Raw genomic sequence first — 54,566 nt, forward strand, 5'->3', positions numbered from 1 at the left:
GGAGTTAGGCTGCGGGTGTTGCCTTGCCGCACTTGACCTTGCGCGTGCTTCGCGGCACCGTCAGAAGGCTTAGATTCATCGGCGGAACTCCATGCGCAACCTTATCACATCCTTGAAGAAACCCGCTGTCGGCACGATGCTCGGCGCAGCATTGGGGCTGTTCGCGACGATGCCGGTTGCGCACGCATTCAATTTTCCTGTGTTCGGGCCGTCCTATGAGGGGCGGTTGCCGGGCTGTGAGGCCGGGTTGCCGACCATCACGACGCAATTTTGGGAGAAGGAAAGGAAGTTCTGGAATTCCCCGCTGCGCATCACCGCCTATGGCAACGTCCATGAAAAGGCGTTCCGGCCCCGGGAGTCCAACAATATCCCCCGCCGCTACTGCACCGCCGAGGCGATGGTCAGCGACGGCAAAGTCCGCACCGTGCATTATTCCATCATAGAGGACGGCGGGATTGCCAGCATGGGGCAGGGCGTCGAGTGGTGCGTGGTCGGCCTTGATCGCAACTGGGCCTATAATCCGGGCTGCCTAACCGCCCAACCATAAATAAGAAGGGCTTGGTTCTGATCCCGGAAGGGAAAGGCTTGACCCGTGTTCTCATCGCGAGGGCGGGCGGAAACCCCTTATACACTATCCTTATAGAGCTTCAGAGATGTCCCGGCCTCGGGTCGTTATGCTATGGTGGCCTGGTTCTCGTCGGATATCGCGCGAGGACCGGATTCCGGCTGGGGCTGAGGAGTTGGCGTCATGAAGTGGGTGTCTCGCGCGGCGGCCGCGTCTATTATGTCGTGGCTGATCCTGCTTGCGGGGTGGACGGCCGATGCGGCGGCAAAAGACCAACGACAGAATGCGCCCGGCGCATTCGATTTCTATGTGCTGTCGCTGTCATGGTCTCCGTCGTTCTGCGCTGCCGCGGCGGAACGCGGCAGTTCCAGCCGGTCGCAGCAGGGCCAGTGCGGCGAGCGACCGTTCTCTTTTGTGGTGCACGGCCTTTGGCCGCAATACGAGCACGGCTTTCCCGATTATTGTCAGCGTCCTGCGCCGCGGCTTGATCGCCGCATCATGACCTCGATGCTGGATTTGATGCCGGCGCCGGGTCTGATCTACAGCCAGTGGGATAAGCACGGCACCTGCTCAGGGCTCAGCGCAGAGGCTTACTTCGAGACTGTCCGCAAATCACGCGCCGCTGTGAAGATTCCGGCGGAATTCCTCGATCTCGCCGCACCGAAGAGCACGACGCCCGATGCTATCGAGAGCGCCTTCATCAAGAACAATCCGGGCCTCAGCCAGTCCGCAATTGCGGTGATCTGCGACCGGACCAGGCTCAGCGAGGTGCGAATCTGCATGAACAAGGACCTGCAATTCCGCGCGTGTGAGGAAATCGACCGGCGCGCCTGCGTCCGGGACCAGGTGGTGATGCCTCCGGTGCGCGGCGGGTAGTATTTCGTCTCCTTCCGCGCGTATTGGAACGGTAAGACGTCTGGCCGGACTTAATGGCGTTGCTCCGAGAAATACCAAAAGAACTTCAGCACCATGAATTACCGCCACGCCTTCCACGCCGGTAACTTCGCCGACGTCATCAAGCATATCGTGCTGGTCCGCGTCCTGACCTATCTGCACGAGAAGCCGGCGGCCTTCCGTGTCATCGACACGCACGCGGGCGCGGGCGTCTACGATCTGACCGGTGAGGAGGCAGATCGCGGCGGAGAATGGCTGACCGGCATTGCGCGGCTGATGCAAGCACGCTTTTCCGACCCCGTTGCTCAGTTGGTTTCGCCCTATCTTGATATCGTCAGGGCCTTCAATCCCCACCGTGACCTGAGCTGCTATCCAGGATCACCCTTGATCGCGCGTGCTTTGCTGCGGCCGCAGGACCGGATGGTCGCCTGCGAAATCGAGCCTGTTGCACGCAAGCACTTGATCGGAGCGCTGCGCCGCGACACCCAGGCTAACGTGGTCGATCTTGACGGCTGGATGGGGCTTGCCGCTTTCGTGCCTCCGAAGGAGCGGCGCGGGCTGGTGCTGATCGACCCGCCGTTCGAGCGCAAGGACGAGTTCGAACGCCTCGCCGGCGGATTCTCCGAAGCCTTCGCCAAATGGCCGACCGGCTGCTACCTGCTCTGGTATCCGGCAAAGCGGCGCCGGGCGACGGACGATCTGGCCCGCAGGGTCGGCACCGTCGCGGGCGGCGACGCCGACAAATGCCTGCGACTGGAATTCAGCGTGGCGCCGCAGACCCCGGACGGGCCACTCACTTCGGCCGGGCTTCTGATCGTCAATCCACCATGGACGTTGAGAGCCGAACTCAAGTCCATCCTTCCCGAACTGGAGAAACCGCTGGGCCAGGGCGGCGCCGCCCGCTTCAAGCTTGAGGCGATCACCGATTGAGCCGGCCATGCCTGGGCGGATTGCCGTCAAAAAAAACCGGCCGCGAACGGCCGGAGGTTGGTGTGATGATTATTGTTCTCGTTATAGCGTTTTCGAGCGAAGTGGGATCCGGTTCGCTCGAAGAAAACGCGTCAAATCAAAAAGATCTCTAGAAGTGATAGTTTACCCCGGCGCGGACCATTCCGGATTGGTAGCTGTGAGGCGCGCCCGTAATCGTGAAATTGCTGCTCGACAGATCGACATACAGATACTCGACCTTTGCGGTCCAGTTCTGGTAGATACCAACTTCAGCGCCTACTCCGACCGTCCAGCCCGCATTGGTGTGGGATTCCGACAGAGCGAAGGTTTCGGCGCGCAGTTTACCGAAGGCAAGACCGCCGGTGCCGTAAACCAGGACGTTGTTGAACGCGTAGCCGACACGGCCGCGCACAGTGCCGAACCAGGGATTTGAGAATTTCCAGGCCGCGAAAGTATCGTTGGCGGCGTTGGCCTGGATGTCACCTTCGAGGCCGAACACCAGCGCACCGCTCTGCCAGTTGTAGCCGGCCTGCACGCCGCCAAACACGCCGTCCGGCCTGGTGAGGCTGTTCTGGACGCTGCCCCAGGCATATCCCAGGTTGCCGCCCAGATAGGGTCCCGCCCAGCTAAAGGCATTGAGCGGCTGGTTGACGGTGTAGGGCGCCCGGTAGGAGAAATCGGCGGCCTGCGCGGTGCCGATCAGCGCTGTGGATGCCACTGCAGCCAATGCTGCGATCATTGTCTTGGTCATCTCGGCACTCCAACCCTTTTACCGTTCCCACCGTGACATCGCGCGAGCCAGGTCCGTATGGCTACGAAATGCTAAATTCGATACGTAGGATTTATCGAAAGTTTTAAGTTAAACGGTCCTTAAGACGGTGCCCCCGCCGACTCTTGTCCTTAAGAAAGTGTTATCGGCATGGCCGCGCCGGGAACCGGTCGCGTGACGCTTTGCGCAGAGCCAAAGCCTCGCCCTGCCTGGGAGTGGATCGCTGGCATCGGCCGGCTTCATCGCTTAACTGAGGGACATGACGACCGATTCCTCCGATCCTGCGAAGCCGATCGGGCCAAGACAGCCGCCTGGTTCCGGAGCGGACATGCGGCGGCGCGGCGGGGTGCCGACGGAACAGGACGTCGATCCCGCAACCATTGAGACCGACGAGGACGACGAGTCGCGGCTGCCTGATCTTCCGGACGATACGTCCGATACGATCGCGGAGGCTCCGCTCGCGATCGGACGTGCGGCGATCGAACACGCGATTCGCCATGCGCCCACCTCGCCCGGCGTCTACCGTATGATGAATGCAGCGAGCGACGTGCTGTATGTCGGCAAAGCCAAGAACGTGCGCAAGCGTTTGTCGTCCTATGCGCGGCCGACAGGCCAGGTGATGCGCATCGCGCGCATGATTGCGGCGACGGCCACCGTCGAGATCGTATCGACCGAGACCGAGACCGAGGCGTTGCTGCTCGAAGCGAATTTGATCAAGCAGTTGCGGCCACGCTTCAACGTGCAACTTCGCGACGACAAGTCGTTCCCCTATATTCTGATCACTGGCGACCACTGGGCGCCGCAGATCCTCAAACATCGCGGCGCGCAGTCGCGGCCGGGCCGCTATTTCGGGCCTTTCGCGTCCGCCGGCGCCGTCGGTCGCACCATTACGGCGTTGCAGCGGGCGTTCCTGGTGCGCTCCTGCACCGACTCCTTTTTCGAAAGCCGAACGCGGCCTTGCCTGCTGTATCAGATCAGGCGTTGCGCCGGTCCCTGCACCGGCGAGATCGATTTTCCCGGCTATACGGCATTGGTTCGCGAGGCGACCGATTTCCTGTCCGGTCGCAGCCGTGCCGTGAAGGAGGAGCTGGCGCGGGAAATGGAAAAAGCCTCCGACGATCTCGCCTTTGAGCGCGCTGCGCTCTATCGCGACCGACTGGCCGCGCTGTCGGCGATCCAGTCGCAACAAGGCATCAACCCGCGCACGGTGGAAGAAGCGGACGTTTTCGCCATTCATCAGGAGGGCGGCTATTTCTGCGTCGAGGTATTCTTCTTCCGCACCGGACAGAACTGGGGCAACCGGGCCTATTTTCCGCGCGCGGAGAAATCGTTCACGCCGGAGGAGGTGCTTGGATCATTCCTCGCCCAGTTCTACGACGACAAGCCTCCGCCCAGGTTGATCCTGTTATCGCGCCCGATCGAGGAAAGCGAATTGCTCGCCCATGCGCTGTCGATCAAGGCTGGTTACGGGGTCAAGGTCTTAATGCCGCAGCGGGGCGAAAAGAAGGAGTTGGTCGCACACGCGTTGACCAACGCCCGCGAAGCGCTGGGCCGAAAACTGGCGGATACCGCGACGCAGTCGCGGCTGTTGCAGGGGTTGGCGATGGTGCTCGGCCTGCCGCAGGTGCCGCAGCGCGTCGAAGTCTACGACAACAGTCACATCCAGGGCACCAATGCGGTAGGGGCGATGATCGTCGCCGGTTCCGAAGGCTTTCTCAAGAATCAGTACCGCAAGTTCAACATCAAGTCTGATAACCTGACGCCCGGTGACGACTACGCGATGATGCGTGAGGTGTTGGAGCGCCGGTTCAAGAGATTGCTGACGCAGAAAGCTGAATCGGAACGGGACGCCGTTCCGCAATGGCCCGATCTCGTGATCATCGACGGCGGCCTCGGCCAGCTCAATGCCGCCCGCGGGATATTCGAGGCGCTGGGTCTGAGCCGGGTCTCGTTGGTGGCGGTTGCCAAGGGACCGGACCGTGATGCCGGCCGCGAAACCCTGTTCCTGCCGGATCGTCCAGCCATCAAGCTCGAACCGCGGGATCCGATTTTGTATTTTATCCAACGGTTGCGTGATGAGGCGCATCGGTTTGTCATCGGATCGCATCGTAAGCTGCGTAGAAAGGACATCCGAGAAGCCGGATTGCAGGAAGTTTCCGGTATTGGCCCCGCGCGTAAGCGCGCGCTGCTGCATCACTTCGGGACGCTAAAGGAGATTGAGCGGGCGTCGCTGGCAGACCTCGGCAAGGTTCCGGGCATAAGCGCCGAAAGTGCCCGCAGGATCTTCGATTTTTTCCACGCTCGGCCGGCGTAGGGGATTTGTTATGATATCCGGTCTTCTTTTTCGTATCAAGATCAATGAATTAAGACTACGGCAGCCGCGAGGTCGGCAAAATTGAGCGGCGCGGCCGGTTGACGTTCGCCCTGTGACAGTATTGGTAAGATGAAATGAGCACCGTAACCAGCCAGGCGACCGCGAAGCACATGCTGTCGCTTCCGAACATTCTCACCTGTGCCCGGATTGCCGCCATCCCCGTGGTGGTCGGCTGCGTTTATATGCAGTCGATCGTGGATGGGCCGCTATGGCTGCGCTGGGTGGCGCTGGGCGTGTTCATCGCGGCTGGCATCACCGATTTTTTCGACGGATATTATGCTAGAATTTGGGACCAGCAGTCGGCACTCGGCAAGATGCTCGATCCGATCGCCGACAAGCTTCTAGTGGCATCGTGTTTGTTGATGCTGGCGGCCGACGAAAGCATTCATGGCTGGACGCTCTGGGCCGCCATCGTGATCCTGTGCCGCGAAATCCTGGTGTCGGGTCTGCGCGAATATCTCGCGGAGCTGCGCGTCAGCGTGCCGGTAACCAAGCTCGCGAAATGGAAGACGACCGTGCAACTCGTCGCCATTGGCTTTCTGCTGGCGGGCGACGCCGCCAATCTGGTATTTCCGTTCACGACCATGATTGGCCTGGTCTTATTGTGGATTTCGGCGATCTTCACCATCTATACGGGCTGGGACTATTTCCACGCCGGTATTCACCACCTCATGGCGGAGGATGAAAAATGAAGGTGCTATATTTCGCCTGGGTGCGCGAGCGGGTCGGCAAGGCCGAGGAGGCGCTCGATCCCCCGCCGGCCGTCGCGACGGTTGCCGATCTGATCGCATGGTTGTCGCAGCGGGGCGATGAATACGCCCACGCATTCGAGAAGCCAAAGGTGATCCGCGCCGCGATCGACCGGATGCATGTCAATCAGGACACGACGATCGCGGGCGCGCGCGAAATTGCCTTCTTTCCGCCGATGACCGGCGGCTGATCTGTCAACTCCGGCTCCGTCGATGACCGTTCCCGTCACCATACGCCTGCAGGAAACCGACTTCGACGTCGCGCGCGAAGTCGCGGCGCTGTCGCGCGGCCGCACCGACATCGGCGCCGTCGTGAGTTTCTCCGGCATTTGCAGAAGCGACCAGGCTGGCGGCGAGGGTGGCGATGCGATCGCCGCGCTGATGCTGGAACATTATCCAGGCATGGCGGAGGCTGAGATCGCGCGTCACGCCGAGGAGGCGCTCTCGCGCTGGCCGCTCACAGGCATCACCATCATTCATCGTTACGGCCGGATCGTCCCTGGTGAGAACATCGTTCTCGTGGTCACTGCGTCGTCGCATCGCGAGGCGGCATTTCAGGGCGCCGAATTCCTGATGGACTATCTCAAGACGCAGGCGCCGTTCTGGAAACGCGAGGAGGGCGCTGCCGGGGCCAGCTGGGTGGATGCCCACGACCGCGACGACACCGCTGCGGCGCGCTGGGCCAAATCCTGATGGCGAGGACCGCCGCACGCGGCGGACGATCCAAAGTCGCGGCCGCCGGCTCGAACCGAAAACGCCCGCCGGAGCGAGCCACAGCAAAGGCTGCAAACTCTGCCGTTGCCAGAGCCTCGACTCCGGAACTCGAGACGATTTTCGACTATGTTCGTCATGCAGCCGCAAGGCTTGAGCGCGCGCATGTCATTTTCGCGCACGGCACCACCGATCCGGTCGCGGAGGCGGCCTTCCTGGTCGGCGAGGCCATGCACCTGCATCCGGACGAGGTCGAACCGCAGGCGGCGCGGCGCGTGCCGAAGGCGGCGGGCCGGCGCATTCTTGGCTGGATTGAGCAGCGCATCGCAACCCGCAAGCCTGCCGCCTATCTCGTCAACAGGATGTATATGCGCGGCTTGCCGTTCTATGTCGACGAGCGCGTGATCGTGCCGCGTTCGTTCATCGGGGAAATTTTGGATTCGCATTTCGGCGACGACGATGTGCTGCGTTTGCGTCATCCCGCAACCGTAACCCGTGTGCTCGATCTATGTACCGGCTCTGGATGCCTTGCCATTTTGGCCGCGCGCGCATTTCCGAATGCGACGGTCGATGCGACTGACCTGTCGGCGGACGCGCTCGCGGTCGCAGCGCGCAATGTACGCGAGCACGGCCTTGCCGATCGCATCCATGTTGCGCAGGGCGATCTGTTCACAGCAGTCAGTGGCAAGCGGTACGATCTCATTATCTCGAACCCGCCTTATGTCGATGCGAAGGGCATGGCGGGCCTGCCGCACGAGTGTCTTGCGGAGCCGCGGATGGCGTTCGACGGCGGTGCCGATGGCATCGATCTGGTGCGACAGATCATCGACGGCGCCAATACTCATCTCGCGCCCGGCGGCGGACTGTTGTGCGAGGTCGGTCGCTGCAAGCCGGCGATCGAAAAGGCTTATCCGCGCGCGGATTTGCTCTGGCTCGATACCGAGGAGTCCGAGGGCGAGGTGTTCTGGATCGAGGCCGCGCGGCTTGCGGATAGGTCTGCACATTCGGCCGGCGCGGCATGAGTGTGTGGCGTGTTGCGTTTATTCCTGCGTAACCGGCGCCGGATCGTTTGAAAGCGCTATAAGCGCGGTCAATGAACGAGATACGACACCTCCGGCGACACGGTGAGAGGTGTCCGTCGTCCCGATATTGTCTTTCTGCCCCGATTGCCGTGTTGATGACGAAGTCGCCATGCTTTTTGACGCTCGCCATAGCGCACTCTCGCGCGATGTTTGGCTCGGAGAATTCCGGGCCACCCTGACGCTCGGTTGGCCTCTGGTCCTCACCAACCTCGCGCAAATCGCGCTGACCACGACAGACGTGATCGTGCTGGGCCGCGTTGGTGCTTCCGCGCTGGCCGCCGGAACCCTTGGCGTCAATCTGTACTTCGCGATCCTGATTTTCGGCATTGGCGTCGTCACCGCGACCTCGCCGATGATGGCCGAGGCGTTTGGCCGCAAGCTGCATATGGTGCGCGACGTGCGGCGGACGTTTCGGCAGGGGATATGGGCGTCGGTTCTGATTGCAGTGCCGAGCTGGGCACTGCTCTGGCATACCGAAGTGATCCTTCTTCTGTTTGATCAGGAGCCGCAGCTTGCAGCCGAAGCTCAGGTGTTTGTGCGCGCTTTGCAGTGGGGCATGCTTCCGACGCTCGGCTTTATCGCGTTGCGCTCCTTCTTTGCCGCACTGGAGCGGCCGCTATGGGCAATGACCGTGACCGCGGTCGCGATCCTGTTCAACATCGTCGCGAACTGGGCGCTTGTGTTCGGTCATCTTGGTCTGCCGGCACTTGGCCTGCGCGGCTCCGGCATCGCGACGACTTTGTCGAACACCTTCCTGTTCGCCGGGCTGGTGCTGGTGGTGAGCTTTGGCCACAAGTTCCGTCGCTATCATCTATTCGGGAACTGGTGGCACGCCGATTGGCCGCGTCTCGTCACGCTGTGGCGCGTCGGTCTGCCGATTGGCGCGGCGCTCGGCTTCGAGATCACCGTGTTCAATGCCGCGGTATTCCTGATGGGACAGTTCGGAACAGCCTCGATCGCGGCTCATGCCATTGCAATTCAGATCGCGTCGGTTTCCTTCATGGTGCCAATGGGACTGGCGCAGGCGGCGACGGTACGTGTCGGTCGGGCGTACGGCGCGCGAGATTTCGACGGGATTGCCCGCGCAGGATGGACGTCGTTTGCCCTGGCGATTGCATTCATGGTGAGCACCAGTGTGTTGATGATTACCGCGCCACGATGGCTGATCGGCGCATTTGTCGACGTCAACGATGCGGCAAACGCCGAGGTGATCGGACTTGCGGTGTCGTTTCTCACCTGTGCAGCGGTATTTCAGATTGCCGATGGCGCGCAGGTGGTCGGCGCCGGTATGCTGCGTGGTCTGCAGGATACCCGCGTGCCGATGATTTATGCCGGCCTGGGCTATTGGGGCTTCGGCATGTCGTTGGGTTTGCTTTTTGCCTTCAAACTCGGGTTTCAGGGCACCGGTATCTGGATCGGCCTGGCGTCGGGCCTCGCAGCCGTGGCCATCCTGATGATTTCGCGCTGGGTCAGACGTGAGCGGATCGGTCTGGTGCCCCTAAACGGCAGGCAGTTTCGCGAGGTCTTGGCCGCGAAATAAATCGCGTGAATGCGCTGGTCACAGCACCTTGCGGGTCCAGTTGTGCGGGTCGGTCGCGCGGCCATACTGGATGTCGACCAGCTTCTTGCGAAAGCCCATCGCGACGGACCCGGCGGCGCCGCCATTGATGGTGAAATCGCCGTGCGCCGAGCACACCTTGCCGATCGGCGAGATGACGGCGGCGGTGCCGCAGGCGAACGCTTCCCGGAGCCTGCCGCTGGCGGCATCCGTGCGCCACTGATCGATTGTATAGGGCTCCTCGCGCACGCTCGTGCCGGATTCCCTTGCGAGTGTGATGATCGAATCGCGGGTGATGCCCGGCAGGATGGTGCCGAGCGGCGGCGTTGAGAGCGAACCGTCATCGAAAACGAAGAAAACGTTCATGCCACCGAGTTCTTCGACATAGCGTCGCTCGACCGCATCCAGAAAAACCACCTGATCGCAGCCGCGATCGATGGCTTCGGCCTGCGCGCGCAGGCTGGCGGCATAGTTACCGCCGCATTTGACGGCGCCGGTGCCGCCGACTGCCGCGCGCGTGTAGTTTTCCGACACCCAGATCGAGACTGGTGCGGGGCCGCCCTTGAAATAGGAGCCGACCGAAGAGGCGATGACGGCGAAGATGTAGTCCGCCGATGGCTTGACGCCGAGGAAGACCTCGTTCGCGATCATGAAGGGCCGCAGGTATAGGCTGCCTTCACCGCCAGGAATCCAGTCCTGGTCGATGCGCACGAGTTGCTCGATGGCCTCGATGAAAACGGTCTCGGGTAGTGGCGCCATCGCCATGCGCTCGGCCGAATTGCGGAAGCGTTTCGCATTAGCGTCGGGACGGAACAGGTTGACGCCACCGTCATCACGCTTGTAGGCCTTGAGGCCTTCGAAAATCTCCTGCGCGTAGTGCAGGACGGCGGTCGCAGGATCGAGCGGGAAGTTGGCGCGCGACGCGACCCTCGCTCCGTGCCAGCCTTTCGCCTGATTGAAGTTCACAACGGCCATATGATCGGTAAACACCCGGCCAAAGCCAGGGTTCGCAAGTTTTTCGGCGCGCACGGTCGCCTGCGTCGGATTGGCCGTCGGTTGGATATCGAATCTCAACGACGTCCCGCCATCGATCGTATCAAGCGAAACTCCCATGAACATTCTCCCGGCTTTGCAGCACCTTGTCTGCGTGCCCCTGCCTGCCATGCGAAGGCGGTTTCCGCTTTGGCGGAAGGCGCGAAGTCCAGTATGTTAACCGAAATGCCGCCCGGCAATCGCACCGATCAGAATTCCGGGCTGCGTGGTCTCGTACGCTCGTGTCGGGGGTCGATAAACAGTCGGGCTCCGGACGAAACGTTATTATATTTCGCATCAGACAGCCGACTTGTAACATTGAAACCAGATATGTCAATATGGCTGACATAAAACTCTCGGCGCCGACCGCCATGGTCACTTCCGGCCCTGAGACGCCCGGCAGGCGATCCGCGGAGACGCGTTGGGACATCATCGAACTGCTGTTCTTCGCCTATCGCGATTTCGTTGACGATCCTGATCATGTGCTTGAGGAATTCGGCTTCGGCCGCGCGCATCATCGAGTCATGCATTTCGTCCATCGTTACCCCGGGCTCACCGTCGCCGATTTGCTCGATGTTCTGCGGATCACGAAGCAATCGCTAGGGCGAGTGCTCAAGCAACTCCTCGACGAGGGCTATATCGTGCAGAAGGCCGGCGACGCTGACCGCCGTCAGCGCCTTCTTTTCGCCACCCCGAAAGGCGAGGCGCTGGTGGCGCAGCTCGCGGGCCTTCAGACCGATCGCATCAAACGCGCGCTGCGGGGCCTCGACGCATCCGGTGCCGAGGTGGTGCGCAAATTTTTGCTCGGGATGGTCGACCACGATGATCCTGACAAGGTGCTGGAGGCGATCCTGCGAGCGGACGGCAAGATGGTGAAGGCATGACAGTAACGCAAACGGCAGGGACCGCGCGAGCGCAGGTGAAGCTGGCCGACGACGCCCCGCATCTGCTGCTGGTCGACGATGACCGGCGCATCCGGGATCTGTTGTCGCGTTTTCTGGCGGGGGAGGGCTATCGTGTCACCACGGCCATGAGCGCCAAGGCCGCCCGCTCGAAATTGCTCGGTCTGCATTTCGACCTGTTGATCCTGGACATCATGATGCCCGGCGAAACCGGCTTTGATCTCGCCCGTTCCATCCGTGCCTCGTCCCCGGTGCCGATCATCATGCTGACGGCCCTGCACGAGGCCGAGAACCGCATTGAGGGTTTGCAGATCGGTGCTGACGACTATCTCGCCAAGCCGTTCGAGCCGCGCGAACTGGTGCTGCGGATCGGGAATATCCTCAAGCGCACGATGCCGCTGCCGACGATGCGAAGCGAATCGATTGCGTTCGGACCCTATGTCTATCATCTGGAGCGCGGTGAGCTGCGTCAGGGCGACGACGTCATTCATCTCACTGATCGCGAGCGCGAGATGCTGCGTATGCTCGCGGCCACCCCGGGCGAGACGGTTCGCCGCGGCGAACTCAACGGCGGCGGCACCGTGAACGAGCGCGCCGTCGATGTCCAGATCAACCGGTTGCGGAGGAAGATCGAGCGCGATCCCGCCAATCCGCTATTCCTCCAGGCGGTACGCGGGGTAGGCTATCGCCTGGTCGCAGCTCCTTGACGTCGATCACGACCACCCTCGATGCCGGTCTGACGCTAATCCGCACGGCGTTGCGACGGGTCATGGTCGTCAATAGCCGGATTGGGCACGCGTTCAAAAAGTGGATGCCCGAGGGCCTTTATGCCCGTGCGCTGCTGATCATGATTGTTCCTATGGTTGTGCTGCAATCGGTCGTGGCCTTCGTGTTCATGGAGCGCCACTGGAATACGGTGACGCGACGTCTGTCGGCGGCAGTCGTGCAGGACGTCGCCGCGCTGATCGATGTGTACAAGGATTACCCGCAGGACAAGGACCGTACGGCGATCCGGCGCATCGCACAGCAGCGGCTCGGATTGGTCGTCGATTTCCTGCCTGCGGGCGATATGCCCCCGCCCGGGCCGAAACCGTTCTTCTCCCTGCTCGACCAATCGCTGTCGGTGCAGATCAGCAGGCAGATTGGCAAGCCGTTCTGGATCGATACGGTCGGACGGTCCAATCTGGTGGAAATCAGAATCCAGCTCGACGACACTGTGATGCGGGTGTTTGCGCAGCGCAGCGCCGCCTATGCGTCAAATTCGGAAATCTTCATCTTCTGGATGCTGGGCACGTCGTCGATCCTGCTGTTCGTCGCGGTGCTGTTTCTTCGCAACCAGATCAAGCCGATCCTGCGGCTGGCGGACGCTGCCGAGAGTTTTGGCAAGGGCCGCGACGCGCCGAACTTCCGTCCGCGCGGGGCGCGCGAGGTCCGCCGCGCGGCGCATGCGTTCATCGAAATGAAGATGCGTATCGAGCGCAGTATCGAGCAGCGCACCGCGATGCTGGCCGGCGTGTCGCATGACCTGCGCACGATCCTGACCCGCTTCAAGCTGGAGCTGGCGCTGATCGGCGACAGTCCGGAAGTCGATGGCATGCGCAAGGATGTCGACGAGATGCACGGGATGCTCGAGGCTTATCTCGCTTTCGCGCGCGGTGACAGCGGCGAGCATGCGCAGCCGACCGACATGGCCTCCGCTCTCGAGGAGTTGCGAAGCGATGCCGAGCGCAACGGTCACGCAGCAACGGCAATATTTAACGGACTTCCCGTCGCCACCGTCAAGCCGGCAGCGTTCAAGCGCTGCCTCGGCAATCTGGTGTCAAACGCGGCACGATATGCCGACTCCATCGCCATCAACGGCCATCGCGATCACCGATGGCTAACCGTCATGGTCGACGATGATGGCCCGGGCATCCCGCGGGACATGCGCGAGGAGGTCTTCAAGCCGTTCCTGCGGCTCGACAGCGCGCGCAATCAGGACGAGGGCGGCTCCGGTCTCGGCCTCGCTATTGCGCGAGACATCGCGCGCTCCCATGGCGGTGACATTACACTCGGTGACAGTCCGATGGGCGGTCTGCGCGCGACCGTGCGGGTGCCGGTGTAGTGTAGGAGTGTTCTCTCTGCGCTTGGATCATGCCTAGCTTTCCCGGTTCTGAGGTCCCACATTGAATATGAGCTCGTTGCGGTCTGGCTAGGAGGAGCGCATGATGCTCTACGGCCTCGAGCACACTCGAACTGAGGGAGCGGGTGACATGGACGGCTCGGTTAAGCTGGAAATGCGCTATGGTGCCTCCAACTATGCGCCGATGCCGGTCACCATCGTGCGTGGCAAGGGCGTCTACCTGTGGGATGAGAGCGGGCGACGCTACATCGATATGATGGGCGCCTATTCGGCTGCAAGCTTCGGACATTCTCATCCCCGATTGATACAGGCGCTCACCGACCAGGCACGACAATTAGACACGATTTCGCGCGCTTATTTCAACGATCGTCTCGGAGCCTTTCTCGCCCGCGCTTGCAGCTTGACCGGGATGGACTTGGCGCTGCCGATGAACAGCGGTGCCGAGGCGGTGGAGACGGCGCTGAAGGCCGCGCGCAAATGGGCCTACACGGTCAAGGGGGTGTCGGCCGATCGCGCTGAGATCATCGTATGTGACGGCAATTTTCACGGCCGCACCATCGCTATCGTCGGCTTCTCGTCTGTGGCGCAATATCGCGACGGCTTCGGTCCATTTCCGCCCGGTTTCAGGTCGGTGCCGTTCGGCGACGTGGCGGCGCTTCGAGCTGCGATCACGCCGAACACCGCGGCCTTCCTGGTCGAGCCGATCCAGGGCGAAGGCGGCATCAACGTGCCGCCGCCGGGCTACCTTGCCGAGGTCGCGCGCATCTGCCGGGAGCACAATGTCCTGCTGATCTGCGACGAGATCCAGTCCGGTCTCGGTCGCACCGGGCGGCTACTGGCTTGCCAGCACGACGGCGTGACGCCGGACGCGGTGACACTGGGCAAGGCGTTGGGCGGTGGACTTCTGCCGGTGTCGCTGTTCCTGGCGCGGCGCGAGGTGATGCAGGTATTCACGCCCGGCGACCATGGCAGCACCTTCGGCGGTAATCCGATTGCGGCCGCGGTCGGATTGGCTGCGCTTGATACGTTGATGGACGAGAGACTGGTCGAGCGGTCCGCGCGCCTCGGCACGCATCTGCTCGCACGGCTTGGCGCGATCGAAAATCCCATCATTCGCGAGGTGCGAGGACGGGGGTTGTTCGCGGGCGTCGAGTTGGATCGCGATTTAGCCAACGCCGCCTCGGTAGCAACGCGACTGTTGCAAGCGGGCGTGCTGACCAAGGACACTCACCGCAACACCATTCGTTTTGCGCCGCCGCTGATTATCGAAGAATCCCAGATCGATTGGGTGGCGGACCGGGTCGCCGAAGTGCTGGACGAATTCGCTCGCGCGGAAGCTGATCCCTAGAGCCCGCTTTCTGATGGGATCGGAAGCGGGCTCCCGATTTTGGCTAACCGGATTCCACTGGAAAATACTCTCCGTCTCAATCGATGTCGAAGCGGACGCCTTGGGCGAGCGGAAGATCGTCGCCGTAATTCACCGTGCTGGTGGCGCGACGCATGTAGGCTTTCCAGGAGTCGGAGCCGGCCTCGCGGCCGCCGCCCGTTTCCTTTTCTCCGCCGAATGCACCACCGATCTCGGCGCCGGAGGGGCCGATGTTCGCATTGACGATGCCGCAATCGGAGCCCGCCACTGAGAGGAACTTCTCCACCTCGCGCATGTCGGTCGAGAAGATCGAGGACGACAGTCCGTGAGCGACCGCATTGTGCTGCTCTATCGCCGCGTCGAGGTCGGTATATGTCATGACATACAAAATCGGCGCGAAGGTCTCCCGCAGCACCGGGCCGGACTGCGCCGGCATTTCCACCAGCGCCGGCCGGACATAATACGCGTTGGGAAACCGTTTCTCCTCGACACGCTCGCCGCCGTGGACCCGCGCGCCGTGCGCCCGTGCCTCTTCAAGCGCGCGTTGCATATTCTCGAAGGCGGCTTCGTCGATCAGCGGACCGACCAGCACCTCGTCGCTTGCAAGCGGGTCGCCGATCCGGACCGAGGCATAGACGCGTTTCAGCTTCGCTACGAATTCGTCGTGGATGCTGTCATGAACGAACAACCGTCGCAGCGTGGTGCAACGCTGGCCGGCGGTGCCGATGGCGGCGAAGGCGATGGCCCGCAGCGCAAGATTGAGGTTTGCCGAGGGGCAGACGATCGAGGCATTGTTGCCGCCGAGTTCGAGAATGCTGCGCGCGAACCGCCGCGCAAGCTGCGTGCCGACCTCGCGGCCCATCGCTGTCGATCCGGTCGCGGAAATCAGCGGCACCCGTGGATCGTTGACCAAGGCTTCGCCGATATCGCGCCCGCCGATCAGCACGGTGCATAAGCCGTCGGGGATGTTGCCCGCCTTGACGGCGGCGCGTTCGAACAACGCCTGCACCGCCAGCGCCGTGAGCGGGGTTTTTTCCGACGGCTTCCAGATCACTGGATTGCCGCAGACCAGCGCCAGCGCCGCATTCCACGACCACACCGCGACGGGAAAATTGAACGAGGTGATGACGCCGGTTGGGCCGAGCGGATGCCATTGCTCCATCATGCGATGATTGGGCCGCTCGCTGGCGATCGTGAGGCCGTAAAGCTGGCGGGACAGGCCGACCGCGAAGTCGCAGATGTCGATCATCTCCTGCACCTCGCCACGGCCTTCCGAGACGATCTTGCCGGCTTCGATGGTGACCAGGCGGCCCAGAACATCCTTGGCGGCGCGCAATTCAAGGCCGAGCAGGCGAGCCAGTTCGCCACGCCGCGGTGGAGGGACCCCACGCCATGTCCGGAATGCCGCTTCAGCGAGCGCGATGGTTTCGGCCGCACGTTGCGAACTTGCATCCTCGAGGTGCGCGATGGTCTCGCCGGTCAGAGGCGAGCGTACGGCGCGTGTGCCGTGCCGTCGATCGGGCGAAACCCCGAGATGATCGAGCAGGGATGCAACCTCGTCGGCAAGCATGTGAGCTTTCTCCCAAACGGGTCCGGGTGGCCCATGTTGCGGCAAGTCATGGCAATTCTTCAAGCCGGATGAGCGTTCCCGCAGCATGTTGCGACGATGCGTCAAGCGCTCGCGGAAATCCTTCGGATCGTCAGGGGCGCTTCAGTCCTGTAGCAAAAAACTACTTCGCCAGTTCCTGCGATCGCTTAGTCGCGGCGGCTACCGTGCGCGTCATCAGTTCTTTCAGACCGTGCTCGCCCATCAATACGTTGAGCGCCGCGGCCGTGGTGCCGCCGGGGGAGGTGACGTTCTGGCGTAGCGTCGCGGCGTCGAGATCGGATCGATGCAGCAATTCGCCTGACCCGGCGACAGTCTCGCGGGCCAGCTTTGCAGCGAGATCGGCAGGCAGGCCTGCGCTGACGCCGGCGCGCGCCAGCTCCTCGGCGAGCAGGAAGACGTAGGCCGGTCCCGATCCCGACACAGCCGTGACGGCGTCCATCAGCGCTTCGTCATCGACCCATTCCACCGCCCCGGTCGCGCGCAGCAACGCGTCGGCCATGGTGCGCTGTGTCTCGTTCACGCCTTTCGCGGCGACCGCCACCGTCATGCCGCGGCCAATCGCGGCAGGCGTATTGGGCATCGCGCGGACGATGTTGCCGCCGCAGGCCGTGTCGAGCATGGCAATCGTTGTGCCCGCCATGATCGACACCACAAGTGTCGGAGATCCCACCAGCGGCCGCAGCGCTGGAGCGGCATCGCCGAAGTTCTGCGGCTTGACCGCGATCACGAGCGCTGCGACGGCACCGATTTCCTCGGCTATGGGATTCAGCCGAATGCCGCCGGCGGCGAGCGAGTGGATATCGGCGGAAGGATATGGCTCGATGACAATGACGCGCTTCGGATCCAATCCGCGCGCGAGCCATCCCGTCAGCAATGCGCTGCCCATCTTCCCGGCGCCGGCGAGAACGACGGTGCCCGAAATATCCGCGAGAGTTTGCATGTCCGGCGTTATCGTCATGGCGGGTTCCTGATGGTCAAAAAGACCCGTCATCGCGGGTTGAGTACGAAGCACATCTTCGCACGGACAACCCGGCGATCCGTCATTCATTGAACGAATTGCAAGAAGATGGACAGCCAGGTCAAGCCCGGTCATGACGCAAAAAACAATTGCGCGAGATTACGCCTCGCCCTCGGTGTCGAACATCGCGGCGGTCATCGCTTCGGCCGCCGATTTACCGGCCCAGACCACGAATTGCAGCGCCGGGTAGTAGCGCTCGCAGGCGTGGATCGCACCCGCCATCATGGTCTCGCACTGCGCGTTTGACGCAATCAGCCCCTCGGGAAGGACAAGCGAATGACGGTACATGATCGTTCCGGTCTGGGTCCAGATATCGAAATGGCCGACCCACAATTGCTCGTTGATCGCGGCGATCACGCGCTGGGCCTCGCCGCGCCGGGCGACCGGAATCTTCATGTCGAAGGCGCAGGCGAGATGCAACGCATCGATCTCACCCATCCAGGTGAAGGTGAGGTGATAATCGGTCCAGTTGCCTTTCGAGACGATTGTGATTTCGTCTTCGCCGGAACGCTCGAACGCCCAATCGTTGGTGGCGGCAATGTCCTCGACCACCGCCAGCGGATTGTTCTTGGAATCGATAGCGCCTTCGAGCAGCGACATGCCGTCCCGATCCTTGCTTTTGCTTGAGTTGATACGCACTCATAGAACGGCCGGTGCTGGCACGCGGCGGATATCAATCTTTCAGACGATCCATCACACGCGTTGGTCGAATGAGGATGATGTCCTGCGCGGATCAAGTGATGTGATTTGCGGAATCGGCGCAACGCCGCCTGGAGTCCGTCCACAGGCAAACCGCGCGTCGTCCACAACTGATCGAAAGGAGAGACGGTTTACGCCGTGAACAAAACGGACTCGGGACTCGCGTTGCGCGAGTCTTGCGGTTGCGACTCGCCTGCCGCGAGTCCGGCATCATCCGATGATCGACGAAAGATTCCGACGCCGGATGATGTCTACACCCTCGGCGATAAACGAGGTTGGTGTGTTGCACGGTTGCGCCGCTCGCTCTCAAAAGGAGCGATCAATCGCTTCATCTTCGAAAATTTTTCGGATGTTGATCCTTGTTCCAGCAATCTCTCGTTACGATGCATCGGTAGGACCGAAGCGCCTTCTCGGGCGGGACCCTGGATCAGCCTTTTCTCAATATCTCCCCGACGCGGAAGGATCAGCCTGTCCGACGGCTAAAAGCGACTTACGCGACAGCCGGAGAGTTCGAAAAACTCAGCCCAATTTCTTGTTATTTCGGGCGTTTGCGGTTAGAACGCCGCCACGTCTCATGGCCCCCGCACCCCTGGAGGCTTGCCGGTGACGTGCAACGGGCCGCAATTGCGGCCTTTAACTTTTTGAAAAGCAAGGATAAATCGATGGCGACCGTCAGGGAATTGAAGGCGAACGCGCGTCCGAAGAGCGGCAAGGGGGCCGCCCGGGCTGAGCGTCGCGCCGGCCGAGTGCCGGGCGTGATCTATGGAAATAAGCAGCCCCCGCAGCCGATCTCGGTCGAAGAAGCAGAACTGCGTCAGCGCATTCTGGCAGGCCGGTTCCTGACGACGATCTTTGACATCAACCTGGACGGCAAGAAGCACCGCGTGATTCCGCGCGACTTCCACCTCGATCCGGTCAAGGATCTGCCGATCCATGTGGACTTCATGCGGCTCGGCGAAGGCGCCACCATCCGCGTCAGCGTTCCGCTTCGCCTGCTGAAGGCGGATGTCGCGCCCGGCGTGAAGCGCGGCGGCACCGTCAATCTCGTGACCCACGCGATCGATGTCGAGTGCGCGGCTGAAAACATCCCGCAGTTCATCGAGGCCGACGTCGGCGCACTGGAAATCAACCATTCGCTCCATTTGTCGGACGTTGCGTTGCCGCCCGGCGTGAAACCGCTGGCACGCGAGGACGTCACGTTGGTGACCATTGTGCCGCCGTCAGGCTACGCGGAAGAACTCAAGGCAGCCGCCGCCGCTGCGGCCGGCACCGCGGCTCCCGCCGCCGGTGCGGCTCCAGCTGCTGCTGCTGCAGGCGCGGCCGCCGGTGGCGCGAAGGCGCCCGCAGGTGGTGGGGCGAAAGCGCCCGCAGGTGGTGGCGACAAAAAGAAGTAAGCGGCCGGTGGAGCGGATTTGACATTCGCGACCCCGCCTGCCGAGGTTTCGCAACGCGAATGTCTTACAGCTAACCGGATTCCACTTGGCCGGAAAATGCTCTAGGGGATCCGCGTCATGCGCCTGTTCGTCGGACTGGGAAATCCCGGCACGAAGTATCAGGGGAATCGACACAACATCGGGTTCATGGTCGTGGACGAGATCGCGCGGCGTCACGGGTTCGCACCGTGGCGCCGCCGCTTTCAGGGCGAAGCTTCCGAAGGCACGCTCGACCGGGAGCGAGTCATTCTGCTCAAGCCGACGACCTACATGAACAACTCCGGCAACGCGGTTCAGGACGCCGCGCAGTTCTTCAAGCTGACGCAGGGTGATGTCGTGGTGTTTCACGACGAGATCGAACTCCCACCGGCCAAGGTTCGCGTCAAGGTCGGCGGTGGCATTGCCGGACACAACGGCCTGCGATCGATCTCGGCGCATGTTGGCAACGACTATCGCCGTGTCCGACTAGGCGTCGGTCACCCGGGCATCAAGGAATTGGTGCATGCGCACGTGCTGAACGACTTCACCAAAAGCGAACGTCCCTGGGTCGAGGCGCTGATGGATGTCGTTGCGGAAAACGCGGCGCTGCTCGTCGCCGCCAGGGATTCGGCATTCCAGAACAAGGTGCATCTCGCGATGCAGGCGAAGGGATTTGCCGAGAAGGATAAAGAGGACAACAACGGCGCCAAGTAAACGGCCAGCTCAGATCGTCTTCATCGCCAACGGTCCGGCGATTGGCTCCTCGAAAAGGTGGATAGGCGGGTGAGCCCCGCTTATGGCGATCCGGGTCGGTTGCGCAATCCGCGCCAAATATCGGAATGAATCATGGGTTTCAAATGCGGTATCGTCGGGTTGCCCAATGTCGGCAAGTCGACCCTGTTCAACGCGTTGACGGAAACGGCGGCGGCGCAGGCGGCGAACTATCCGTTCTGCACCATCGAGCCTAATGTCGGCGCCGTGGCGGTGCCGGATTCTCGCCTCGACGGACTCGCGGCGATTGCCAAATCGGCGCAGATCATTCCGACGCAACTAACGTTTGTGGATATCGCCGGTCTGGTGCGCGGCGCATCCAAAGGTGAAGGGCTCGGCAACCAGTTTCTTGCCAACATCCGGGAGGTCGATGCGGTCGCGCATGTCGTGCGCTGTTTTGAGGATTCCGACATTACCCATGTCGAGGGCAAAATCGCGCCGCTCGCGGACATCGAGACCATCGAGACCGAACTGATGCTGGCCGATCTCGAAAGCCTCGAGAAGCGCGTCGATAATCTTTCGAAAAAGGCCAAGGGCAACGACAAGGAAGCCAAGGAGCAGCTCGATCTGGTCGAGCGTGCGCTCAAGCTCCTGCGCGACGGCAAGCCGACGCGCGGCATGGAGCGCAAGCCTGAGGAAGAACGCAATTTCCGCATGCTCGGATTGCTGACCTCAAAGCCGGTACTCTACGTCTGCAACGTCGAGGAAGGCTCGGCGGCGAGCGGCAACGCCTTCTCGCAAGCCGTGTTCGAACATGCGGCGAAGGAAGGCGCGGTCGCGGTCGTGATTTCCGCGAAGATTGAGTCCGAGATCGCGACGCTGTCGCGTGAGGAGCGCGCCGATTTCCTTGAAACGCTGGGGCTGGAAGAGGCGGGTCTCGACCGCCTGATCCGCGCGGGCTACGACCTGCTGCATCTCATCACCTATTTCACGGTAGGCCCGAAGGAAGCGCGCGCCTGGACCATCACCAAGGGCACCAAGGCCCCAGGTGCGGCGGGCGTCATTCACACCGACTTCGAAAAAGGTTTCATCCGCGCCGAAACCATCGCTTGCGCCGACTATATGGCGCTCAATGGCGAAGCAGGCGCACGCGATGCCGGCAAGCTACGGCTGGAGGGGAAAGAGTATGTCGTCGCTGACGGCGATGTCATGCATTTCCGGTTCAATACCTAGAGTCCGATTCAACTGCGTTGAATCAAGCTTTGCTTATTTCTTCCGGCTGAGCATGCTCTCATCCGGACCGGTTTTCACGTTGCGCTGGCGCGGCCCTTCGAGTCGGGATCATGCTCAGGGCATGAATCCCGAAAGAAAACCGATCCTCGGATCGGATCATGCTACGACCGGGTCGCGCCCTGATCGCGAATAGCACCGAGATGTTCGTTGATACGAAATACGATCAGGATCGACTCGGCTGCGATCCGCGAAAACACGATGCCAACGAGGACGCCGGCGACGTTCAGAAGGATCGTGATGAAACCACTAAAGGGACTGACGGCCATCGAGGTCAGGCCCGCGAAGATGCCGGATAATCCCGACAGCACGATCAGGACAATGACCAGCCAATAAAATACCTTGATGATGGTGGGCGTGATGAAGCGATCCCACTGAAACAGATCCCGGATTTCAAACATTTGCCGTTCCCCTCGCGCGTCGCGCGGCCGTCATAAGCCGGGCGGCACTTACCCCAAGGGCCGCTCCCGGCAAGCTCGCGCCGCGGCATGCTGGCGTACGGTTGAGATTGCTGCAAATAGCGGCCACAATCGGGCATCCTTCAACAGGTCTCGCCATGACCCTGACATTTGAAGATTTCTCCCTCGGCCATTTCGGCACTTTCGGGCCGCGGCATGTCGGTCGTGACGAAATCATCGCATTCGCATCCGAGTTCGATCCGCAGCCCATGCATCTCGATGAGGCGGCGGCGAAGCATACCATGCTGCGCGGGTTATCGGGTTCGGGCTGGCATTTGTGTTCGCTTATGATGCGCATGATGTTTGACGGCTATATCGGACGGACCGCTTCGCTCGGCTCTCCCGGCGTTGATGAAGTCCGCTGGCTGTCGCCACTGCGGCCGGGCGACGATCTGATGCTGGACGTGGACGTAACAGGGGCGCGGGCGTCGCGCAGCCGTCCGGAGATGGGAATCGTGACCTTCGCGATGCGCATGCGCAATGCTTCCGGCCAGGTATTGCTCGAGGCGGTGTCTCCGATCATGATCCGGCGCCGTGCGGAGCAGACGGCGCGGAGCTGAACCCTTGGGTTATTTCGAAGACATGGGGGTCGGGCAGCGTCGTGATCTCGGTTCGTTTATCTTTACCGGCGATCTCATCAAGACATTCGCGTCGCAATTCGACCCGCAGCCGTTTCACCTCGACGAGGATGAGGGCCGCAAATCACTGTTCGGCGGTCTGGCAGCCTCCGGCTGGCATGTCGTTTCGGTTTGGATGAAGCTGATGGTCGCGGACAGTCAGCGTGAGGCGGCGGAAGCCACCGCGCGCGGCGAAAAGCCCGGGATGTGGGGGCCCGTCGCCCGGATTTCGCGACCTGCGCTGGCTGAAACCGGTACTGGCGGGGGATACTGTCAGTTATGCCAGCGAAGTCGAATCGCTGAGAGCCTCCCGCTCTCGTCCGGAATGGGGCGTTATGCAAATACGTAACACCGGCACGAACCAGCGCGGCGAACTGGTCTTTTCCTTTTTGGGCTCAGTTTTCGTCCCGCGCCGGCTTCCGCAGGATTGAGGGGTTGCACGATTGACCTACTTTGGAGGAATTTTATTAGAAAACGAGCCTCTTTTAAGGAATTGTGAACCCTCAGACAGTCTTGTCGAAACGCGTCAGGGTAAGGGGCAGGGGGACGCCATGGCAGATCGCGCTGGATTGAAGATCGTCGGCTTGCTGTTCGCGAGCGTGACGCTGGCCGTAACGCTGGCAACGTGGACCGTGGTGAAGCGCTACTCAGATGGCGTATATTCGCTGGACAGTGTTGCAGTCGCGCACATCCCCGCTCGCTGACCCTGCTGAAACATCCGTTCAGCCGGCCGGGCCAAGTTTGGCTTCAAGCGCGGCGATCCGCTCCTTCAGCGTCTCATTGTCCTCGCGCGCAAGCCGCGCCATCTCCTTCACAGCCTCGAACTCCTCGCGCTTGACCAAATCGAGGTCGCGCAGGATCTTCTCTGCCTGATGGCGGACCACCGCGTCGACCTCACGCTTGAGCCCCTGAGCCACTCCGGCGGTATCGTTCATAAGCCGTCCAATCTCGTCGAAAAACCGGTTGCTGGTCTGGGTCATCTACTATCTCCGGTTAGCGGCAAGATCGCCATGTCACCGAGAGAGAATGGCGATCCCGGCACGGCAGTTCAAGCCCGCTTGATCTTTCGAACCGCCGCAAGCCTTGTTGGGGCCGGATTTCCCTTGCAATCGTTACGGGGTCGTTCGAGAGGTGGATACCCACGGCAAGCGCGGGCATGACGCCTTGGATAGAACGAACGCGATGTTTCTCCTCATCACCTATCCCGTCTTCGATCCCGTTGCCATTTCGCTCGGTCCGATCGCGATCCGCTGGTATGCGCTGGCCTATATCGGCGGTATCATGCTCGGCTGGCTTTATGCGCGGGCGTTGCTCAGGAGCGAGAAGCTCTGGGGCGGGCCGGTGCCGATCTCGGTGGTGCAGCTCGACGATTTTATCCTGTGGGTGACGATCGGCATCATCGTCGGCGGCCGCGTCGGCTATGTGCTATTCTACAATCTGGATTTCTTCATCCACCATCCCGCCCAGATCCTTCAGCTCTGGAACGGCGGCATGTCGTTTCACGGCGGCTTCATGGGCTGTGTCGCGGCGGTCATCCTGTTCTGCCGCAGGCACGGCCTGCCGATCCTGTCGCTTGGGGACGTCGCCACCGCGGTCGGGCCGATCGGCCTTTTTCTTGGCCGTATCGCCAACTTCATCAACAGCGAATTGTGGGGGCGTCCGGCTGACCCGAGCCTGCCCTGGGCCATGGTGTTTCCTAACGGCGGCCCGCTGCCGCGGCATCCGAGCCAGCTTTACGAGGCCACGCTCGAAGGGCTGGTACTGTTCACGATCCTCGCGCTGATGATCCGCTTCGGCGTGCTCAAGCGGCCGGGGCTGATTCTTGGCAGCTTCATCACGCTGTACGCGCTGGCGCGAATTGTCGCAGAATTCTTTCGCGAGCCGGATCCACAGCTCGGATTTCTGTGGGGCGGATTGACCATGGGAATGCTATTGTCGATACCGATGGTTATCGCTGGACTCGCTATTGTCTATGCCGCCTGGTCCCGCGGTTCGCGGGCGTCAGACGCACGAGCGATTCCGAATCCGGGCAAGGTCGATCGTGGCTGAACCTTCTCCGCTGCTGGCCGACATCAAGAAGCTGATCAAGACGTCCGGTCCGCTGCCGGTCTGGCGTTACATGCAGCTTTGCCTGACCCATCCCCAACACGGTTACTATATCGCGCGCGACCCATTGGGGCGCGAGGGTGATTTCATCACGTCGCCCGAAGTCAGCCAGATGTTCGGCGAACTGCTCGGGTTGTGGGGCGCCTCGGTGTGGCGGTCGATCGGCTCTCCGGCCACGCTGCGGCTGATTGAGTTCGGTCCCGGCCGCGGCACTATGATGGCGGATGCGCTACGCGCGTTGCGGGTGCTGCCACCCATGTATGAGGCGCTCAGCGTCCATCTGATCGAGATCAATCCGGTGCTGAGGGAAAAGCAAAAGGCGGTGCTGTCCAGCGCGCCGAACATCCATTGGCACGCGAGCTTGGACGAGGTGCCGGAGGGACCGGCAATCATCCTCGCCAACGAATACTTTGACGTGCTTCCGATCCATCAGATGGTCAAGCGCGACGACGGCTGGCACGAGCGGGTTGTCGATATCGATGGCAGCGGTCAACTCGTGTTCGGCGCCAACGCTGCGCCAACGTTGCGCTTCGACATGCTGCTGCCGCCGCTGGTGCGCGCGGCGCCGGTCGGGGCCATTTTCGAGTGGCGCCCGGATGCCGAGATCATGTCCATCGCAACCCGCGTTCGCGATCACGGCGGCGCTGCGCTGATCATCGATTACGGCCATGTGCGCAGCGACGCCGGCGATACCTTTCAGGCCATCGCAAGGCACAGCTTCGCCGATCCGCTGAAATATCCCGGTCAGGTGGACGTGACAGCCCATGTGGATTTCGAGGCGCTTGCCCGCGCAGCCGAGGATGTCGGCGCCCGCGTGCACGGGCCGGTGACGCAGGGAGAATTTTTGCGACGGCTCGGCATCGAGTCCCGCGCCGTCAACCTGATGGAGAAAGCAACTCCTGAAATATCCGACAGCATCGCGACGGCGCTGAAGCGTCTAACCGAGGGGGGCCGTGGCGGCATGGGGTCGATGTTCAAGGTGATCGGCGTCTCCGATCCCGGTCTCACCGAATTGGTGGGACTGAGCGATCGGGAGCGTCGCGGTGGGATGAGGGCGCCGTGACGCTGGCATCCACCCTGCTTTCGACGGTTTCCGGGCTGCGGCATGCCTTTTTCACCCGTGAAGGCGGCGTCTCCCAGAGCATCTATGCGAGTTTAAATGCTGGCATCGGTTCGCAGGATGATCCGGCGCATGTCACCGAGAACCGGCGCCGCATGGCCGAGATGATGGGCGTTGCGCCAGGGAATTTTCTCTCGCTCTACCAGTTCCACTCGTCCGATGCCGTAGTCGCCGACAGGGCTTGGGACGTGTCATCCCGGCCGCGTGCGGACGCCATCGTCACGCGAACCCCCGGGCTTGCGATCGGCGTGACCGCGGCCGACTGCGGCCCGATCCTGTTCGCCGATCCGCAGGCCCGCGTCATCGGCGCGGCACATGCCGGCTGGAAGGGCGCGCTGACGGGCGTGCTGGAAAAGACCATCGAAGCGATGGAAGCGCTTGGCGGCCGGCGCCGCGACATGGCCGTTGCTATTGGTCCGCTGATCCGCCAGCAAAGCTACGAGGTTGGCGCCGAATTCGTCGTGCGATTCAGGGAAGCCGATCCGGACAATGAGCGGTTCTTCATTCGGTCGGAGCGCGACGGTCATGCCATGTTCGATCTCGGCGGCTTCATCCGGATGCGGCTTGAACGCGCTGGCGTGCTGACGATCGACGATACCGGTATCGATACCTATTCAAACGAACGTTTCTTCAGCTATCGCCGCTCGGTGCATCGCGAGGAACCGGATTTCGGCCGCCACGTCCACGCGATCGTGCTGGACGTTGATTAACCGCGCCGGATGCCGACGGTCGACGATCGCGCATGCCGTGTGGCGAAGCTCCGTTCAGGGCAGAACGGGCGCGTGCTACCACCCGGCAACCGCAGGACGGCCCTTTTTCGCAGACGGCAGATGTCGGCGAGCGTGGTCGGCTTCGCCGCATTAAGCTGTCATTGACGTCCGATTCCGCGGGATCTACGCCGGATTCCGCAGGCGGCGTATTGCCAGACTTGGCCACTCCTTGATACACCGCCTCCGCGGGATCGGAGAGGCTCTCGGGAGACGGGATGTTGAACGTTGTATCCACCACATCGCGGGGAGACGCGTCGATGTCCGCCAAGAACGGCGCCGTCAAGCTGGTCGCCGGCAACTCCAATCTGGTGCTGGCGCGGGAAATCGGCAGATGGCTTGGGCTTGAACTCACGAAAGCCAGCGTCCGTCGCTTCGCCGACAACGAGATCTTCGTCGAAGTCCTGGAGAATGTGCGCGGCTCGGACGTTTACGTCATCCAGTCGACGTCGTATCCGACCAATGACCACCTGATGGAGCTTTTAATCATCACGGACGCTCTGCGCCGCGCCTCTGCGCGCCGGATCACCGCGGTGATTCCCTATTTCGGCTATGCGCGGCAGGATCGAAAGGTCGGTTCGCGCTCACCGATTTCGGCCAAGCTGGTGGCCAACCTGATCACGCGCGCCGGGACGGATCGCGTGCTGACGCTTGATCTGCACGCGGGGCAAATTCAAGGCTTTTTCGATATTCCGACCGACAATCTCTACGCGTCTCCGGTGATGGTCCGCGATATCAAGGAGCGGTTCGAACTCGGCAAGCTGATGGTGGTATCGCCTGACGTCGGCGGGGTGGTGCGCGCGCGCGGTCTTGCCAAGCGCATTAGTGCTCCGCTGGCGATTATCGACAAGCGCCGCGAGCGCGCTGGCGAATCCGAGGTCATGAACGTGATCGGCGATGTCGCGGGCTATACGTGCATTCTGATCGACGACATCGTCGATTCCGGCGGCACTCTGGTCAATGCCGCCGACGCGCTTCTCGCTAACGGCGCCCGGGACGTCTATGCCTATATCACTCACGGGGTGCTATCCGGCGGCGCCGCCGCACGCATCGCCGGCTCAAAACTGAAAGAGCTGGTCATTACCGACTCGATCCAGCCGACCGACGCCGTGAGCAAGACCGGCAACATCCGCCTGCTGTCGATCGCCGGATTGATCGGCGAGGCGATCAACCGCACTGCTGCCGAACAATCAGTATCGAGCCTGTTCGACTGAACGGCAGATTGAAGTGAGGACACTAAAGTCTGATCCAGGCTCGATCTGGATCAAACTTTAATATCCTCGCTGCAAGAGCAGTATGCTCACTCGTTGCGCAGGTTCTCAGCTGTGCGTTTCCATTGCGCGACGTTGTCCGCGATTATCCGGGTCGACTTCATCGCGGCCTGACTCAACTGAGCATAGCCCGAGATTTCGCGCTGGACCCGCTGTCCTTCCGCATGAAGCAGATCGCGGAGGCTTTCAAGTTCGGTCACGAGGTTCTCGATCTCGGCGAGCGAAGTTCCGGCGACACGCTGGATCAGCGAGTTGACGTTGTTCACCGTTGCTTCCGTGTTCGGCTCCAGCTTCGCGTCTGGGTTCGGAGCACCCGCGGCGGGACCGGCAGCGGGACGGCGCAGATAGGCGATGTCGTTGCGCACGAAATCGCGAATACCCGCCTCTACCTCCGAGACGGCGGCGAGGTTCGTATCGGCTTCGGGCACGCTTGGTTCTTCTTTTTCAGATGGAGTGGCATTCATCGGCTTGTTCCCTGTTTCGCGTTGAGCGAGCGCGGTTGTCCCCCCGCACGACGAGTTCTAGCTACGGTATCAGGGCTGCTGATTTTGACAACATCGGGGCCGATCTGCGGCGAGCAGCGTTCAATCCCCGAAATCAGCCGCGCTGGCGGGCTCACCACTTACGCTTGAACGCTGCGGTCAGGCTCGCGTTCGGGGGACCTTGCGGCGTTTCGCTGACCGAGCCGGCGACGCTGATGTCGTCGAACAGCTTTTGTTCGGCACCGATCCTGCGAAGCCATTTATTATCGTTTGTTGAAAGCGACTGTCCCGCGATCAGGCTGGTGCCGGTGTCGGTCAGGCTCAGCTTGGCCGAGTGGTCGGTTTTATACTGTCGCGTTCCTTTGATGCCTGGGATCGACAGCGCGTCCTGTTGAGTGACGTTGTAGCCATTCTGAAGGGTAACCGCATAGCGGCCGTCGCTGAGAGGCAGGGATTTGCTCAGCGACGTATCGAGCATGGTTTGAGCCCGGGCGGGGTCGATCCGTGCTTCAAGCGCGGTCTTGTCCCAGATCTGCCCCAGGCCGGGCGCGGTAGCGGCCGCCCATGCCTGACCCGAGGACTGCGATGGGCGGGCATCGGTTGCAAGTTTGTTCGCTGCCGGTTCCGACGCCGTCAGCGGCGACGGTTGACGTATGACGGTCAGGTCGGTCCCGATCCGTGTGTCCCAGAGCGGTGAAACCGAGCGTCTTGCGGTAAGGGCGGCGGAGCCGTCCGCATTATCGCGGGAGGTCCAGGCAAGTTCGGGGTCGGATGCGGGTTGCGACGATGACTGTGAATGACGAACCTGCGGCGGCATTTCCTTCGAGAGGGCAAAGCCGTCGGTCTCGAGTTGGCTCCAGTCGATTTCGGAATCCGCGGGTAGGTCGCCATCGGGAGCGATGTGCTCCGCCGGGTTGCCGGGAGGGTCGGCATCTCCCGATCGCGCCGATAAGGTTCCGGTTATCCAGCCGGCAGCAACGGCCAGAAGCAGTAAACCCGCACGTCGTATGATCCTCGAAGCCATGGGTTCTGCCAGTCCGCCAATCCGAAGCCGTACATTGCGGCCGCGTGTGTTCGAAATTATGGCGCGCGAGCATGCGCGCATCGGCGCGATGCCTATATGCTCATCATGGTAAATTCTATCTCGCCCGCGACCGCGCGGTTGCGTTGGTCTTCACCGATACTGATCTGCAGGAAATATTAGAATCGATCACGTTCGATTCTGACGCGTTTTCTTCACACGAACCGAAAAAGCTATAAGCGTCAGGCCTTCACCGTTTTCCGTTTCGCTGTCTTGCCGGATTTTTTCTTCGGCACGACGGCCTGTTCCGCCGCGAACGTATCCGCCGCCCGCCGCATCGCGCGTGCGTAGCTGTCGGCCGCGTTGTCGGCCGACATTTGCAGCCGCCTCGCGGCAGCGGTGCCTTCTTCGAACGCGTGTTTTGCCATTTGTCGCAAACGCTGCTTGCCTGCAACATCCTTCGCTTTCGCCGCAAGAGCGAGATAGCGGTCGCGCCGAGTCTTTACAGCCGCCGTCAGGCTTTTGTGTTGCTGCTTCGCAAGCTGCCGGATGATGACGTCAAGATCGGCATCCGCCATGGCTGGTGCCCCCGCACAATGATGTGATGAGAAAATCGCTTCATGCTTAGAGCATGACCACGAAAAGTGAAAATCGTTTTTCGGATAAAGATCATGATCAATCAAAAAAGATAATACTGGCTTCTGATTCAACGACGGTTGAATCAGAAGCCCGCAAGCGGCGAGAAGTGTCGCAATCGCGGGATCGTTTTGACACGATGTTGCTCTTGAGATCGAAAACAAGTCTCAATGCCCACTCATGACCAGCGTCTTGACAGGAAGCACAAGGGCTTGGATGCGCAACAGCATGGCATGCACGATCCCCACGGCGTCTACGGCGTGGAGCGCGAAGCGCTTGAAGGCCCCGGTATCTTTTGACGCGATCTGGTCGTGGTTGCTGGTGTAGGCGTTGACGATGCAACTGCTTCCCGGTGTGATGCCCTCCAGGCCGCCTTTGTAGAGCGGCTCGAGGAAGACGAGAATCGAGCCTGGACGCAGAGTTTGTCCCGCCTCGACGAGCTGCTCGCCGCCACGGAACTGACCCGCCGCGATGTAGTCTTGTACGCTGGTGATCACCATCGGAATAATGGTCCACGGCTTCGAAATGCAGGTGGCCTCCGCCACCATTCCGACCTTCATCACCTGCGCTTCGATTTGGCCGAATCCCGCCGACAGGACCCGTTTGCCCGCGCCCTCCGGGATCAGGATTCCCGCCGATCGCATCATCGGGTTGACGATATCACCAGGCCGTAACAAAAACTGCTCGACGCGTCCGTCAACGCCGGCGCGAATGTAGGTCTTGTCGAGATCAACCTGCGCCTGTGCCAGCGCCGCCTCGGCGCTGGCCTTCTCCGCGGGAAGAAGCGATGTCATGCGGGTCATCGCGGATTGTTTGGCCGCATTGGCGGCATTGACGGTGCCCTCCCGTCCCGCGAGCAGGACCTCGAGTTTCTCGATGTCGCGTTGGGGGACGATCCCCGGATTGCGCCTTTGCAGTTCGCGCTTCACGTTAAGCTCGTCGGACGTCTGTTTGTATGCGCTTTTGGCTTCTTGGATCTGGGCATCCGCCTTGATGATATCGACCTGTGCAGCGCCAAGCGCGGCATCCACCTCAGCGATCTTGCGCCGAGCGGTTTCCAGCGCTGCGTCCTGTTTCGTGCTGTCGAGCTTGAAAATCACGTCGTTCTTTTTCACGGGCGCGCTGAAATCGACACGAACCTCGGCCACCCGCCCGATTGTCTCGGGGATGATCGGGACGGTCCTGAAGTACAGGGTCGCTGTCGTCGTCGAGGGATGGAAATAGAAGATCACCGTGATCAGAGCGACCGTGAGCATCAAACAGGCGGTAATGCCCCACCTCAGCTCGAACCAGACGGAGTAGAGCGTGATTTCGCGGCCAAGCCGCTTTCCCTGCGCGTAGCGCCGGTAAAGATAATCGGGGACGATCGTCAGCAGAGAACAAAGCATTAGTTCAAGCATGACCCGGCAACCCGCTAGCGCCGGCGTCATCCTCGCCGGATTCCTTTTTGTCGGACGCCTTTGCCAAATCCGGTTTCGCCAAGTCCAGTTTCGCCAAGTCTGGTTTCGCCGAGTCTGGTTTCGCCAAGTCCGGTGCGTCGGCGGTCGCGATATCTTGCGCCGGTCGGGGCGTTTCCGTGCCCGGCTGGACGCCGGCAATTGTCGCCACGGAGCCTGCGATGCTGCGCAGCGGGGTGCTGAAATCCGGCAGGTCGATCATCGCCAGCAACAGTCCAGCCACCCAGAACACATGCATATGGGTAAACAGCGCCAGTAAGCCGAGAACGGCGACAATCTCGAACTGCAGCTTCTGCGATCTGTGCGCCATCCGCTCCGGCAGGGTATGCAGTCGCAGATAGATATTGCCGACCGCCAGAACGGCTCCAAGCAGGATGACGCCGACAGCCACCATCAGGACATCCGTGTCACCGGGCGCTGTAATGAACGAGGGAAGATCGTGGGGGGCGTTTGGATGAAGCAACTCGCTCAAGCGGTCCTCCATTCCGGAAACAACCCACTGAAAAAGTATAGCCGGCATTTGCCGAAGGCTGACATCATTGCACAGGCTTGGAATTTGGCAAGTACGATAAGCGACGCCGGCATTTTTGCGGCGTCGGTATCCGTCATGTCGAGAGCACGGTGAGCTTTTCGTGATTGCTTGGCCGACGGCGCCCGGTCACTTCTTCTTCCAGCCGCCGCGGTGCCCCGGTGCGCCGCCGGATGAGCGCGGCCGTGGACCGAATTCAGGTCCGGATTCGCGTGAATTGGTTGGCTGGAAAATCTTGCTTTCGGTCCCCGGACCCATTTCGTCGAGCGTCGGTTTGCGCGGCTTCGGACGTGTGCCGGTCGGCTTGACCTCGTGCCAGGTGGCGATACCCATTTCGTCGAGCGAGGGTTTATGGATTTTTGAGGTTGAGGAGGCGCGCTTGCCAAACTTTCCGGACGGCCTGCCTTGTGCCGCTTTATCCAAACGCGCTGGCAGATTCGCCGCATCTCCGTATTTCTTCGCGCCGGCATAGGCGCCTGCTTTTGCCGCGACCCCGCGCTGCTTGATGGTGGGATCGTCGACCACGGCCAGCTCGGTGGCGCGTAGCCGCTTGACCTCATCGCGCAGCCTTGCGGCTTCTTCGAAGTTCAGGTCGGCGGCGGCTTCGCGCATCCGCGTTTCGAGGTCGGAGAGAACCGCCTCGAAATTGTGGCCGATCGCGATCGCGTCGTCCGCAATGCCGCCGTCGCCGATCTCCACCAGTACATGATCGCGCTCATAGACGCTGTTGAGAATGTCGCCGATGGATTTCTTGACGCTTTCCGGCGTGATGCCGTTGGCGGTGTTGTATTCCACTTGCTTTTCGCGGCGACGGTCGGTCTCGGCGATGGCGCGTTGCATCGATCCGGTGACCTGATCGGCATAGAGGATCACCCGGCCGTCGACGTTGCGGGCCGCGCGGCCGATGGTCTGGATCAGCGAGGTCTCGCTGCGCAGGAATCCCTCTTTATCCGCGTCGAGGATGGCGACCAGCGCGCATTCCGGAATATCGAGACCCTCGCGCAGCAGGTTGATACCGACCAGCGCATCGAAAGCTCCAAGCCTGAGATCGCGGATGATCTCGATGCGCTCGATGGTGTCGATATCCGAGTGCATGTAGCGGACGCGGATGCCCTGCTCGTGCAGATATTCGGTGAGGTCCTCCGCCATGCGTTTGGTGAGTACCGTGATGAGCGAGCGATAGCCGTTCGCAGCCGTTGCGCGGACCTCGCCCACGAGGTCGTCGACCTGCGTGCGGGCAGGGCGGATGTCGACCGGCGGATCGATCAGCCCGGTCGGACGGATCACCTGCTCGACGAACACGCCGCCGCTCTCGTTCAGCTCCCATGCGCCCGGCGTGGCGGATACCGCGACCGATTGCGGGCGCATCATGTCCCATTCCTCGAAACGCAGCGGCCGGTTGTCCATGCAGGAGGGCAGGCGGAAGCCGTATTCGGCGAGCGTGGCCTTGCGGCGGAAGTCGCCGCGAAACATGCCGCCGATCTGCGGCACGCTGACGTGGCTCTCGTCGGCAAACACCAACGCGTTGTCGGGGACGTATTCGAACAAGGTCGGCGGCGGCTCGCCCGGGCGGCGGCCGGTGAGATAGCGTGAATAGTTCTCGATGCCGGCGCAGCTTCCGGTCGCCTCCATCATTTCGAGATCGAAGGTGGTGCGTTGCTCCAGCCGCTGCGCTTCCAGCAGGCGCCCCTGCGCGTGCAGTTCATCGAGCCGCATCTTGAGTTCGGATTTGATCGACTTGATCGCCTGCACCAGCGTCGGACGCGGCGTCACATAATGCGAATTGGAATAGACCTTGATGAAATCCAGTTCATCCTGCTTGTGGCCGGTGAGGGGATCGAACTCCTCGATGCTCTCCACCTCGTCGCCGAACAGGTTCACTCGCCAGGCGCGGTCTTCGTAGTGCGCCGGGAAAATATCGATGACGTCGCCGCGCACGCGGAAAGTGCCGCGGGTGAAGTCGGCCGATGTGCGTTTGTATTGCAGCGCCACGAGGTCGGCGATGAGCTGACGCTGGTCGATGCGCTCGCCGCGCTTCAGGGCGAAGGTCATCGCGGTGTAGGTCTCGACCGAGCCGATACCATAGATGCACGACACCGAGGCGACGATGATGACGTCGTCGCGCTCCAGCAGCGCGCGCGTCGCCGCATGGCGCATGCGGTCGATCTGCTCGTTGATCGAGGAATCCTTCTCGATGTAGGTGTCGGTGCGCGGCACGTAGGCTTCAGGCTGATAGTAGTCGTAATAACTGACGAAGTATTCCACCGCGTTGTCGGGAAAGAAGTTCTTGAACTCACCGTAGAGCTGCGCTGCCAGCGTCTTGTTTGGCGCGAGGATCAGGGCTGGGCGCTGCGTGGCTTCGATCACCTTGGCCATGGTGTAGGTCTTTCCGGAGCCGGTGACGCCGAGCAACACCTGGGTGCGGTCGTTGCGTTGGATGCCTTCCACCAGTTCGCGGATTGCCTGTGGCTGGTCGCCTTTGGGCTGATACTCCGACTTGATCTCGAACCGCACGCCGCCTTCGCTCTTCTCCGGTCGCGGCGGCCGGTGCGGTGTCCACACTTTCATCCCGCCATCGTCGCCGCGAAATTCGGGGCGGCCGTCGCGGATCAGATTCTCTAGTGCTTCAGCGGTCGCCTTGACGCCAAGGCCTTCCATCTTGCTACGCGGTGGCCGCGCCAACGCTTCATCGTCATCCTCGGCGGTTGGTAGGCCCAACTGCCGCGCCAGTTCCGGATCGAGCGTCGGAATGGTGGCGGCCGTGCCGTAGTTCGGCGTCGCGAATTCCGCTTGCGGCGCTTCGTCGAAGCCCTTTTGCTTTACCTCGCCCTTGAGGGGAGAGACTTCTCTGTCTCTGTCTCTGTCTCTGTCTCTGTCTCTGTCTCTGTCACTCGCTCCGCTGGCGGGAGGGGAGCGAGACGCATCCCGTTTTGCCGTCGCGTCGTCCTTGCCGCGCGTGGAGGCTCGTGCGCGATGCGCCGCAGCCTCGCCGCCGGAGCGGCGGTCCCACGAATTATCCGGTGGCGGTTGCAATCCGGTGCCGGACCCAAGCCCGGCGTCGCCGCGGTTAATCGCCGGATTGAGCAATTCCGCGAGCGCAGGTCCGATCGGCTGCACCTCGGGACGATGTGCCTTCGATTTCGGGGCTTTAGACTTCTGAGCGCTCGGCGGTTTACCGGGTTGTTTAGGAGGATTGGGAGGCTTCGCCATGCCGGCAATATGGGGCGAATCCAGCCCGCAAGAAAGAGCGCAATCACACGGATGCACATACCGTGATCACGCCTTCGGCGATGATGACCTCGACACGGCCTTTCGCAGGCAATCGCGGCACAGGCAATCGCCGCCTTCGGTCGGCATTGGCAACCGCTCGGTTTCCTCGGCGCACCAGCAGTTGCCAGATGGATCGCAAGTGAATTCCGTTCCGCACCCGGAACAGGCGAGGCGGCGAATGGCTTGCTGTCCGGTCGGGCCTGTCATGGCGGCGGGTGTGCTCTCATAGCGTTTTCGAGCGAAGTGGAATCCGGTTCGCGTGAAGAAAACGCGTCAATCAAAAAAACTAGAGTCTTTCACCGCTTCCGTGAAGCGGTGAAAGACTCTAGGCCGGGTTGATCGATGCGCAACCATAGTTCCGGATCGATACGGATGAAATCCTGCCCGCGCATTCTTTCAGGGGTGAGATTATTCCGCCGCGCGAAGGCGATGGATCGGGAGACGCCGGTCGCTTCCGCGCAGTGAGAGGTAGTAGTCGGCATCCGCCGGATTGTCGGTGCGACGAATGAGATCGGTCACCGGCGCATAGCTCAGCATTCGGCCGCCGTCCGGAAGCGCGGTACAAATGAAGCGCAGCACCTCGCCGTTTCTGAGTTTGATATTTATCGGGGTCGGATCGCCCGCGCGTACCATCCCAACGCGCTCGGCGATGAAATGGCTAAGCTCGTCTTGCGGCAGTTCATACGCGCCGGTATCGCGGCCATGATACATCAGCGCGATAAACGGCGGTTTGCTGTCGGCCTTCTCGTCAGGCAACGAGAAGTAATTCCGGAACGCGCGGTTAATGAATTCGGCACGGGTGTCTGCGTCGAGCATGACGATCCCGATGTCGGTCTGGTTAAGGGCGGTGGACAGCCGTGCCGCTGTCGCGTGCCGCTCGCGCTCCCGTCTGAGCGCATTCATCATCCGCAACCGCAACAATCCGGTGATCAAGGCGGTGCCGCCGGCGGTCAGGGTCAGCAATCCAAGACGCAGGACGATGGAACCGTCAGCGACCGTGGCATTGTAGTCGCTAAGAATTCCTGCGGAGGCTAAAACGGCTATTCCGGCACTGATCAGACCGGAAACTGTGCCACCAAGCGATCCGGCGAGTGCGACGACACAAATATATAGCGCTGACAGGTCCGGAAAGGCGGCAACGTTGCGATCGGCATAAATCGACGCGCTTGCGATCAAAATCGCGAAAGCCGGACCCATCATTATTCGCCAGTCGATGTGCATCGCCGTTCCATGATACCGAATGAGACTAAATCCGGTTCGCGAACAACTAGTTGCACGATCGCGAGATTTTCGTCGCCAGCGTTAATGGCGCTTAACGCGGCAGCGCGCGATTTGAAATGAATCCAAGGAATCGGGCCGCGTGGGTTTGCCCGCCACAGTCTGAGGTCGCGTGATAATCCTCGCCCCTTGATTGGCGTTCTGCAAAGCTGCCTTCAGGGAATCATTGTGTGAGATGAGAGTTTCGATGAGCGACCGATGCCTTCCGTTGATGTTGATGATCGGGCCCCTTTATATGCTGGGCCTAGGCGCTGCCTTGGCGCAGGACGTTCCCGGCATTGAGATCTGCACCGTCGAAAAGACGATGGAGAGGCGGACGAGTTGCTTGCAGAGCAACATCAATTTCCTGCAAACCACCCTCGGCAGATATGTCACCGATAGCAGGCAGAAAATCGATGCGGCCAACCGACAGATGCAGGTGCTAGAGAGCACAGTTGCGGAACTGCGGAAGGCGGTTGCTGAGCTTCAGGCGGCGAGCAAGAGACAGCCGCAGTCCCCGACCAAGGAGGACGGAAAACATCCAGCGAAGGAGGAGGGGAAGTAGTTCAGGCGTTATCTCCGATTTCATTCCAGCCGCTGACATCTGTCCCGTACTCGTTGTCAAGACCTGAAGTCAGGCAAAATTGCTTTTGCAAATTTTGTGTCGAGCGCACAAATGGCTGTAAAGGAACGGAGTACACCATGCCCTGGCTGCAGCCGGTCACGCTCGAAGGACCTCATGCGCGGCTCGAGCCGTTGTCGCAAGATCACCGCGAAGCCCTCGTTGATGCGGTCAAAGACGGCGAGATCTGGAAGATCTGGTACACTTTCGTTCCGGCACCGGAGAAAATGGGGGCCGAGATCGAGCGGCGGCTTTCGCTGCAAGCAGCCGGAACCATGCTGCCCTTTACGGTGCGGGATGCCGAGGGACGAATCGCCGGTATGACGACCTACACGAACGTCGACTCTGCGAGCTGTCGCGTCGAGATCGGCTCGACCTGGTATGCGAAGCGCGTCCAGCGCACCGCCGTCAATACCCAGTGCAAGCTACTGCTGCTCACCCACGCGTTCGAAAAGCTGAACTGCATCGCCGTGGAATTCCGTACTCACGTTTTCAATCATGTCAGCCGGCGTGGCATCGAGCGGCTCGGCGCCAAACAGGAGGGTACCCTGCGCGATCGTCAGATGTCGCCAAACGTGACGGTGCGGGACACCGTCGTCTATAGCATCCTTCCCGGAGAGTGGCCGAAAGTGAAGGCGCATCTCACCTACGAACTCAATGAAAAGCGTCGCTAGTCCCGGCCGTCCCGCCGAGTGAGCGACTGCGGCGCCGGAATATAATGAGCATCACAATGATCTCCATTCTCGACGATCCTCTTGTCTCCACCGAATGGCTGGCCGCGCATCTTGGTGACGTCAAGGTCATCGATGCCTCGTTCAAGATGCCCGGCGTGCTACCGCTGGCTGTCGATGATTTTCACGCCACGCACATTCCCGGCGCGATGTTCTTCGATGTCGATGCCGTATCGGATCGTGCGTCGCCACTTCCGCATATGTATCCGGATGCTGCGCAGTTCGCGCGTGATGTCGGCGCGCTGGGGATTTCCTCGAAAGATACAGTCGTTGTTTATGACTTTGGAGGCTGGGTTGCCGCGCCGCGGGTGTGGTGGATGTTCCTGTCGTTCGGTCACGCCGATGTCCGGGTACTTGACGGCGGCCTGAAAAAATGGCGTGCGGAAGGCCGCCCGGTCGAATCCGGTAAAGTTTCGCCGAAGCCGGGCCATTTCAACGCGACCTTCGATCCGCTCTATGTGCGCGGCCAAGCTCAGCTCGTGAGCAACCTGTCGTCGGGTCGCGAGCAGCTTGTCGATGCGCGCGCGGCTGGTCGCTTCACCGGCGCCGTAGCGGAGCCGAGAGCCGGGCTGCGTTCGGGTCACATCCCCGGTAGCCGCAACCTGCCGTACAACGAGCTGTTCGATCCTGGGACCGGCGTTATGAAACCGCTGGACGATATTCGTGCCGCGTTTACTCGCGTCGGGTTGGATTTGGCAAAGCCCGTCGTCACCACCTGCGGCTCGGGGGTTTCGGCCGCGGTGCTGACGCTTGCGCTTTACCGCCTGGGCGTGCGGGGCTCGGCGCTCTACGACGGGTCATGGTCGGAGTGGGGATCGAGTGAAGGGCCGCCGATCGCCACCGGACCTGTCTGAACAGACTCACTCCAATTCGAACGGCGACCCCGAAAGCACGGGCTGCGATGAACGATCTGACTGCCGGATCACACTGCGATGGTGATGTTTCTTAGCAGCACGCCGTGGTTTCGTGGACGATCGTTTGGTGGTGGGCGTCGCCGGATCGGCGACCTGCGTTTTCTGTACAGGACGGCTTGCCGGCAGGGGTGGCTTGGAATGCTCTCCGAACGGCGATGTCATCGTTTCCGTGACACCGGATGTTTTTCCGTCAGTTGAGGATGCGTCGCTTTTCGCGACCGCGGGTTTGACGGCCTCGCCTGCCTCGCCTGCCGTCTCGCTGCCTCGCGCTGGCTCCGATAGTTCTGGCGCGGCCGTATTGGCGGGAGGCGTCGTGTCCGCTATCGCTGGGACGGGCTCCGATTGTGGCGGAGAAGCTGTCGGCTCGTCAGTGTCGGCCGAAGCAGAAGGTGCGTCCGCGGCAGGAGGCGCATCGGCCGCGGTTTCCGGCTGCGCATCCAATATAGGCGTCACCGTGTGCTGTGCTTCGGCCTGGTTTGATTCCGGTGTGGCAGCTTCGGCGGCGGGTGGTGTATCGACCTGCAGCACCGCTAACGTGGGCTGGTCGGCCTCTTTCGATCCAAACGTAACTTCGGGTATCGGCTTGAGAGGCAGACTTGCGAACTCTTCGTGGGTTGCTCGCAGCAAAGCTGCGGCCCCCAGGCCGAAGATCAGCATTGAGATCGCCAGCGTGACCGCAACGAATAGGGAACGAAAGCCGGGTAGCATGAGTGTGGTTGCGCCTTCCCCGCGCGTCTACGACGGTGATCGGGCCATCAGAACGCGATTGAACACACGCCTGATCGACAGGGTGCACCGGCAGATCCGCCGAATCAGGGCCTATCGAGAATACCGCAAGGGACGCGGTCGTGCGCTCCAAAAATCCACCACAACAATCGTCCGTCGAAAGTTTGCAGGAAATGGTGATGCCTAGAGGACACGGTTCGCCACGATCTGGAATTATGACCGAATCGGGGAGGCTTTTGTCTGAATCGTCTTGAATGCGCCGCTATCCTGCGCGATGTGCCGTTAACGATCCGGTGTCTTGTTGGATTTATACAAGGGCGATGATGATCAAACGCATTCTTACTGTTTTTGCGGCGATCGTAGCTGGCGCAGCGGGAACCTCGTTAGCCTCGGCGCAAGGATACCCACCCGCGCCAAGCCCGATCTATTCCACGCCGCCCTCCGCTTATCCGGACGAAGACGACCGTCAAAGAGGAGCCGATGTGGTTCCCAATTTCGATCCGGTTGACGACCAATCGGCGCAGCGCGACAATTCCGCAGCGTTGACACCGCCCGGTCCGGTGATGTCGCCGGATGATCCGCGTTACGGCCGCGCCAGTTCTACGCCGGTCTATTCGAATCGCGACCTTCCGCCAGGCCCGGTGATGTCGCCCGAGGATCCTCGTTACGGGCAGCCCGGCCCCCCACAGTATCAAACTCCGACGCGTGCGCCGGAAACGGTCGCTTCGACCGGCGGAGCGACTGACGGCCTCACGCCGCCGGCTCCGGTAGGTGCGGATGGTAGGCCGGCCCCAATGTCGGCGCTGCCGCCGGACGAGCAGCCGGAGGCTGATCAGGGCGGTGAGAAACAGCTGGCGCCGAGATTGCGTCGCACGGAAGTCACGTTCGCCACCAAAGAGCCGGCGGGCACCATCGTGGTCGATACGTCAAATACGCACCTGTATTATATTCTCGGTAATAATCGCGCGATCCGCTATGGCGTGCGCGTTGGCCGCGACGGCTTCACCTGGGCCGGCGTGCAGAAGATCAGCCGCAAGGCTGAGTGGCCGGACTGGCATCCGCCGACCGAAATGATCGAACGTCAGCCTTATCTGCCGCGCTTCATGGCAGGCGGTCCGGGCAATCCGTTGGGCGCGCGCGCCATGTATCTCGGTTCGACAGTATTTCGTATCCACGGCACCAATCAGCCTTCGACGATCGGCAAGTTCGTCTCGTCAGGTTGCATCGGGATGCTCAACGAGGATGTGTCGGATCTGTTCGATCGTGTGAAGGTCGGCACGCGCGTTGTCGTGCTGCCCGGCGGTCCACCGCACACCGATACGACGGCCTCCACTCAGCCGGCTCCGGGATCGGGCGCGGCGCCGGCTCCTCAGCCGCCGCAGACAGCGAGCTTGCCCGGAACCCAGCCAACCTCGGTGCCGCCGCTGCCGGCGCCGGTTACGATCCGATAGGCGCAGCGCTTAAGCCGCGCGCCTGCGTAACGGTTTTCCTGCGCGGCTCTCTTAGAGCCTTCCGCTTCTGACAGAGTCAGAAGCGTGGCTTTATGATTTTGATCTGACGTGTTTTCTTCACGCGAACCGGTATCCATCCTCGGGTCAAGCCCGAGGACGTGCTTCGCTCGAAAACACTTTTTAATCCACCTTAACTCACCGCAGCGCGCGTACCCGTGCGCCCTTGAGCCACGCGGCGATATTCCCGACCATCTCGATGTAATAATGCCCGTAGTTCGGCGTGATCTCGCAGCCGGGATGAGGCGTTCTTAAGTGCCTATCGCGCCTGCGGAGCGGATGATTGAGGTGCAGGGCTTTCTGCGAGAAGGTATTCGGTCGGGGATCGGCGATCGACGCGGTCGTGTGCGATGTTGCGTGATGCCAACTGCGGATGCGCGGCCTACTCATTGGGCGCTCGCTCGCCGTGCTTGGCACGCCACGCGGGTCCGGGTCCGCGCATGTAATGCAGTTCGGGCCGGTAGGAGCTGAACGCGATCGCGGTGAATTCGCGCCATAACGCGCGAATGCCGTGAAGCCCTCCGCGCGGATGATCCTGTCTTTCGGTCCGGTTGGACGCTGACGCCGATACGCTGGTCGCCATGGTGTTACTGCCTTGTTGGGTCGCAAGCTTCCTGTTGGGAGGCCCACGATGGCGCTGGTCTCGCTATCCTTCACGGATTTAATTAAAAGGCGGTTCGAATGAGACGAAACGGAATATTCCTTCCGTCAACCTTTCTGCGTGGTTAAGGCAAGGTTGCCCTTTCCCCACCGCGCGGCTACATCAGCGGCAGTAAACTTTCCAGAAAACGGCGCCTCCTGAATCCCGAAGTTCAGCCCCTGCGGCCTATCAGCGACGTGGATTCAAAAGAGGCGCACAACCTTCGGTCGGCGCGTGGTCTGGTTCAGAGGTTCTCCTGACGATTTCGCCGCAAGGCGGGAGAGAGCGTCTGAACACCGCCGCGACGCTTTCAGGAATCACCTTTAGGAATCACGCTTTCAGGGATCACGATGGCGCGCCAGTTCATCTACTTCATGCAGGGCTTGTCCAAAACTTATCCGCCGAACCGGAAGGTGCTGGATAACATCCACCTGTCGTTCTATCCGGACGCCAAGATCGGTGTGCTCGGCGTCAACGGCTCGGGTAAATCGACGCTGCTGAAGATCATGGCGGGGCTCGACAAGGACTACACGGGCGAGGCCTGGGTCGCCGAAGGTGCCCGCGTCGGTTATCTCGAGCAGGAGCCGCAGCTCGATCCAGCCAAGACGGTGCGCGAAAACGTCATGGAGGGCGTCGCCAAGCAGAAGGCGATCCTCGATCGCTATAACGAACTGGCGATGAACTACTCCGACGAAACCGCCGACGAGATGACCAGGCTGCAGGATGAGATTGAGGCTGCGGGGTTGTGGGATCTCGACAGCAAGGTCGATCAGGCGATGGACGCACTGCGTTGCCCTCCCGATGATGCCGACGTGACGAAACTCTCCGGCGGCGAGCGCCGCCGCGTCGCGCTATGCAAGCTGCTGCTCGACCAGCCGGACCTCTTGCTGCTGGACGAACCGACCAACCATCTCGATGCTGAGTCGGTGTCGTGGCTCGAAAGCCATTTGCGCAATTATCCGGGTGCGATCCTGATCGTCACCCACGACCGCTACTTCCTCGACAACGTGACGGGATGGATCCTCGAACTCGATCGCGGCAAGGGTATTCCCTACGAGGGTAACTATTCGGCTTGGTTGAAGCAGAAGCAGAAGCGCCTCGAACAGGAAGGCCGCGAAGACGCCGCGCATCAGAAAACGCTAGCGCGCGAGCAGGAATGGATCGCCGCCTCGCCCAAGGCGAGGCAGGCGAAATCCAAGGCGCGCTACCAGCGCTACGAGGATCTGCTCAAGCAGGCCAGCGAGAAGCAGAGCCAGACGGCGCAGATCACCATTCCCGTCGCCGAGCGTCTCGGCCAGAACGTGGTCGATTTCGAGGGCCTGAGCAAAGGGTTTGGCGACCGCGAACTGATCGACGATCTGACCTTCAAGCTGCCGCCCGGAGGCATTGTCGGCGTGATCGGCGCCAACGGCGCCGGCAAAACCACGCTGTTCCGGATGATCACCAAGCAGGAGACGCCGGACAAGGGCACCATCACCATTGGCGAGAGCGTGCATCTTGGTTATGTCGACCAGTCGCGCGACAGCCTCGACGCCAAGAAGAATGTCTGGGAGGAGATCTCCGGAGGTAACGAGCTGATCCTGCTCGGCAGGCGCGAGGTGAACTCGCGCGGCTACTGCTCGTCATTCAATTTCAAGGGCGCGGATCAGCAGAAGAAGGTAGGCAGTTTGTCGGGCGGCGAGCGTAACCGCGTGCATCTGGCCAAGATGCTGAAGTCCGGCGCCAACGTGCTTCTGCTCGACGAGCCGACCAACGATCTCGACGTCGATACGCTGCGCGCGCTGGAAGAGGCGCTCGAGGATTTTGCCGGCTGCGCCGTCATCATCAGCCACGACCGCTGGTTTCTCGATCGCATCGCCACGCATATCCTGGCCTTCGAAGGCGACAGCCACGTCGAATGGTTCGAGGGCAACTTCCAGGACTACGAGAAGGACAAGATGCGCCGGCTCGGGCAGGACAGCATCATCCCGCACCGGGTGAAATATAAGAAGCTGACGCGGTGAGAAGAGTGGTAACGCATTGGCTGCCTGGACCCCTTAGCTCACTCCGACAAGCTTCTTGCGATGGATGGCGTTGAAAGGGACATAGCCTTGCGAGCTGAAGAATTTCTGCGCGTCGATATTGGCTGTCCAAGTGTCCAAAGCAATTTCGTCGATGCCTTCTGAAATAGCACGCTGTTCAATATGGCGCATCAGAATCGTGGCTACGCCACGACGACGAGCTTCTGGCATGACCGAGATGTGATGCACATAGATGCGAGGTTGAGGGACCGTAAAAGGCGTTTCTGACCGCTCCTGCATTTCAAACCAGACATAGCCGACGGGCGCCCCCCGGTCGGTCTCGACAATCGCTATCGAGCTCTTTGGGTCAGCCATTCGCTCGGCAAAGAAAGCTCTCGCCGCAGGGGGATCAGCTAATCTTTTGAAAGCGTCTGGATATAGCGCAGCATGTAGACTCTGAACCACCTCATTGAGCCGGATGAGCGTGTTGATATCAGCATGAGTAGCATCTCGGACGTCCAATGACATAAAGGCACCTCCGTTCAGGCGAAGCTGTGTGACCGTCTGCTTTCCACCTGCAGCCTCAACCCCCAGACATCGCCGACTCTCCGGGTTTTTAGAGGAGGGCGATGCGCCAGCGGCGTAAGTGGGTAGGAACGGACGCCGACGTTCAATGGAACCAAACCGGCCCCGCGATCATTGATGATCGCGGATATTTGGGGTCGTGGCGGCTGTGAGTTTGGATCTGGATGCAAGAGTGACGCCACGGATAGCCGGAGGTTTCGGCGACGGGGCGATGGCAGCGGCGGTCATCGCCGCCCTTGTTATCTGCGGACTGTATGTCGGCCGTGAGATTTTCGTCCCCATCGCGCTGGCGGTGCTCTTGAGCTTCGTGCTTGCCCCGCTGGTGGAAATTCTCGAGCGATGGCATTTCCCGCGTGCCGCCAGCGTTCCCCTGGTGGTCGTGATCGCCTTTGTCGCGATCTTCGCGCTCGGTAGCCTGATCGCGAACGAAGTCAGGCATCTGGCCGAGGGTTTGCCCCGATACCAGCAGACCATGCAGCAGAAAATCCAGTCGCTGCGAGCATTGACGTCAACAGTGGCGCTCGATCGTGCCGCGGATATTCTTCAGACTCTCGGCAAGGAAATCAACGTACCGCAGACGCCGTCGCCGTCGCCTCTGTCCGAAACGCCCGGCGAGGCCAAGCCCATCCCGGTCGAGGTGCGTTCTCCGCCGCCATCCGCTCTAGAGAGCATCCTGGCGCTTATCAGTCCCCTGCTGCATCCATTGGCGACGGTAGGCGTGGTGATCGTGTTCGTGGTCTTCATCCTGTTTCAGCGGGAGGATCTGCGTAACCGCGTCATCAAGCTCGCGGGCTCGAACGATTTGCAGTCCGCGACCGCGGCGATCGATGACGCGGCCGGTCGCCTCAGTCGTTTCTTTCTGATGCAGGTTGCGCTCAACACCAGCTTCGGCGTGTTGGTGGGCATAGGCCTTCTCGTGATCGGCGTTCCCAGCGCGATTCTCTGGGGGATCCTGGCTGCGATCATGCGGTTCGTACCCTATGTCGGCGTCTTCATCGCGGCGTTCTTTCCGCTGACGCTGTCTGTGGCGGTCGATCCGGGCTGGTCGATGTTGCTATGGGCCGGCGCGATCATTTTCCTGACGGAGCTTGTGATCGGTCAGGTGTTTGAGCCTTTGCTCGTCGGGCACAGCAGCGGATTGTCCCCGGTGGCCGTTGTTGCCTCGGCGACATTCTGGACTGCGCTGTGGGGGCCGATCGGTCTTGTCCTTGCGACGCCCTTGACGGTCTGCCTGGTCGTGCTGGGCCGCCATGTCGAGCATCTCAGGTTTCTCGATATCCTTCTCGGCGATCGTCCGGCGTTGTCTCCGCCGGAACTGTTCTATCAGCGGATGCTGGCCAACGATCCGGCGGAGGCCGCGGACACGGCCGAAGAGTTCTTGAAAGAGGGCTCGCTCGCCGAATACTACGAAACCGTCGCGCTGAAGGGATTGATGCTGGCGCAGGCCGACCTCAGGCGCGATCGTCTGTCGCCGGACCGTCTGGCTGAAATCAGGGACAGCGTCGCCGAGGTCATCGACGGACTGGCTTCGGAATTCGATGACGCGATGGCGAGCCGCCACCCGAAGAACGGAGCCCCCACTGATGCAGCGGACGTGGCGGCGGGTGCGCCGATGCCGGAGCTGCCGTTCATCATCCGCGAAGGACTGCCCTCGGAGTGGCAGGCCGCACATCCCGTGCTCTGCGTCGCGCAGCGCAGCGATCTCGACGAAGCGGCTGCGATGCTTCTGGCTGAGATATTGTCGAAACACGGTCTTGGGGCGCGAGCCGCAAGGAAAGAGGAGACGTCGCCGAGCGGGATTTTCCAGCTTGACGCCTCGGGCGTGATGCTCGTGTGCATCTCGACGCTCGATGACGGCGGCGCGGCGCAAACGCGTCATCTGCTGCGCAAGCTTCGCCGCAAGATGCCGCGGGCGCGCATCCTCGTTTGTTGCTGGGGATGCAGCAACAGCGGAATGACGAAAGACCACCTCAAGGCCGACGCGGTCGCAGACAATCTGGGGGAAGCCGCCGCTTATTGTCTGTCGCTGGTCGACCAAACGGCCGCATACGATATTATACACAAAGATGCTGCAGGCTCGCGGGAGCCTGGACCGCAGATCCCGCCAAAGCAGACCGACGGGAGTGCCGATCGCCGGGGCTCTCCGCTACGCACATCTTCCCTCCGTGATCGGCGTTGATCGCCGATCTTGGTTGATGTCGAAAGGAGGACGTGTAGACGCGATGGATGATTGGAGCGCCCAGCAATATCTGAAATTCGAGGACGAGCGAACGCGGCCGTCCCGCGATCTGTTGGCTCAGGTTCCCCTTAGCGCGCCGCGCAAGGCCGTCGATATCGGCTGCGGTCCCGGTAATTCTACCGAATTGCTGGTCGAGCGCTGGCCGCAGACCGAGATCATCGGGATCGATACATCCGCCGACATGCTGCGGCAGGCGCGCAACCGGCTGCCAGGACACACATTTATAGAAGCCAACGTCGCGCATTGGGTCCCGCCGGCGAACACCGACCTGCTGTTTGCCAATGCGATCTTCCAGTGGGTGCCGGATCATCTGTCTCAGTTGCAGCGACTGTTGAGCGTACTTCCGGCAGGCGCCGTGTTAGCTCTGCAAATGCCCGACAATCTCGATGAGCCCAGTCATGTGATGATGCGCGAGGTGGCTCATTCGGGACCGTGGCGAGAAAGACTTGCGGACGCCGCGCGGGCGAAAGACCTGCTGGCGCGGCCCGGAGCTTACTACGATGCATTGCAGCCGTTGTGCGAACGCATCGAGATCTGGCACACGATTTATAATCATATCCTTGAAGACACCACGGCAATCGTCGAATGGGTCAAGGGTACGGGATTACGGCCGTTCCTCGGTCCGCTGGAGCCGATGGAAAGGAAGGAGTTCCTGCGTGAATATTCCGCGCGGATCGCTGCCGCTTATCCGCTGCAGGCGGACGGCAAGGTGCTGCTGCGGTTCCCGCGCATTTTCGTGGTCGCGATCAAATAGGTCGTGGTTTTGAGCAAGTCAGGCCGGAGCGCTCGCGTTGCATTTTGTCGCGGCCAGACGTCTCGATTCCATCATAGGGAATCGAATAAAACGCTCTCCCGTCACGACGAGACCCATAATGTCCCCGATGCCTGAATCTCCGGCCCCGAAGGCTGCTTTCACTGCCCTTCGCCCGCTGCCGATGTTGATCTTTTCCTCGCGCTGGCTTCAGCTTCCGCTTTATATTGGCCTGATCATTGCCCAAGGGGTTTATGTCGTCCTGTTTCTGAAGGAACTGTGGCATCTCATCGGGCACTCTTTCGATTTTTCCGAACAGCAGATCATGCTGGTTGTGCTTGGCCTCATTGATGTGGTGATGATCTCGAATCTTCTGGTGATGGTCATTGTCGGCGGCTACGAGACCTTCGTGTCGCGGCTCAATCTCAAAGGCCATCCCGACGAGCCGGAGTGGCTGGGCCATGTCAACGCCAGCGTTCTCAAGATCAAGCTCGCGATGGCGATCATCGGCATCTCGTCGATCCATCTCCTGCGGACCTTCATCGCGGCCGGAAACCTTGGGACCGAGCGCGCCATGAGTTATACGCAAACCGGCGTGATGTGGCAGACGATCATCCATGTCGTGTTCATCTTTTCGGCAATCGGCGTTGCGCTCGCGGATCGTATCGCGAGTGAGGCGAATGTATCGAACGGCGAGGCGAGGCATTAGCATGGCGGCGACCGTCCTGGACATCCTGAGACGGTCGCAATTCGCGATCGTGTTCCTGTTGTCGTTCACGTTCGGAGCCGTCGTGTCGCCGGTGCACGCGGCGGACGACGGCTTCACGCGTTTCCTCGCCGCGGTCTGGCCGGAGGCGCAGCAGGCAGGCGTTTCGCGCGCGACGTTCGATTCCGTCACAGCCGGACTCGAGCCCGACTATAAGCTGCCCGACCTCATTCTGCCCGGTCGGCCCGCGACTGGTGCGCCGTCGCAGGCGGAATTCGTTCAGGTGCCGGCGGATTATCTCAAGGAGAGCAGCATCGCGCGGCTGGCGGCTGAAGGGCAGCGGCTGACGAGGAAAAACGAATCGACATTGGCCGCGATCGAAAAGCGTTTCGGCGTACCCGCCACCATCATCCTTGCGATCTGGGGTCGGGAAACCGATTACGGTCGCTACACCCTGCCTTATGATGCGATGCGCGTGCTGGCGACCCAGGCTTATGTCGGCCGCCGCAAGGACCAGTATCGTAACGAATTCATCGAAGGACTGCTGTTGCTGCAGCGCGGTGCTGTCTCGCGCAAGAATTTCCGCGCGTCGTGGGGCGGGGCCACCGGGCTGACCCAGTTCCTGCCGTCCGAGCTTGCAAAGCATGGCGTCGATTTTGATGGCGACGGCCGCATCGACATCTGGTCCTCGGTGCCCGATGCGCTGGCCTCGGCCGCGCAGCAACTTGTCAACAAGGGCTGGCAGCCGGGACTGCGCTGGGCCTACGAGGTACGCGCACCGGAGAACGCCGATTGCACGGAAGGCGTGCCCGAGGTGAGGAAGCCGATCGATAAATGGCTGCGCGAGGGGTTCTTACCAGTGCGCGGACAAAAGCTGACAGCAGTTGAGCGGGAACAGTCGGCGTCGTTACTGCAACCCGAGGGCAGTCATGGCCCGTCGTTCCTGACCACGGCGAACTACTTCGTCATCAAGGAATACAATTTCTCCGATCTCTATGTCCTGTTCGTCGGCCATCTCGCCGACCGCATGACCAGTCCGTTGCCTTTTGCGACACCGTGGTCGGCCTCGACGCAGCTGCGCAGCCGCGACGTCGAGGCAATGCAGCGCCATTTGACGCGGCTCGGTTTGTACAAGGACAAGATCGACGGCAAGGCCGGGATGCTGACGCGAGCGGCGCTCGGCGCCTATCAGAAGTCCGCTGGCCTCAGGGTGGACTGCTGGCCCAGTGACGGGGTGCTGCGCGCAATGAATGCGGCGCGCTGAAATCATCGCGTCACCAACGGAAACCCGGCCACGCCGCCGGGTTTCTCAGATCGGATTATCCGAACAATCGGATCAGTCGCACACCTGGACGCGACGGAAACGCCAGCCATATCCGTCCCAGAACCTCTCCCGCACCATTTGGCATGGCGGCCCGTCCACATAGGCCGGTGGAGGCGCGGCGTAGACTGGAGCCGGTGCGGCGTAGGCCGGGGGGCTGTTCGCGATTGCGCCGCCGATGATGGCACCGGCCGCCAGACCGCCGAGAACGCCGGCTGCCACCGCTCCCCCGTCGCGAGCCTCTGCCTGCGGAGCCGTCGCTACTGAACCGGCCGCAACCGTCACAGCCGCGAGAATGGCAAAAACTGTTTTCTTCATCTTTCGAATCTCTCCTGAGGGGTCGCGCCGCGGTCGGCGCAGGGTTCAAGGTTACTCGCAATGCCGTCGTTCAAGCTGGCTGTTTCACCCGGTCAACCTTCGCAGGTCGGTCGCTGGAAAAAGCGGCTTTTTCAGGTTATCGCGCGCGGCATTCCGGGGAAACACCGACAATATGAACCGGAGCCGTTTATCAGACGGGATCAGCCGCACACCCGGACATTCCGGAGCCGCCAACCGAAGCCATCCCAAAAACGCTGCCTCTGCCAATAGCAGCCCGGGGTTGCGACATATCCCGGACCGTAATAGCCGTAGCCGGGTCCATAGTATCCCGGGCCGCCATAATAACCGGGGCCATAATATCCCGGACCGGCCAGCGCTCCGCCGACGGTCGCGCCGCCGATCAGTCCGCCGGCGACCCCTGCCGCGATGCCGCCGCCGGCCTCGGCTGCTTGAGGTGCGGCCACCGCTGTGACCATGGCAACTGTCGCCAATGCCATTAATGTTCGTTTCATGGCCTCACCTTTCTCATCAATCGATACCGCAGTGCGTTGTCGAGCGATGATTCCCACACCCGGTTTGAACGATCAATGAACGAAGTAACTGAATCCTGCCACGATGCGGACCCAAATGTGACGATTAAAATGATGAATATCAAGATGTTATGGCAATTCCGGAGCTGCCGCTCGCGGCGGCTTTTCGGGCAACTTGGAATAGTTTGAAATAGCGGGTTTTCCCTTTGCGTTTCGCGAGGCGGTCCAACAATATCGGCCCGTTCGCGTGCGGCAATTGGGTTCCGTTTTCATGATTGTGTGTTCCTGTAACGTGCTAACCGATGACGACGTCCGCTCTGCCGTGACGGGAACAGACGACCTGCGGCGTTCGCCGAAGCAGGTTTACGGATGTCTCGGATGCAGCGCGGAATGCGGACGGTGTGCCCGGACGATCAGGACCATCATCAAGGAAGCGCTCGGCGCCTGCGCCCGGCGATGTTGCGACGGGTGTCCCCACTCTGCGATGGAAGCGGAAGTCGAACAAAGTCACACCGAAATCACTCTTTGACCTTCTGGATAGCGGCATTTGGATAGCAGCCCAGCATTTTTGGGGGGTTGTCGCGCGGCCGAATCTCATTTAGAAGTATTCTAAATTAGGCGAAAGCGGGCGATAGTCGGCCGCCGGCTTTAAAGCACAGACAACAGGAGCTGCTTCATGAAGGGCGACCCGAAGGTTATCGACTACCTGAACAAAGCGCTCCGCCACGAACTAACGGCGGTCAACCAGTATTGGTTGCATTACCGGCTGCTGGATAACTGGGGCATCAAGGATCTCGCGAAAAAATGGCGCGCGGAGTCCATTGAGGAAATGGAGCATGCCGACAAGTTGATCGACCGCATCATCTTCCTCGACGGCTTCCCGAACATGCAGGTGCTTGATCCCCTGCACATCGGCCAGAACGTCGGCGAGGTGATGGATTGCGATCTCAAGGCGGAGTATTCGGCCCGTGCTCTCTATGAAGAGGCGGCGACGCATTGCCACGCGGTGAAGGACTACGTCACCCGCGACATCTTCGAGAAGCTGATGAAGGACGAGGAAAGCCATATCGACTTCCTCGAAACCCAGATCGATCTCATCAAGAAGATCGGCGTCGAGCTCTATTCGCAGAAGCACATCGGCGAAATGGATCACGACTGATCCTCATTCGGTTCTCCATCGCAAAAGTCGGCGTCGTTGTGCGCCGGCTTTTTGCGTTTCTATGGATGCGCAAGAGCTTTTCCGCTTGAGGGATCTTGAAGCGGACCTTTACGATTCTGATCGAGGCGTTCCTCACGCGAAGAGGCCCCTAGATAATAGCTCTCGCTAGCTAGCCAGCCGGATCGTGCTTCACCGCCCACAGAGCGAAGGCGTAGGCGAGGGCGATCTCGTCGAGCCGGTTAAAGCGGCCGGACGCGCCGCCGTGTCCCGCGCCCATGTTAGTTCGCAACAGAACAGGCCCACCTGACGTCATGGTGGCGCGCAACCTTGCGATCCATTTCGCCGGCTCCCAATAGGTGACGCGCGGATCGGTCAACCCGCCCATAGCGAGAATCGTCGGATAGTCTTTCGCCGCGACATTCTCGTAAGGCGAGTAGGACAGGATGGCGCGGAAATCCTTCTCGCTCAGGATGGGGTTGCCCCATTCCGGCCATTCCGGCGGGGTCAGCGGCAGTGTGTCGTCGAGCATGGTGTTGAGCACGTCGACGAACGGCACCTCCGCGACGAGGCCGGCGAACAACTCGCCTGCGCGGTTGGCGACCGCACCCATCAGCATGCCCCCGGCGCTGCCGCCGTGGCCGACGATGTTTTTGGCTGACGTATAGTTCGCCGCGATCACCGCGCGAGCACAGGCGGCGAAATCGTCGAAGCTGTTGGTTTTCTTCTCGCGCTTGCCATCGAGATACCAGCCCCAGCCTTTGTCCGCGCCGCCGCGGATGTGCGCGATGGCATAGACGAAACCGCGATCGACCAGCGACAGCCGGTTGGCCGAGAACGAAGCGGGCATGGCGTGACCGTAGGAGCCGTAGCCGTAGAGCAGCAGCGGCGCGCGGCCATCTTGCGCGAAATCCTTGCGATGCAGGATCGAGACCGGCACGTCGGCGCCGTCGTTCGCCTTGGCCATGATGCGGGTGGTGACATAGTCCGCAGGATCATGCCCTGACGGAATCTCCTGGCGCTTGCGTAAGGTTCGCGAGCGGTTCGCCATGTCGTAATCGAACACCTCGGAAGGCGTCGTCATCGACGAATAGCTGAAGCGCAAGGTTGTGGTGTCGAACTCGTAGCCGCCATGGGTATCGAGCGAATAGGCGGCCTCGTCGAAGGCGATTGCGTGCTCATTTCCTGTCGCGAGATCGCGGACGACGATCGACGGCAACGCATTGGCGCGCTCAAGCCGCACCATGTGGCCGGAATAAAGTTCGAGATCGAGTACATAGGTTCCGGGACAATACGGGATCAGGTCGCGCCAGTTCGCGCGGTCCGGCTCTGAGAGCGGCGCGGTCATGATCTTGAAGTCAATCGCGCCGTCGGCGTTTGTGAGGATGAACAGTTCGTCGTTGCGATCGGCGACGGAATACTGCACGCCGACCTCGCGCACTGCGATCACGCGCGGTACGGCCTGGGGCGCGGCGAGATCGATCAACCGCTGTTCGGACGTTTCATGATCGCCGCCGGCGATCACGCAGAAGCGGCCGCTCGCGCTCTCATGAATATGCGTGAACCAGCCGATGTCCTGTTCTTCGTAAATCAGCACGTCATCGGATTGCGGTGTCCCGAGCCGGTGGCGGTAGACCTGCATCGGACGATGGTTGTCGTCGAGCTTGACGTAATAGAACGCGCGTGAGTCCGCGCTCCACACCACGCCGCCGTCGGTTTCCTCGATGACATCGGCGAGATCGGCGCCGCTGTCCCAGTCGCGGATACGGATCGTAAAATATTCCGAGCCGCGATCGTCGGCGCTCCACGCTTCCAGGCGATGATCCGGAGAATGACGGGCTTCGCCAAGCTGAAAAAACTCTTTGTTTTCTGCAAGCGCATCGCCATCGATAAGAAAACGGGCGTCGCCGCCGTGGCGCGGCTGCCGGCCGATCATCCGGTGCTGGCCACCCTCCCGGTATTTCGTGAAATAGGCAAATGGCCCGTCGGGGGAGGGGACAGTGGAATCGTCCTCCTTGATGCGGCCGCGCATTTCGGCGACGAGCTGCTTTTGCAACGGCTCGGTCTGCGCCAGCACGGCGTTCGAATAGGTATTCTCAGCCTCAAGGTGGGCGCGGATCTCCGGCACCAGCAACGAAGGTTCGCGAAGCACCTGCTGCCAGTTCGCATCTTTCAGCCAGGCGTAGTCATCCGTCAGGGCGATGCCGTGGTGCGTATAGCTATGTGAGCGGCGGTCGGCTTTCGGAGGTGTCGGTGTTGATGTCATGAAAAAAGACGCCTGGTCGAAGCGCAGGCTGAGCGTGCGCGAGAACTGAACGTTATATTTTCGTTCATAGGAGGGCGCGCGCGCAACGGCAAGCCGGTGTGTCTCGAAAGTCCGATTTGATGCGGCGTTCGTAACCGGACGCATCTATCATTCCGCCAAGATCAGCCGTGATCGGGCACGTCGATTCCCATGGTCGTATACTGCCGTATCTTGTTGCGTAGCGTACGTACCGATACGCCCAGTACTCTTGCTGCGCGGGTGCGGTTGCCGTCGCAACGTGCCAGCGTTTGCAGCACGAGCTCCCGTTCGATTTCGTCGACCGTGGAGCCGACCAGCAGCGGAATCACTGCGTCCGGCGTGAGCGCAGTCTGATCCTGTATCGAACACTGGTCTTTGATCTGGAATTCCTGGTTCATCGGTCCCTCCCCGAAGCGCGGCTGGCGTCCAGCCGACGGATTGAGACCCCCATCCCGGCGACAAGGCTGGTATGATATGGTTACCAGATCATTAACAATCCTGGATTCGTCGGAATTCCTCATAAAACAACGGGAAAACCACCGATCCGGCGCCAAAATGCGCGTAACAGTTGAATGTTAAATTTGGAGCGATGCTAACGCGAAGTGTGTTTCCTGCCGGCGCAATTGTCGATTGCGCTGTGCCCCGCAAGGGATGGAATCGATTCGCCGGTTGGCCCGTCAACAGATCGGTCGGACCGGGAGCGACGTATAGGATTGCTCGCGCAGCGCCTGCC

At 61.2% G+C, this 54,566-nt stretch carries 56 protein-coding genes and 1 pseudogene; 34 read left to right on the forward strand and 23 right to left on the reverse strand.

What is annotated here, in order from left to right; translation table 11 throughout:
- The first annotated feature begins 91 nt into the window (after positions 1-91).
- The 3 genes from ACZ5IL_RS06560 to ACZ5IL_RS06570 all read left to right on the forward strand — a co-directional run bounded on the left by ACZ5IL_RS06560 (position 92) and on the right by ACZ5IL_RS06570 (position 2,389).
- Positions 92-547: a hypothetical protein gene (locus tag ACZ5IL_RS06560; RefSeq protein WP_079447557.1), complete on the forward strand. Its 456-nt coding sequence runs from the start codon at positions 92-94 to the stop codon at positions 545-547.
- A gap of 237 nt (positions 548-784) precedes the next feature.
- Entirely contained in the window at positions 785-1,441 is a 657-nt protein-coding gene (locus ACZ5IL_RS06565; protein WP_464596855.1) for a ribonuclease T2 family protein, read from the forward strand.
- A 93-nt stretch (positions 1,442-1,534) separates the two neighbouring features.
- On the forward strand, positions 1,535-2,389 hold the full coding sequence (locus tag ACZ5IL_RS06570; RefSeq protein WP_464595883.1) for a 23S rRNA (adenine(2030)-N(6))-methyltransferase RlmJ: 855 nt from the start codon (positions 1,535-1,537) through the stop codon (positions 2,387-2,389).
- Positions 2,390-2,537: 148 nt separating this feature from the next.
- Here ACZ5IL_RS06570 and ACZ5IL_RS06575 read toward each other — a convergent pair whose 3' ends face one another.
- Positions 2,538-3,158, reverse strand: a complete 621-nt coding sequence (locus ACZ5IL_RS06575) for an outer membrane protein (protein WP_079447554.1) — start codon at positions 3,156-3,158, stop codon at positions 2,538-2,540.
- A gap of 277 nt (positions 3,159-3,435) precedes the next feature.
- Here ACZ5IL_RS06575 and uvrC point away from each other — a divergent pair, with 277 nt between their 5' ends.
- The 6 genes from uvrC (at position 3,436) to ACZ5IL_RS06605 (ending at position 9,632) form a co-directional block, all read left to right on the forward strand.
- On the forward strand, positions 3,436-5,490 hold the full coding sequence (gene uvrC, locus ACZ5IL_RS06580) for an excinuclease ABC subunit UvrC (RefSeq protein ID WP_464595885.1): 2,055 nt from the start codon (positions 3,436-3,438) through the stop codon (positions 5,488-5,490).
- 134 nt (positions 5,491-5,624) lie between these two features.
- Positions 5,625-6,242: a CDP-diacylglycerol--glycerol-3-phosphate 3-phosphatidyltransferase gene (gene pgsA / locus ACZ5IL_RS06585; protein WP_464595887.1), complete on the forward strand. Its 618-nt coding sequence runs from the start codon at positions 5,625-5,627 to the stop codon at positions 6,240-6,242.
- Positions 6,239-6,490: a molybdopterin converting factor subunit 1 gene (moaD, locus tag ACZ5IL_RS06590; protein WP_079447551.1), complete on the forward strand. Its 252-nt coding sequence runs from the start codon at positions 6,239-6,241 to the stop codon at positions 6,488-6,490. Before pgsA ends, moaD begins: the two co-directional genes overlap by 4 nt.
- Before the next feature lie 22 nt (positions 6,491-6,512).
- Complete coding sequence (locus ACZ5IL_RS06595; RefSeq protein ID WP_464595888.1) at positions 6,513-6,992, forward strand: molybdenum cofactor biosynthesis protein MoaE; 480 nt, start codon at positions 6,513-6,515, stop codon at positions 6,990-6,992.
- Entirely contained in the window at positions 6,992-8,032 is a 1,041-nt protein-coding gene (gene prmB / locus ACZ5IL_RS06600; RefSeq protein WP_464595889.1) for a 50S ribosomal protein L3 N(5)-glutamine methyltransferase, read from the forward strand. The genes ACZ5IL_RS06595 and prmB overlap by 1 nt, the downstream gene beginning before the upstream one ends.
- A gap of 169 nt (positions 8,033-8,201) precedes the next feature.
- Positions 8,202-9,632: an MATE family efflux transporter gene (locus ACZ5IL_RS06605; RefSeq protein WP_464595890.1), complete on the forward strand. Its 1,431-nt coding sequence runs from the start codon at positions 8,202-8,204 to the stop codon at positions 9,630-9,632.
- 18 nt (positions 9,633-9,650) lie between these two features.
- Here ACZ5IL_RS06605 and ACZ5IL_RS06610 read toward each other — a convergent pair whose 3' ends face one another.
- Positions 9,651-10,763 (reverse strand): branched-chain amino acid aminotransferase, encoded by a 1,113-nt coding sequence (locus tag ACZ5IL_RS06610; RefSeq protein ID WP_464595892.1) that lies wholly within the window; start codon positions 10,761-10,763, stop codon positions 9,651-9,653.
- Positions 10,764-11,053: 290 nt separating this feature from the next.
- Here ACZ5IL_RS06610 and ACZ5IL_RS06615 point away from each other — a divergent pair, with 290 nt between their 5' ends.
- The 4 genes from ACZ5IL_RS06615 to rocD all read left to right on the forward strand — a co-directional run bounded on the left by ACZ5IL_RS06615 (position 11,054) and on the right by rocD (position 15,054).
- Positions 11,054-11,566: a MarR family winged helix-turn-helix transcriptional regulator gene (locus ACZ5IL_RS06615; protein WP_079447689.1), complete on the forward strand. Its 513-nt coding sequence runs from the start codon at positions 11,054-11,056 to the stop codon at positions 11,564-11,566.
- Entirely contained in the window at positions 11,563-12,291 is a 729-nt protein-coding gene (locus ACZ5IL_RS06620) for a response regulator (protein ID WP_464595894.1), read from the forward strand. The genes ACZ5IL_RS06615 and ACZ5IL_RS06620 overlap by 4 nt, the downstream gene beginning before the upstream one ends.
- 62 nt (positions 12,292-12,353) lie before the next feature.
- Positions 12,354-13,688 (forward strand): ATP-binding protein, encoded by a 1,335-nt coding sequence (locus tag ACZ5IL_RS06625; protein WP_464596856.1) that lies wholly within the window; start codon positions 12,354-12,356, stop codon positions 13,686-13,688.
- Positions 13,689-13,836: 148 nt separating this feature from the next.
- Complete coding sequence (gene rocD / locus ACZ5IL_RS06630; protein WP_464595896.1) at positions 13,837-15,054, forward strand: ornithine--oxo-acid transaminase; 1,218 nt, start codon at positions 13,837-13,839, stop codon at positions 15,052-15,054.
- 76 nt (positions 15,055-15,130) lie between these two features.
- Here the strand turns inward: rocD and amaB are convergent, their stop codons facing one another.
- The 3 genes from amaB to ACZ5IL_RS06645 form a co-directional block, all read right to left on the reverse strand.
- Positions 15,131-16,642 carry an L-piperidine-6-carboxylate dehydrogenase gene (gene amaB, locus ACZ5IL_RS06635; protein ID WP_464595897.1) on the reverse strand — a complete coding sequence of 504 codons (1,512 nt, stop codon included), beginning with the start codon at positions 16,640-16,642 and terminating at the stop codon, positions 15,131-15,133.
- Between the two features lie 160 nt (positions 16,643-16,802).
- Entirely contained in the window at positions 16,803-17,639 is an 837-nt protein-coding gene (gene proC, locus ACZ5IL_RS06640; protein WP_464595898.1) for a pyrroline-5-carboxylate reductase, read from the reverse strand.
- A 159-nt stretch (positions 17,640-17,798) separates the two neighbouring features.
- Positions 17,799-18,299 (reverse strand): type III secretion system chaperone family protein, encoded by a 501-nt coding sequence (locus tag ACZ5IL_RS06645; protein WP_464595900.1) that lies wholly within the window; start codon positions 18,297-18,299, stop codon positions 17,799-17,801.
- Positions 18,300-19,060: 761 nt separating this feature from the next.
- Between ACZ5IL_RS06645 and ACZ5IL_RS06650 the strand changes: the two genes are divergently transcribed.
- The 3 genes from ACZ5IL_RS06650 to ychF all read left to right on the forward strand — a co-directional run bounded on the left by ACZ5IL_RS06650 (position 19,061) and on the right by ychF (position 21,754).
- Entirely contained in the window at positions 19,061-19,792 is a 732-nt protein-coding gene (locus ACZ5IL_RS06650) for a 50S ribosomal protein L25/general stress protein Ctc (protein ID WP_464595901.1), read from the forward strand.
- Positions 19,793-19,909: 117 nt separating this feature from the next.
- Positions 19,910-20,524, forward strand: coding sequence for an aminoacyl-tRNA hydrolase (pth, locus tag ACZ5IL_RS06655; protein WP_464595903.1), 615 nt, complete (start codon positions 19,910-19,912; stop codon positions 20,522-20,524).
- Positions 20,525-20,656: 132 nt separating this feature from the next.
- On the forward strand, positions 20,657-21,754 hold the full coding sequence (gene ychF, locus ACZ5IL_RS06660) for a redox-regulated ATPase YchF (RefSeq protein WP_309773204.1): 1,098 nt from the start codon (positions 20,657-20,659) through the stop codon (positions 21,752-21,754).
- A gap of 161 nt (positions 21,755-21,915) precedes the next feature.
- On the opposite strand, the gene ACZ5IL_RS06665 is transcribed toward ychF, so the two are convergent.
- Positions 21,916-22,212: a DUF4282 domain-containing protein gene (locus ACZ5IL_RS06665; protein ID WP_309773203.1), complete on the reverse strand. Its 297-nt coding sequence runs from the start codon at positions 22,210-22,212 to the stop codon at positions 21,916-21,918.
- 155 nt (positions 22,213-22,367) lie between these two features.
- Between ACZ5IL_RS06665 and ACZ5IL_RS06670 the strand changes: the two genes are divergently transcribed.
- The 3 genes and pseudogenes from ACZ5IL_RS06670 (at position 22,368) to ACZ5IL_RS06680 (ending at position 23,590) form a co-directional block, all read left to right on the forward strand.
- Positions 22,368-22,829, forward strand: coding sequence for a MaoC family dehydratase (locus ACZ5IL_RS06670; protein ID WP_464595905.1), 462 nt, complete (start codon positions 22,368-22,370; stop codon positions 22,827-22,829).
- Between the two features lie 4 nt (positions 22,830-22,833).
- Positions 22,834-23,317: pseudogene (locus tag ACZ5IL_RS06675) on the forward strand (MaoC family dehydratase).
- Positions 23,318-23,437: 120 nt separating this feature from the next.
- Positions 23,438-23,590: a hypothetical protein gene (locus ACZ5IL_RS06680; RefSeq protein ID WP_173816003.1), complete on the forward strand. Its 153-nt coding sequence runs from the start codon at positions 23,438-23,440 to the stop codon at positions 23,588-23,590.
- An 18-nt stretch (positions 23,591-23,608) separates the two neighbouring features.
- On the opposite strand, the gene ACZ5IL_RS06685 is transcribed toward ACZ5IL_RS06680, so the two are convergent.
- The gene (locus ACZ5IL_RS06685) at positions 23,609-23,866 is read right to left on the reverse strand and encodes an accessory factor UbiK family protein (protein ID WP_464595906.1); all 258 of its coding nucleotides are present in this window, start codon (positions 23,864-23,866) and stop codon (positions 23,609-23,611) included.
- Between the two features lie 202 nt (positions 23,867-24,068).
- On the opposite strand from ACZ5IL_RS06685, the gene lgt reads away from it, so the two are divergent.
- The 4 genes from lgt to ACZ5IL_RS06705 all read left to right on the forward strand — a co-directional run bounded on the left by lgt (position 24,069) and on the right by ACZ5IL_RS06705 (position 28,093).
- The gene (gene lgt, locus ACZ5IL_RS06690) at positions 24,069-24,935 is read left to right on the forward strand and encodes a prolipoprotein diacylglyceryl transferase (RefSeq protein WP_464595907.1); all 867 of its coding nucleotides are present in this window, start codon (positions 24,069-24,071) and stop codon (positions 24,933-24,935) included.
- Positions 24,928-26,055, forward strand: a complete 1,128-nt coding sequence (locus tag ACZ5IL_RS06695) for a class I SAM-dependent methyltransferase (RefSeq protein WP_464595909.1) — start codon at positions 24,928-24,930, stop codon at positions 26,053-26,055. Before lgt ends, ACZ5IL_RS06695 begins: the two co-directional genes overlap by 8 nt.
- Positions 26,052-26,822 (forward strand): peptidoglycan editing factor PgeF, encoded by a 771-nt coding sequence (gene pgeF, locus ACZ5IL_RS06700; protein ID WP_464595911.1) that lies wholly within the window; start codon positions 26,052-26,054, stop codon positions 26,820-26,822. Before ACZ5IL_RS06695 ends, pgeF begins: the two co-directional genes overlap by 4 nt.
- 317 nt (positions 26,823-27,139) lie before the next feature.
- Positions 27,140-28,093 carry a ribose-phosphate pyrophosphokinase gene (locus ACZ5IL_RS06705; RefSeq protein WP_464595913.1) on the forward strand — a complete coding sequence of 318 codons (954 nt, stop codon included), beginning with the start codon at positions 27,140-27,142 and terminating at the stop codon, positions 28,091-28,093.
- Positions 28,094-28,179: 86 nt separating this feature from the next.
- Here the strand turns inward: ACZ5IL_RS06705 and ACZ5IL_RS06710 are convergent, their stop codons facing one another.
- The 8 genes from ACZ5IL_RS06710 to ACZ5IL_RS06745 all read right to left on the reverse strand — a co-directional run bounded on the left by ACZ5IL_RS06710 (position 28,180) and on the right by ACZ5IL_RS06745 (position 36,766).
- Positions 28,180-28,614 carry a hypothetical protein gene (locus ACZ5IL_RS06710; protein WP_464595914.1) on the reverse strand — a complete coding sequence of 145 codons (435 nt, stop codon included), beginning with the start codon at positions 28,612-28,614 and terminating at the stop codon, positions 28,180-28,182.
- 151 nt (positions 28,615-28,765) lie between these two features.
- Positions 28,766-29,656 (reverse strand): hypothetical protein, encoded by an 891-nt coding sequence (locus ACZ5IL_RS06715; RefSeq protein ID WP_464595916.1) that lies wholly within the window; start codon positions 29,654-29,656, stop codon positions 28,766-28,768.
- Between the two features lie 239 nt (positions 29,657-29,895).
- Entirely contained in the window at positions 29,896-30,231 is a 336-nt protein-coding gene (locus ACZ5IL_RS06720) for a hypothetical protein (RefSeq protein ID WP_464595917.1), read from the reverse strand.
- 225 nt (positions 30,232-30,456) lie between these two features.
- On the reverse strand, positions 30,457-31,689 hold the full coding sequence (locus ACZ5IL_RS06725) for an HlyD family secretion protein (RefSeq protein ID WP_464595918.1): 1,233 nt from the start codon (positions 31,687-31,689) through the stop codon (positions 30,457-30,459).
- Positions 31,682-32,218: a hypothetical protein gene (locus ACZ5IL_RS06730; protein ID WP_464595919.1), complete on the reverse strand. Its 537-nt coding sequence runs from the start codon at positions 32,216-32,218 to the stop codon at positions 31,682-31,684. The genes ACZ5IL_RS06725 and ACZ5IL_RS06730 overlap by 8 nt, the downstream gene beginning before the upstream one ends.
- A gap of 186 nt (positions 32,219-32,404) precedes the next feature.
- On the reverse strand, positions 32,405-35,485 hold the full coding sequence (gene uvrB / locus ACZ5IL_RS06735; protein ID WP_464595920.1) for an excinuclease ABC subunit UvrB: 3,081 nt from the start codon (positions 35,483-35,485) through the stop codon (positions 32,405-32,407).
- Between the two features lie 66 nt (positions 35,486-35,551).
- On the reverse strand, positions 35,552-35,752 hold the full coding sequence (locus ACZ5IL_RS06740; RefSeq protein WP_464595921.1) for a hypothetical protein: 201 nt from the start codon (positions 35,750-35,752) through the stop codon (positions 35,552-35,554).
- A 201-nt stretch (positions 35,753-35,953) separates the two neighbouring features.
- Positions 35,954-36,766: a PAS-domain containing protein gene (locus ACZ5IL_RS06745; RefSeq protein ID WP_464595923.1), complete on the reverse strand. Its 813-nt coding sequence runs from the start codon at positions 36,764-36,766 to the stop codon at positions 35,954-35,956.
- A 244-nt stretch (positions 36,767-37,010) separates the two neighbouring features.
- On the opposite strand from ACZ5IL_RS06745, the gene ACZ5IL_RS06750 reads away from it, so the two are divergent.
- The 3 genes from ACZ5IL_RS06750 (at position 37,011) to sseA (ending at position 39,009) form a co-directional block, all read left to right on the forward strand.
- Positions 37,011-37,367, forward strand: coding sequence for a hypothetical protein (locus tag ACZ5IL_RS06750; RefSeq protein WP_464595925.1), 357 nt, complete (start codon positions 37,011-37,013; stop codon positions 37,365-37,367).
- A 137-nt stretch (positions 37,368-37,504) separates the two neighbouring features.
- Positions 37,505-38,098 (forward strand): GNAT family N-acetyltransferase, encoded by a 594-nt coding sequence (locus ACZ5IL_RS06755; protein WP_464595926.1) that lies wholly within the window; start codon positions 37,505-37,507, stop codon positions 38,096-38,098.
- A 56-nt stretch (positions 38,099-38,154) separates the two neighbouring features.
- Positions 38,155-39,009, forward strand: coding sequence for a 3-mercaptopyruvate sulfurtransferase (gene sseA / locus ACZ5IL_RS06760; protein WP_464595927.1), 855 nt, complete (start codon positions 38,155-38,157; stop codon positions 39,007-39,009).
- A 6-nt stretch (positions 39,010-39,015) separates the two neighbouring features.
- Here sseA and ACZ5IL_RS06765 read toward each other — a convergent pair whose 3' ends face one another.
- Positions 39,016-39,777 carry a hypothetical protein gene (locus tag ACZ5IL_RS06765; RefSeq protein ID WP_464595929.1) on the reverse strand — a complete coding sequence of 254 codons (762 nt, stop codon included), beginning with the start codon at positions 39,775-39,777 and terminating at the stop codon, positions 39,016-39,018.
- 338 nt (positions 39,778-40,115) lie between these two features.
- Between ACZ5IL_RS06765 and ACZ5IL_RS06770 the strand changes: the two genes are divergently transcribed.
- A complete protein-coding gene (locus ACZ5IL_RS06770; RefSeq protein ID WP_464595930.1) occupies positions 40,116-41,246 on the forward strand; it encodes a L,D-transpeptidase in 1,131 nt (376 codons plus the stop codon).
- Between the two features lie 195 nt (positions 41,247-41,441).
- Here ACZ5IL_RS06770 and ACZ5IL_RS06775 read toward each other — a convergent pair whose 3' ends face one another.
- Both ACZ5IL_RS06775 and ACZ5IL_RS06780 read right to left on the reverse strand, forming a co-directional pair.
- Positions 41,442-41,693, reverse strand: a complete 252-nt coding sequence (locus ACZ5IL_RS06775) for a hypothetical protein (RefSeq protein WP_464595931.1) — start codon at positions 41,691-41,693, stop codon at positions 41,442-41,444.
- Positions 41,686-41,886 carry a hypothetical protein gene (locus ACZ5IL_RS06780; protein WP_464595932.1) on the reverse strand — a complete coding sequence of 67 codons (201 nt, stop codon included), beginning with the start codon at positions 41,884-41,886 and terminating at the stop codon, positions 41,686-41,688. Before ACZ5IL_RS06780 ends, ACZ5IL_RS06775 begins: the two co-directional genes overlap by 8 nt.
- A 407-nt stretch (positions 41,887-42,293) precedes the next feature.
- Between ACZ5IL_RS06780 and ettA the strand changes: the two genes are divergently transcribed.
- On the forward strand, positions 42,294-43,946 hold the full coding sequence (gene ettA, locus ACZ5IL_RS06785; protein ID WP_464595933.1) for an energy-dependent translational throttle protein EttA: 1,653 nt from the start codon (positions 42,294-42,296) through the stop codon (positions 43,944-43,946).
- A 33-nt stretch (positions 43,947-43,979) separates the two neighbouring features.
- Here ettA and ACZ5IL_RS06790 read toward each other — a convergent pair whose 3' ends face one another.
- Complete coding sequence (locus tag ACZ5IL_RS06790) at positions 43,980-44,471, reverse strand: GNAT family N-acetyltransferase (RefSeq protein ID WP_464595934.1); 492 nt, start codon at positions 44,469-44,471, stop codon at positions 43,980-43,982.
- 229 nt (positions 44,472-44,700) lie between these two features.
- Between ACZ5IL_RS06790 and ACZ5IL_RS06795 the strand changes: the two genes are divergently transcribed.
- The 4 genes from ACZ5IL_RS06795 to ACZ5IL_RS06810 all read left to right on the forward strand — a co-directional run bounded on the left by ACZ5IL_RS06795 (position 44,701) and on the right by ACZ5IL_RS06810 (position 49,488).
- A complete protein-coding gene (locus ACZ5IL_RS06795) occupies positions 44,701-46,707 on the forward strand; it encodes an AI-2E family transporter (protein WP_464595935.1) in 2,007 nt (668 codons plus the stop codon).
- Positions 46,708-46,750: 43 nt separating this feature from the next.
- Positions 46,751-47,521 (forward strand): trans-aconitate 2-methyltransferase, encoded by a 771-nt coding sequence (gene tam / locus ACZ5IL_RS06800; protein WP_464595936.1) that lies wholly within the window; start codon positions 46,751-46,753, stop codon positions 47,519-47,521.
- Positions 47,522-47,639: 118 nt separating this feature from the next.
- Positions 47,640-48,227 (forward strand): TIGR00645 family protein, encoded by a 588-nt coding sequence (locus ACZ5IL_RS06805; RefSeq protein ID WP_464595937.1) that lies wholly within the window; start codon positions 47,640-47,642, stop codon positions 48,225-48,227.
- Between the two features lies 1 nt (position 48,228).
- Positions 48,229-49,488, forward strand: a complete 1,260-nt coding sequence (locus ACZ5IL_RS06810; protein WP_464595938.1) for a lytic murein transglycosylase — start codon at positions 48,229-48,231, stop codon at positions 49,486-49,488.
- Positions 49,489-49,560: 72 nt separating this feature from the next.
- On the opposite strand, the gene ACZ5IL_RS06815 is transcribed toward ACZ5IL_RS06810, so the two are convergent.
- Positions 49,561-49,863 carry a hypothetical protein gene (locus ACZ5IL_RS06815; RefSeq protein ID WP_079447518.1) on the reverse strand — a complete coding sequence of 101 codons (303 nt, stop codon included), beginning with the start codon at positions 49,861-49,863 and terminating at the stop codon, positions 49,561-49,563.
- 200 nt (positions 49,864-50,063) lie between these two features.
- Positions 50,064-50,375: a hypothetical protein gene (locus tag ACZ5IL_RS06820; protein ID WP_464595939.1), complete on the reverse strand. Its 312-nt coding sequence runs from the start codon at positions 50,373-50,375 to the stop codon at positions 50,064-50,066.
- 289 nt (positions 50,376-50,664) lie between these two features.
- On the opposite strand from ACZ5IL_RS06820, the gene ACZ5IL_RS06825 reads away from it, so the two are divergent.
- A complete protein-coding gene (locus tag ACZ5IL_RS06825) occupies positions 50,665-50,922 on the forward strand; it encodes a (2Fe-2S)-binding protein (RefSeq protein WP_464595941.1) in 258 nt (85 codons plus the stop codon).
- Between the two features lie 147 nt (positions 50,923-51,069).
- Positions 51,070-51,552: a bacterioferritin gene (gene bfr, locus ACZ5IL_RS06830; protein WP_079447515.1), complete on the forward strand. Its 483-nt coding sequence runs from the start codon at positions 51,070-51,072 to the stop codon at positions 51,550-51,552.
- A 169-nt stretch (positions 51,553-51,721) separates the two neighbouring features.
- Here bfr and ACZ5IL_RS06835 read toward each other — a convergent pair whose 3' ends face one another.
- Positions 51,722-53,815: a S9 family peptidase gene (locus tag ACZ5IL_RS06835; RefSeq protein WP_464596857.1), complete on the reverse strand. Its 2,094-nt coding sequence runs from the start codon at positions 53,813-53,815 to the stop codon at positions 51,722-51,724.
- Between the two features lie 161 nt (positions 53,816-53,976).
- Complete coding sequence (locus ACZ5IL_RS06840; RefSeq protein WP_464595942.1) at positions 53,977-54,231, reverse strand: helix-turn-helix domain-containing protein; 255 nt, start codon at positions 54,229-54,231, stop codon at positions 53,977-53,979.
- Positions 54,232-54,566 lie beyond the last annotated feature (335 nt).

The sequence above is a fragment of the Nitrobacter sp. CN101 genome, from assembly GCF_055390255.1.

Excerpts from the sequence above, each read along its gene's own strand:
- ACZ5IL_RS06570 (WP_464595883.1), top strand. The coding sequence starts at position 1,535 with ATGAATTACCGCCACGCCTTCCACGCCGGTAACTTCGCCGACGTCATC.
- ACZ5IL_RS06720 (WP_464595917.1), bottom strand. The coding sequence starts at position 30,231 with ATGGCGGATGCCGATCTTGACGTCATCATCCGGCAGCTTGCGAAGCAG.
- ACZ5IL_RS06565 (WP_464596855.1), top strand. The coding sequence starts at position 785 with ATGTCGTGGCTGATCCTGCTTGCGGGGTGGACGGCCGATGCGGCGGCA.
- ychF (WP_309773204.1), top strand. The coding sequence starts at position 20,657 with ATGGGTTTCAAATGCGGTATCGTCGGGTTGCCCAATGTCGGCAAGTCG.
- ACZ5IL_RS06840 (WP_464595942.1), bottom strand. The coding sequence starts at position 54,231 with ATGAACCAGGAATTCCAGATCAAAGACCAGTGTTCGATACAGGATCAG.
- ACZ5IL_RS06560 (WP_079447557.1), top strand. The coding sequence starts at position 92 with ATGCGCAACCTTATCACATCCTTGAAGAAACCCGCTGTCGGCACGATG.
- ACZ5IL_RS06770 (WP_464595930.1), top strand. The coding sequence starts at position 40,116 with ATGATGATCAAACGCATTCTTACTGTTTTTGCGGCGATCGTAGCTGGC.
- pth (WP_464595903.1), top strand. The coding sequence starts at position 19,910 with ATGCGCCTGTTCGTCGGACTGGGAAATCCCGGCACGAAGTATCAGGGG.
- proC (WP_464595898.1), bottom strand. The coding sequence starts at position 17,639 with ATGACGATAACGCCGGACATGCAAACTCTCGCGGATATTTCGGGCACC.
- moaD (WP_079447551.1), top strand. The coding sequence starts at position 6,239 with ATGAAGGTGCTATATTTCGCCTGGGTGCGCGAGCGGGTCGGCAAGGCC.
- ACZ5IL_RS06620 (WP_464595894.1), top strand. The coding sequence starts at position 11,563 with ATGACAGTAACGCAAACGGCAGGGACCGCGCGAGCGCAGGTGAAGCTG.
- ACZ5IL_RS06750 (WP_464595925.1), top strand. The coding sequence starts at position 37,011 with ATGAGCGACCGATGCCTTCCGTTGATGTTGATGATCGGGCCCCTTTAT.
- ACZ5IL_RS06780 (WP_464595932.1), bottom strand. The coding sequence starts at position 41,886 with ATGGCGACCAGCGTATCGGCGTCAGCGTCCAACCGGACCGAAAGACAG.
- ACZ5IL_RS06835 (WP_464596857.1), bottom strand. The coding sequence starts at position 53,815 with ATGACATCAACACCGACACCTCCGAAAGCCGACCGCCGCTCACATAGC.
- ACZ5IL_RS06665 (WP_309773203.1), bottom strand. The coding sequence starts at position 22,212 with ATGTTTGAAATCCGGGATCTGTTTCAGTGGGATCGCTTCATCACGCCC.
- ACZ5IL_RS06705 (WP_464595913.1), top strand. The coding sequence starts at position 27,140 with ATGTCCGCCAAGAACGGCGCCGTCAAGCTGGTCGCCGGCAACTCCAAT.
- ACZ5IL_RS06740 (WP_464595921.1), bottom strand. The coding sequence starts at position 35,752 with ATGACAGGCCCGACCGGACAGCAAGCCATTCGCCGCCTCGCCTGTTCC.
- tam (WP_464595936.1), top strand. The coding sequence starts at position 46,751 with ATGGATGATTGGAGCGCCCAGCAATATCTGAAATTCGAGGACGAGCGA.
- ettA (WP_464595933.1), top strand. The coding sequence starts at position 42,294 with ATGGCGCGCCAGTTCATCTACTTCATGCAGGGCTTGTCCAAAACTTAT.
- ACZ5IL_RS06805 (WP_464595937.1), top strand. The coding sequence starts at position 47,640 with ATGTCCCCGATGCCTGAATCTCCGGCCCCGAAGGCTGCTTTCACTGCC.
- ACZ5IL_RS06605 (WP_464595890.1), top strand. The coding sequence starts at position 8,202 with ATGCTTTTTGACGCTCGCCATAGCGCACTCTCGCGCGATGTTTGGCTC.
- ACZ5IL_RS06725 (WP_464595918.1), bottom strand. The coding sequence starts at position 31,689 with ATGCTTGAACTAATGCTTTGTTCTCTGCTGACGATCGTCCCCGATTAT.
- lgt (WP_464595907.1), top strand. The coding sequence starts at position 24,069 with ATGTTTCTCCTCATCACCTATCCCGTCTTCGATCCCGTTGCCATTTCG.
- ACZ5IL_RS06755 (WP_464595926.1), top strand. The coding sequence starts at position 37,505 with ATGCCCTGGCTGCAGCCGGTCACGCTCGAAGGACCTCATGCGCGGCTC.
- ACZ5IL_RS06710 (WP_464595914.1), bottom strand. The coding sequence starts at position 28,614 with ATGAATGCCACTCCATCTGAAAAAGAAGAACCAAGCGTGCCCGAAGCC.
- ACZ5IL_RS06595 (WP_464595888.1), top strand. The coding sequence starts at position 6,513 with ATGACCGTTCCCGTCACCATACGCCTGCAGGAAACCGACTTCGACGTC.
- ACZ5IL_RS06650 (WP_464595901.1), top strand. The coding sequence starts at position 19,061 with ATGGCGACCGTCAGGGAATTGAAGGCGAACGCGCGTCCGAAGAGCGGC.
- uvrC (WP_464595885.1), top strand. The coding sequence starts at position 3,436 with ATGACGACCGATTCCTCCGATCCTGCGAAGCCGATCGGGCCAAGACAG.
- ACZ5IL_RS06625 (WP_464596856.1), top strand. The coding sequence starts at position 12,354 with ATGGTCGTCAATAGCCGGATTGGGCACGCGTTCAAAAAGTGGATGCCC.
- ACZ5IL_RS06790 (WP_464595934.1), bottom strand. The coding sequence starts at position 44,471 with ATGTCATTGGACGTCCGAGATGCTACTCATGCTGATATCAACACGCTC.
- uvrB (WP_464595920.1), bottom strand. The coding sequence starts at position 35,485 with ATGGCGAAGCCTCCCAATCCTCCTAAACAACCCGGTAAACCGCCGAGC.
- ACZ5IL_RS06765 (WP_464595929.1), bottom strand. The coding sequence starts at position 39,777 with ATGCTACCCGGCTTTCGTTCCCTATTCGTTGCGGTCACGCTGGCGATC.
- ACZ5IL_RS06610 (WP_464595892.1), bottom strand. The coding sequence starts at position 10,763 with ATGGGAGTTTCGCTTGATACGATCGATGGCGGGACGTCGTTGAGATTC.
- ACZ5IL_RS06685 (WP_464595906.1), bottom strand. The coding sequence starts at position 23,866 with ATGACCCAGACCAGCAACCGGTTTTTCGACGAGATTGGACGGCTTATG.
- ACZ5IL_RS06815 (WP_079447518.1), bottom strand. The coding sequence starts at position 49,863 with ATGAAGAAAACAGTTTTTGCCATTCTCGCGGCTGTGACGGTTGCGGCC.
- sseA (WP_464595927.1), top strand. The coding sequence starts at position 38,155 with ATGATCTCCATTCTCGACGATCCTCTTGTCTCCACCGAATGGCTGGCC.
- ACZ5IL_RS06715 (WP_464595916.1), bottom strand. The coding sequence starts at position 29,656 with ATGGCTTCGAGGATCATACGACGTGCGGGTTTACTGCTTCTGGCCGTT.
- ACZ5IL_RS06615 (WP_079447689.1), top strand. The coding sequence starts at position 11,054 with ATGGTCACTTCCGGCCCTGAGACGCCCGGCAGGCGATCCGCGGAGACG.
- ACZ5IL_RS06820 (WP_464595939.1), bottom strand. The coding sequence starts at position 50,375 with ATGAAACGAACATTAATGGCATTGGCGACAGTTGCCATGGTCACAGCG.
- ACZ5IL_RS06645 (WP_464595900.1), bottom strand. The coding sequence starts at position 18,299 with ATGTCGCTGCTCGAAGGCGCTATCGATTCCAAGAACAATCCGCTGGCG.
- rocD (WP_464595896.1), top strand. The coding sequence starts at position 13,837 with ATGGACGGCTCGGTTAAGCTGGAAATGCGCTATGGTGCCTCCAACTAT.
- ACZ5IL_RS06575 (WP_079447554.1), bottom strand. The coding sequence starts at position 3,158 with ATGACCAAGACAATGATCGCAGCATTGGCTGCAGTGGCATCCACAGCG.
- ACZ5IL_RS06680 (WP_173816003.1), top strand. The coding sequence starts at position 23,438 with ATGGCAGATCGCGCTGGATTGAAGATCGTCGGCTTGCTGTTCGCGAGC.
- ACZ5IL_RS06775 (WP_464595931.1), bottom strand. The coding sequence starts at position 41,693 with ATGAGTAGGCCGCGCATCCGCAGTTGGCATCACGCAACATCGCACACG.
- amaB (WP_464595897.1), bottom strand. The coding sequence starts at position 16,642 with ATGCTTGCCGACGAGGTTGCATCCCTGCTCGATCATCTCGGGGTTTCG.
- ACZ5IL_RS06825 (WP_464595941.1), top strand. The coding sequence starts at position 50,665 with ATGATTGTGTGTTCCTGTAACGTGCTAACCGATGACGACGTCCGCTCT.
- ACZ5IL_RS06670 (WP_464595905.1), top strand. The coding sequence starts at position 22,368 with ATGACCCTGACATTTGAAGATTTCTCCCTCGGCCATTTCGGCACTTTC.
- ACZ5IL_RS06810 (WP_464595938.1), top strand. The coding sequence starts at position 48,229 with ATGGCGGCGACCGTCCTGGACATCCTGAGACGGTCGCAATTCGCGATC.
- bfr (WP_079447515.1), top strand. The coding sequence starts at position 51,070 with ATGAAGGGCGACCCGAAGGTTATCGACTACCTGAACAAAGCGCTCCGC.
- prmB (WP_464595889.1), top strand. The coding sequence starts at position 6,992 with ATGGCGAGGACCGCCGCACGCGGCGGACGATCCAAAGTCGCGGCCGCC.
- pgsA (WP_464595887.1), top strand. The coding sequence starts at position 5,625 with ATGAGCACCGTAACCAGCCAGGCGACCGCGAAGCACATGCTGTCGCTT.
- ACZ5IL_RS06745 (WP_464595923.1), bottom strand. The coding sequence starts at position 36,766 with ATGCACATCGACTGGCGAATAATGATGGGTCCGGCTTTCGCGATTTTG.